Origin of the sequence: Microbacterium sp. CFBP 8801, from assembly GCF_014839455.1 — a bacterium.
In the GTDB taxonomy this organism is placed as follows: domain Bacteria; phylum Actinomycetota; class Actinomycetes; order Actinomycetales; family Microbacteriaceae; genus Microbacterium.
The window spans coordinates 1-57,671 of the sequence record NZ_JACYNU010000004.1 but is presented as its reverse complement, the minus strand read 5'-3'; the positions used below and the strand labels follow the sequence as shown (position 1 = coordinate 57,671).

The window sequence follows — 57,671 nt, the reverse complement described above, 5'->3', positions numbered from 1 at the left end:
GCGGGCGAGCTCGGCGAGCAGATCGGCCGGGACCGGACGCGCCTCACCGTCGACGCAGAGGTACGCCGCGCGGCGGGCGACGACGCGCAGGTTGCGCGTGGCCAGATCGAGCGCCTCGCGCACGCGGGCATGCCGCTGCAGCTCGGTGCGCTGGCGGCGCAGGAACGGCGAGATGCGCGCCACCTCGCGGCCCGACTCCAGCGAGCCGCTCCACGCGTCGACGTAGGTCTGCAGGGACCGCGCGCGTTCCAGGCCCCGCTCGGCCCGCGCGCGGTCCCCTCGGCGGAGCGCCCGCACGATCGTCGCCATGGCCACATCGAGCGCGTCGAACAGCTCGTCGGCGTCGCGGAGCTCGGTGCGGCGCAGCGTGCGCGGGATGAGCGCCGTCACGATCAGAGCGGCGACACCGCCGATGGCCCCGTCGACGAGGCGGAGGAAGGGCGCCCCGGTCACCACCACCAGGGCGATGAGCGACTGCACCACCGCCGCGAGGGCGAACCCCGGCTGCGGCGAGAGGAAGCGCGCGACCACCAGGGTGACCGACATGGCCACGGCGATCTGCCACCAGCCGCTTCCGGCGGTCACCAGCACGATCTCGGCGATCAGGATGCCGACGAGCATGCCGACGACGGTCTCACCGACACGCCAGGGTCGCGCGTCACGCACCAGTCCGAGGCTCGACACCGTGACCGTCGCCGCCAGCAGCGGAACCGGGTGGCCCAGGACGAAGTGCGCGAAGGCGTACGCCGAGGTGGCCGCGACCACGATCTGGACGATCGCGGGCAGCGACTCGCGCACCCGCGCGACACGTCGCCCCAGGGTGGAACGCAGACGGGAGGGAGGAACGACGACGCCGACCGTCGTCGACGAGTCGTCGGCGCTCATTCCGCGGCGCGGCGGCGACCCAGGCGCGGCAGACGCGGTACAGACGCGGTGGCGCCCGCGTCGGCGGGCACGACGGTCTCGGCGGCCGCGGCGATGGGGCCGTCGGCCGTGTCCACCACGAGCGGCACGCCCTCGGGGGCCGTGCGCTTGACGAGGGCCAACGCGATGGGCCCGTCTTCGTGGTGGATCGCGACCGAGGTGATCGTGCCGATCACGCTGTCACCCGCGCGCACGGCATCACCGCGCGCGGGAAGCACACTGTCGCTCCCGTCGAGCTGCAGCGCGACGACACGACGCGGCGGGTGGCCCAGGTTGTGCACCTTCGCCACCGTCTCCTGACCGCGATAGCAGCCCTTCGACAGGTGCACGGCGGTGCGCAGCCAGTCCATCTCGTGCGGAAGCAACCGCTCGTCGGCGTCGACGCTCACGCGCGGGCGCCACGCGGCCACGCGCAGCGCTTCGACCGCGTCACGACCCGCGAACGCCATCTCTCCCGCGACAGCGGCATCGATCAGGCGGTCGAGCTCTTCGGCATCCACGATCGCCTCGGCCCAGTCACGGTCGGCTCCCGGATGCGGATCGACACGGGCGTACGCCCATCCGCCGGGGGTGACGTCGGGCCACGGGTCGACCCAGACCGGAGCCGCCGCGGTGAGGGCTTCGACGGCGGCACGCGTGCCCCCGATCACCGACAGTTCGTCGGAACGATCGCGCACGTCCACCCGCAGGCGGAAGCGCATGCGGGTGAGCCAGGTCAGGAGCGCCTCGGCGTCGGACGCGTCCACGATCAACCAGGTCGTCTCACCGTCGTCGACGACCGAGGCCGCGTGCTCGACGCGCCCCTGCGGATCGAGGATGAGGAGTTCCGTCGACACTCCCGGGGCCAAGTGCGTCAGCGCCTGTGACGACAGGGAGTCGAGCCAGCTGCGCCGGTCCTCGCCGCCCACCGAGATGACGCGGCGATCGCCCAGAGGGGCAAGGGCGGTTCCGGATGCCAGACGGCGCTGTTCCGCGACGGGAGAACCGACGTGGCGCAGCCCCGCGTCGTCGACGACCGCGCCGGGAACCTGTGACAGCGAAGCCATGGTCATTCCGCCCGGGCCAGGCGCGCCGACGCGTGCGAGCCCAGTTCGCGGCCGAGGGCGGCGATGTCCCAGGCCCACAGCAGATGGTTGTCGACGAGACCGTAGAGGCGAGTGGCCGCGGCGTACGGCTTCGCGCCGGCGGCGCGCACCACGGCGTCGGTCGCCAGATCGATGCGCGGACCCTTGACCTGGCCGACGTACAGCTCGAGCACGCCGTCGGCGTGGGCGAGGCTGACCTCGAGGTCGAAGCCGCCGTCGGCGTTGCGCAGAGCCTCGACGTCGTCGGCGGTGCGGACCGCCGCCGGGGCGGACGGCGGGAGCAACGCGGGACCCGCGTCGGCGTCTGTCGCCGGTCGCGCGAGGCGCCAGTACCCGGTCTCGGCGACCAGGGGACGACGCGCATCGCCGTCGAGCAGCCAGGCGTCGGCGGAGTAGTTGAGGTACCCCCCACCGTCGTGGCTGAAGCTCACGCGATGCGCGAACTCACCCGAGAACGCGTGCCCGTCGACCTCGTAGTCGATGACGCCGGTGCCTTCCCAGACGCCGACCAGCCACGACAGAGGGACGAGGTCGGCCGGAAGATCGGTCGGGATCTCGATCACGGTGCGCTCAGCGCTGGCCGCGATAGAGGTTCCAGACGACCGTGCCGGAGACGAAAGCGATCGCCAGCGATGCGAGGCCGAGAAGTCCCACGAAGAAGAGTTCGAGCGCGAGGAGGTCCATGAGGCGAGTCTATCCGGGAACCGCGCGCGACGGATCGTCGCGACCCGTCATCCGTTGACGATGGATGCCAGACCGAAACCCGCCGTGACGATGCCGAGCACGAGCAGCGAACCGAGGGCGCTCAGCGCCATGCGCTGGATGAACGCCTGCGACCGCCCGTACCAGAGCTGGATGGCGAAGGCGACGATCAGGCAACCACCGAGCGCGACGGTCACCCACTGCGCACGCCAGCCCTCGGGGGCGAACACCCCGATGGCCACTCCGGCGATCAGCGCGAGTACCCACACGGCGACGATGCCGCCGAAAGTCCGGCGCGGCGCGAGGTCGGGAGTCGACATGGATCCATCATCACCCAGGACGGGCCGAGAGCGCGAGCGCGGGCCGATGACGGCGCGCGGCGGCGCGTCACCCTAAGATGGGCGGGTGCGCGGCAGGTCGCGCGGGAGGTCCCTTTGGCACAGCTTCTGGTTCTGAGCTCCGCACCCGGCGGCGGAGCGGCCTTGCCTGCGCTCGAACTGCTGAGCCACCGCGTGCGCCAGATCCCCGCCGAGCCCGCTCAGTTGGTGAACGCGCCCAGCGCAGACGTCGTCTTCATCGACGCGCGCTTCGACCTCGTCGGCGCCAAGTCGCTGTGCAAGATCATCTCGACGACCGGCATGGAAGCACCGCTCGTGCTGATCGTCACCGAGGGCGGTCTCACCGCCGTCTCGACCGACTGGGGCATCGACGACGTGGTGCTCGTCGGCGCCGGCCCCGCCGAGATCGACGCCCGCATCCGCCTGGCCATGGGGCGCCGTGCCGCCGACCAGGTGTCCACGCGCATCCAGACCTCGGGCATCTCGATCGACGAGTCCTCGTACTCGGCCAAGGTGCACGGCAAACCCCTCGATCTGACCTACAAGGAGTTCCAGCTCCTGCACTTCTTCGCCACGCACCCCTCGCGGGTGTTCACGCGCGAGCAGCTGCTCAGCGAGGTCTGGGGCTACGACTACTTCGGCGGCACCCGCACGGTCGACGTGCACGTGCGACGACTGCGCGCGAAGCTCGGCGATCTCGAACAGCTGATCGGCACCGTCCGCAACGTCGGGTACCGCTTCAACGTCTACGAAGACGACCCCGCGCCCGCGGCATCCTCCCCCTCCTGACGACGCACGCACCTCGTGTTCACTCGCGTGTCACCGACCCCTGACATGATGTGGGAATGATGGAACACGACGCGCTGGATGCCGGGCTCGGCGACGCCGACGACGACGACTTCGACGAAGCCGTCGAGGCCGCGGACGACCAGCTTCCCGATCACCGCTACCTCGATCGCGAGATCAGCTGGTTGTCGTTCAACCAGCGCGTCCTCGAACTGGCCGAAGACCCGATGGTCCCGGTGCTCGAACGAGCCAACTTCCTCGCCATCTTCGCCAGCAACCTCGACGAGTTCTTCATGGTGCGTGTCGCCGGCCTCAAACGCCGCATCGTCACCGGCCTCGCCGTACCCACCAACGTGGGCCGCGCGCCGCTCGACGTGCTCGCCGACATCTCGGCCGAAGCGCACCGCCTGCAGGAGCGCCACGCCGCCGCCTGGACCGAGAAGGTGCGCCCCGCGCTGGCCGAGGCCGGCATCGAGGTCGTGTCGTGGGACTCGCTCGACGAAGACACGGCCGCTCGACTGACCGAGTACTTCCAGCGCAACGTCTTCCCGGTGCTCATGCCGCTCGCCGTCGACCCGGCGCACCCGTTCCCCTACATCTCGGGCCTCTCACTCAACCTCGCGATCCGCATCCGCAACGCGCGCACCGGCCGACAGGAGTTCGCGCGCCTGAAGGTGCCCCCGATGCTCCCCCGTTTCGTCGAGATCAGCGGTGGCCCCGGCGTGCGCTACCTGCCGCTCGAGGAGCTCATCTCGAACCACCTCGGCGATCTGTTCCCGGGGATGGAGGTGCTCGACCACCACGCGTTCCGTCTGACCCGCAACGAAGACATGACGATCGAAGAGGACGAGACCGAGAACCTCATCCAGGCACTCGAGGCCGAACTGCTGCGTCGACGGTTCGGGCCGCCCATCCGCCTCGAGATCACCGAGGACATGGATGACGTGACCCGATCGCTGCTGCTGAGCGAGCTCGACATCACCGAGCAGGAGGTCTACCGCCTGCCCGGCGCCCTCGACCTGCGCGGCCTGTTCGACCTGTCGCGCATCGATCGCCCCGACCTGCGCTACCCGCCCCACGTGCCCAAGACCGCCCTGGCCTTCCAGCCGGCGGAGCAGAACGGCCGCGCCGACCTGTTCGGCGCGATCCGCAAGGCCGACGTGCTCGTGCACCACCCCTACGAGTCGTTCGCCACGAGTGTGCAGGCCTTCCTCGAGCAGGCCGCCCGTGACCCGCACGTGCTCGCCATCAAGCAGACGCTGTACCGCACCTCGGGCGACAGCCCCATCGTGCAGGCGCTCATCGACGCCGCCGAAGCAGGCAAGCAGGTGCTCGCCCTCGTCGAGGTCAAGGCGCGCTTCGACGAGGCGAACAACATCGTCTGGGCGCGCAAGCTCGAGAAGGCCGGCGTGCACGTCGTCTACGGCCTCGTGGGGCTGAAGACCCACTGCAAGCTCGCCCTCGTCATCCGAGAAGAAGAGGCACGCCTGCGCCACTACAGTCACGTGGGCACGGGCAACTACAACCCGAAGACGAGCCGCATCTACGAAGACTTCGGCCTGTTCACCGTCGACGATCAGGTGGGTCGCGACCTGACCCGTCTGTTCAACGAACTCAGCGGGTACGCGATCGAGAAGAAGTTCAAGCGCCTTCTCGTCGCCCCCCTGCACCTGCGCAAGGGTCTGCTGCGCCACATCGACAAAGAGCGTCGCAACGCCCTCGAGGGCAAGACCTCGGGCGTGCGGATCAAGGTCAACTCGATGGTCGACGAAGAGATCATCGACGCCCTGTACCGCGCCAGCCAGGCCGGGGTACCCGTGGATGTCTGGGTGCGCGGCATCTGCTCGATCAAGCCCGGGGTCGAGGGGATGAGCGAGAACATCACCGTGCGCTCCATCCTCGGTCGCTACCTGGAGCACTCGCGCATCTTCACGTTCGACAACGACGGCGACCCGCAGGTGTTCATCGGCAGCGCCGACATGATGCACCGCAACCTCGACCGCCGCGTCGAGGCCCTGGTGCGCGTGGTCGATCCCGCGCAGGTTCAGGAACTGATGACGCTGTTCAGCCTCGCGATGGACGACGGCACGAGCTCGTGGCACCTCGGTGCCGAGGGCGAGTGGGTGCGTCACAGTGTCGACGCCGACGGCGCGCCGCTGGTCGACCTGCAGGAGCACACGATGGCGCTCGTCCAGCGCAAGCGCCGCGCACGGTCGGCGCGGTGACCGAGACCGCGATCTATGCGGCCGGCGGCGTGGTGTGGCGCGTCGTCGACGGAAAGCTGCGCGTCCTACTCATCCACCGCACCAAGTATCGCGACCTGACGCTGCCCAAGGGCAAGGTCGATCCCGGCGAGACCCTCGCCGAGACGGCCGTGCGCGAGATCCGGGAAGAGACGGGCATCCGCGTGGCGCTCGGCGTGCCGGTCGGAGTGTCGCGGTACCGGATGCCGAGCTCGCGCACCAAGATCGTGCACTACTGGGCCGCCGAGGCCACCGATGCCGCCGTGCGCACCTCGACGTTCGTGCCGAACAAAGAGGTGGCCGCCGTCGAGTGGGTGAGCCTGAAGAAGGCGCGGAAGAACCTCAGCTACCCCGTCGACATCGAGATCCTCGACGAGTTCACGCGGTTGGTCGACGAGCAGGCGCTTCCCACGTTCCCCGTGATCGCCCTGCGCCACGCCAAGGCCCGCTCGCGCGAGGAATGGGAGGGCGAAGACAACGATCGCCCCCTCACCACGCGGGGACGCCGACAGGCCGAGGCCATCGTCGGGCCGCTGCTCGCCTTCGGCGTGCGCCGGATCGTCTCGAGCCCCGCCGAGCGCTGCGTCCGCACGGTCACTCCCCTGTCGCACGCGCTCGGACAACGCATCCAGGTCAGCGGCGAGATCAGCCAGGACGCCTGGGAAGAGGGCCGTTCCGACGCGCGGACCGTCATCGGCGAGCGCGTGCGGGCGCGCAAGCCCGTCGTCCTCGCCAGCCACGGTCCCGTGCTGCCCGACATCCTGAACGAGATGGCACTGGCCACCGGCACCATGCGCGGGTCGTACCTGGGCAGTTCCTCGGCGCTCGAACCCGGCGGGTTCTCGGTCGTGCACATTCCGGTGGCGCACCCCGGTGCGGGCATCGTCGCCATCGAGACGCACGAGCCGCCGGTGTGACCCTTCCCCCCGACGTCCGCGTCGCGTGGCGCGAGGTCCCGCCGGGCGCGGTGCGCCGCGAGGTGTCGCGGTCGTTGCTCGCCGAGCTGCTCCCGGGGGCGGACGTCGTGTCACGGTGCTCCGCGTGCGGCGGTGAACACGGGCGCGTGCGGGTCATGGGGGTCGAGGCCACGGCATCCGTCTCGTACGCGGAGGGGTGGGCGGTGGTGGCGACCTCACGTTCAGCGGGGTCGGTGGGAGTCGACGCGGTCCCCGCCGAGGCGACCGGCCTCGACAACGTCCTGCCGGGGGCGGATGCTCGCACCTGGGCGCGGGTGGAGGCGGTGCTCAAGGCCGACGGTCGCGGGCTCAGCGTCGACCCGGCGCGCGTGCGGATCGAGCCCCGGGCGGACGACACCTGGGTCGGTCGGGTCGACGACGGCGCTCCGTACGACGGATACGACGTGGTGGGCCCGCCGCGCGTCGTTGTCGCCGTCGCGGTGTCACGCGTGGGGTGTGCTGCTCGATAGCGGTGCCCGGGCGCGGCGGGCGCGGGGGCGCGTGATGAGCGGCGGGCGCGACGCGTGACGAGCGGAGGGCGAGGGACGAGCGGAGGACGCGGAGCGCTCAGGCCCCCTCCCTCCGCCCCTCGCCCTCCGCTCGCCCCGGCGACCGGGGCCGGAACCTCACACCCGCGACGGCAGAGCGGTGCGGTCGACCCACGCCGACAGCACCGCCGCGGCATCCGCTCCCCCGGCCCGAGCCACCGCGGCGCGGAAGTCGTCGGTCGTGACGAGTGCGTGGCGGTGGTCGGCGGTCCAGGCGCGCAGCAGATCGAAGAACGCGACATCGCCCAGGGTCCGCCGCAGCGCGTGCAGCGTCAGCGCGCCGCGTTTGTACACGCGGTCGTCGAACATGTCGTCGGGTCCGGGGTCGATCAGCAGCAGATCGCGCGGCTTGGCGGCCAGTCGGGCGTAGTGGTCGTCGACGCAGGTCTGCACCGAAGGGCCGCCCGAGGCCTCGGACCACAGCCACTCGGCGTAGCAGGCGAAGCCCTCGTTCAGCCAGATGTCGCTCCACCGCGCGAGACCGACGCTGTTGCCGAACCATTGGTGCGCCAGCTCGTGCGCGATGAGGCGCTGCGCCGCGGGCACGAGGTGGTTCATGCCGAAGACGGCGAGGCCCTGCGCCTCGAGCGGGATCTCGAGCTCGTCGGCGGTGACGACGAGCGTGCACGCCTGCTGCGGGTACGGCCCGAACAGGCGGTCGAAGAGCCGCAGCATCTCGGGCACGGGGGCGAAGGCGCGGTCGACCGCGGCCGTCAGCGCCGGCGGGGCGCTGACGGTCACCGGCGGCACGACATCGACGCCACTGCCCGCCAGGGGACGCGTGCGATACCGGCCCACGTGCACCGCCGCCAGGTACGTGGCGGTGGGCACATCGGAGGTGAACACCCGGGTGGTGCGACCGCCCCGGCGCATACTCGCTCCCGCGACGCCGGTCGCGGCGACCTCGTAGCCGTCGTCGACCGTGATCTGCATGCGCATCGAGGCGCGGTTGTCGGGCCGGTCGTTGCACGGGAACCACGTCGGAGCCCCCGTGGGCTGGCCGGCGACCAGAGCGCCGTCGGTGAGTTCCTCCCACCCGACGGTCCCCCAGCGCGAGCGACGGGGCGCCGGCGTGCCGGCGTACGCGACCTCGACCTCGAACCGATCCCCCGGGGCGAGAGCGCGCGCGGGCGTCACGCGGATCGCGTGCGGCCCGGCCGTCACCCGCGCGGCGGCCCCGTCGACGCGCACGCGCGACGTGCGGAGCCCGACGAGGTCGAGGGCGAATGAGGTCACCGCAGTGCGGGCGACGGCGACGATGGTCGCGGTTCCCTCGAGCCGATTGGTGCGTACGCGATAGCCGAGGACGAGGTCGTACGACTGCACGTCGTACGAGGCGTCACCGCTCTGCGGGGCGTAGGAGTCGGTGGCGCTCACGTGGTCGACTGGTAGGCGCGGACCTTCACGGCACGCCACGGACCGATGGGGTTGCCGCTCCAGCGCGAGCCGACCGGAACGGTCTCACCGCGCATGACCAGCGACGCCGGCCCCACGGTCGCGTGCGCACCGAGGGTGGAGGCGGGAAGGACCACGCTGTGCGGACCGAGGGTCGCCCCCGCTTCCAGCTCGACGGTATCCATACTCATGATTCGATCATGGAACAGATGCGTCTGCACCACGCATCCGCGGTTGACGGTTGACGCGGCCCCCAAAGTGACCAGGTCGGGTTCGGGCAGCCAGTAGCTCTCGCACCAGACACCGGCACCGATCGTTGCGCCGAGGCTCCGCAGCCACACGGCGAGCGCGGGGGTTCCCGTCGCCGCGCGCGCGAACCACGGGGCGGCGACCATCTCGGTGAAGGTGTCCGAGACCTCGGTACGCCACACGAAGCTCGACCAGAGGGGCTGTTCCCCCGCGCGGATGACGCCGACGATGGCCCACTTGGCCGCGGTCGAGACCCCGGCGGCGACCGCCCCCGCGGCCAGCATCACCAGGCCCGACAGCAGCAGCGTCCACACCGGCCCGACGCTCTGCCAGAGCCCGGCGAGGGCGAAGATCACCCCGAGCCCGATGGCGCAGGTGACGACGACGGGAACGAAGCGCCCCAGTTCCCACAGCGTCCGCGCCAAGCGCAGACCCGACGTGGGGCGGTAGGTGCGCGACTCGTCGCCCGCGGCCGACAGGCGGCGCAGACGCACCGCGGGCGAGCCGAGCCACGACGAACCCGCCTTGGCCTTCATCGGCGCCGCCGACAGCACCGCGACCAATCCGTCGCGCGGCACGCGGTGCCCCGGCGCAGCCATGCCCGAGTTGCCGAGGAACGCGCGCTTGCCGATGCGCACCGGGCCGATCCGCAGCCATCCGGCGCGCAGTTCGTAGGACGCGACCATCGTGTCGTCGGCCAAGAACGCGCCGTCTTCGATGCGGGTCATCGACGGGATCAACAGAACGGTCGACGCCTCGACGTCGCGACCCACCTCGGCGCCGAGCAGGCGCAACCACACGGGGGTGAACAACGACGAGTACAGCGGGAAGAGGATCGTGCGGGCGGCATCCAGAAGTCGTTCGATGGTCCATGCCTGCCACGCGACGCGGCTGCGCACGGGGTGGGTCCCCTCGGTCAGCCCGATCGAGAGCAGCCGCACGAGCAGGACGACGGATGCCGCGAACACGAGGCCCGTGACGGCGACAGCCGGGACGAGCCAGACGAAGGCACCCCCTGCGGCCCCGGCGAGCGAATCCGCGCCGCGCATGCCCTGGGCGACCACGAGCGCGCCCACGGTGAAGGCCGCGAGCGGCAGGAGCGCGAGCACGAGCGCCGACGCGGCGTACGCCCACAGCCAGCGGGTGGGCGCGGGCGGGCGCTCGGTCGGCCATCCCTTCGCCGTCCCGCCGACGCGCACGGCGGGCGAACCCGCCCACGACTGGTCGGCCTTGACGCGGCCGAACACCGCGGAACCGGGGGCGATCTCGGCTCGTCGGCCGATGCGGGTGCCCGGCGCGAGCGTGGAGCGCGCTCCCACCGTCGCCTCGGCGCCGATGCGCACCTCGCCGATGCGCACGAGGTCGCCGTCGATCCAGTACCCGGTGAGGTCGACCTCGGGCTCGATCGATGCGCCGTCGCCGACGACGAGCATGCCGGTGACCGGCGGCAGCGCGTGCATGTCGACGTTCCGGCCGATCCGCGCGCCCAGAGCGCGGGCGTAGTACGACACCCAGGGGGCGCCGGCCAGACCCACGGCATCCACCTGGTCGGCGATCTGCTCGGCGAGCCACAGACGGATGTGCACCCAGCCGCCCCGCGGGTGATCCCCGGGGCGTACCCCCGCCAGCAGCAGACGAGCGGATGCCACGGCGATCGCCATGCGTCCGAACGGCGTCGCGAAGATCAGCAGACCGACCACGAGCAGGGGCCAGGGCACCGACGGCAGCACGTCGAAGCCGGGGAGGAGCCGCAGCACGGCCGACGCGGTGAGCAGGTACAGCAGCCACCGCACGCCGGAGAGCACGAACAGCGGTGCGCCCAGCAGCGTCTGAGCCCACTGGGTCGTGCGCGGGGTGGGCTCGGCGCGGTGGAACTCCGCCGCGCCCTCGTCGACCAGCTGCGGACCGAGGGCCTTCGCCATCGCGCCCAGACGGGGAACGTCGTAGATGTCGGCGACCGAGAACTCCGGCACCCGCGTACGGATGCGCGAGACCAGCTGCGCGGCCGCGAGCGAACCGCCGCCGAGGTCGAAGAAGTCGGTCTTGCGCTCGGTGACGGCGACGCCGAGCACCGCCTGCCACTGCTCGGCGAGCCAGGCCTCGTCGGCCGAGAAGTCGGTCGGCGCGGGGGCGTCGACGCCCGGGAGCGGCCAGGGCAGTGCCGCGCGGTCGACCTTGCCCGAGGTGCGCACCGGCAGCGCGTCGACGACGCCGAGCAGCGGGATGGTCGCCGCCGGCAGGCGCTCGGCGAGCGCGGCGCGCGCGGCGCGCCGGTCGAGGTCGACGCCCTCGTCCATGACCAGGTAGCCGACGAGCACGGGCACGCCGGCCTCGGTCGTGCGTACGGCGACCGTGGCGGCGCTCACGCCCGCCAGATCCTGCAGCGCCGACTCGACCTCGCCCAGCTCGATGCGTCGTCCGCCGACCTTGACCTGGTCGTCGGCGCGGCCCTGGAAGACCAGGCCTTCCGACTCGAATCGCACCAGGTCGCCCGAGCGGTAGGCACGATCCCACCCGAGCGTCGGCATGGGCGCGTACTTCTCGGCGTCTTTCGCGGGGTCGAGGTAGCGGGCGAGACCGACCCCGCCGATGATGAGCTCTCCGGTGCCTCCCTCGGGAACGGGGAGCCCTTCGGCGTCGACGACGGCCAACGCCCATCCGTCGAGCGGCAGACCGATGCGCACCGGCAGCGAGCCGTCGAGCGCGGCCGCGCACGCGACCACGGTGGCCTCGGTCGGCCCGTAGGTGTTCCACACCTCGCGACCGTCGGCGACCAGGCGGGCGGCGAGCTCGGGCGGGCAGGCCTCGCCGCCGAAGATCAGCAGGCGCACGTTCTCGATCGAGTCGGCGGGCCACATCGCCGCCAGCGTCGGCACGGTCGACACCACGGTGATGCCCTGGCGCAGCAGCCACGGCGCCAGGTCTTCGCCGGAGCGCACGAGCGAGCGCGGGGCCGGCACCAGGCACGCGCCGTGTCCCCACGCGAGCCACATCTCCTCGCACGAGGCGTCGAACGCGACCGACAGACCGGCCAGCACCCGGTCGCCCGGTCCCAGCGGCTCCTGCTGAAGGAACAGGCGTGCCTCGGCTTCGACGAATGCCGCCGCCGAACGGTGCGAGACGGCGACGCCCTTGGGAACGCCCGTCGAACCCGAGGTGAAGATGATCCACGCGTCGTCGTCGACGCCGGGCGGGGCCACCACCGGCACGGCGTTCGTGCTGGGATGCGGCGCGTCGCCGTCGTACAGGCGCACGAGGTCGGCATCCGCGTCGTGGGAGACGAACTCCCCCGCGCCCACGACGATGCCGCGGACCCCGGCTTCGCCGAACACCAAGCGGGCCCGCTCGTCGGGATCGTCGGCGTCCACGGGCACGTAGGCGGCACCGGCGGCCATGACGGCGAGGATCGAGACGTACAGCTCCTTGGAGCCCGACGGCATCCGCACCCCCACGCGGTCGCCGCGGCGCACACCCGCCGCGTGCAGGGCGCCGGCCGTGCGCCAGACGCGCGCGAGCAGCTCCCGGTAGCTCAGGGCGCCCGAGCCGTCGTCGATCGCCGAGGCCTCCGGATGCCGGGCGGCGACGCTCGAGAGCAGATCGATGAGGGTGCGCGCAGGAGCCGCGGCATCCCGTCGGTCCAGCGGAGCCTGTGCGGCGGAGGCAGAGTTCGTCACGGGGGTGAACAGTACAACCCCCAGGAAAACACCCCGGACGGGCCACACCGGTTCACCTCCCGTTCACCCGTGGGGCGCAGTCTCGTAAGAGTCGCTGCTTACCGTTCACGACGAACCCTGCACCGGGTTCCTGTTCCCGACATGCGAAGGATTCACACAGTGAAGCTCTCCCGAATCGCCCAGCTGGGCACCGTGGCCGCCGTGGCCTCTCTGACCCTCGCCGGCTGCGCCGGCCCCTCGAGCTCCGGCGGCGCCGCGGGCTCCTCGGAATCCCCCTCCTCCTCCGACGTGGCGTTCACGATCGACTCCTCGCTCTCGGGCACCATCACCGCCGGTGGCTCGAGCGCCCAGTCCAACGCGCAGGCCGCGTGGACCAGCGCCTACAACGCCCAGGCCAAGGGCGTCACGATCAACTACGACAAGTCGCAGGGCTCCGGCGGTGGCGTCACCAACTTCCTGAGCGGCGCGTACGACTTCGCCGGCTCCGACTCGCCGCTGAACGCCGACCAGACCTCGCAGTCGGTGGCGCTGTGCACCGAGGGCGGCGTGAACATCCCCGTCTACCTCGACGGCGTCGCGATGATCTTCAACATCCCCGGTGTCACCGAGCTGAAGCTCTCGGGCGAGACGATCGCCAAGATTTTCGCGCTGCAGATCACCGACTGGTCCGACCCGGCCATCACCGCCGACAACGGCACCGAGCTCCCCGCCGGCGCCATCACGACCGTCGCGCGTTCGGACGGCTCGGGCACCACGCAGAACTTCACCAACTACCTCGCCGCGACCCAGTCGTCGGTGTGGACCTACCCCGCGGGCAAGGACTGGCCGGTCGAGGGCAACGTGTCGAAGCAGAAGGGCGGCTCCGGCGTCGTCGAGGCCGTCAAGGCGGGCTCGGGCACCATCGGCTACGCCGACCACTCGGCCGTCGGCGACCTCAACTCGGCTGCCGTCATCCAGGACGGCACCGCCGTCGCCTACAGCCCCGAGGCCGTCACCGCGACGTTCGAGGCTGCGGCCGTCGACGCCAGCAACGGCATCGCGGGTGACCTGTCGAAGAAGTTCGACTACTCGAAGCTCACGGCCGAGACGTACCCCATCCCGCTGGTGTCGTACGCGATCACCTGCAGCACGTTCAAGGACGCCAAGCAGTCCGAGCTGGTCAAGTCGTACCTCGGCTTCGTCACGAGCTCGCTCGGCCAGCAGGTCGCGGCCAAGAACGCCGGCTCCGCACCGCTGCCGGACTCGGTCCTCGAGGCTGCCGCCGAGACCCTCTCGGCCATCAAGTAAACATCTGTCGGACTCGGCCCGGCTCGCACCTCTCGTGCGGGTCGGGCCGGGCTGATCGAAGCGATCGATCATCATCGAGCGTTTCGCTGAGCCGAATCCTCACAGAACACCCGACCGAGGAGCACCCCATGACCCGTGCCGAGCGTGAGGTCCCGCGTGACTGACACCGTCGCTGACACCGAGACCACCCCGTCGTCCCCTCCGCCGCCTCGAGCGAGCATCGTCGGGAAGCGTCGCGTCGGCGACACGGTCTTCCTCGGTCTGTCGACCACGGCTGCCGTGTCGATCATGATCATCCTCGCGGGCGTCGCGATCTTCCTGATCCTGCGTGGGCTTCCGGCCATCACCGCCAACTGGACCGAGGGCGACCTCGCCGGGTACCAGAACGGCACGTGGACCAACTTCTGGGAGTACGTCGGCCCACTGCTGTTCGGCAGCATCTGGGCGGCGCTCATCGCCATGGTCATCGGCACCCCGGTCGCCATCGGCATCGCGCTGTTCATCTCGCACTACGCGCCCCGCAAGATCGCCGGAGCCCTGGGCTACGTCGTCGACCTGCTCGCCGCGGTGCCCTCGATCGTCTTCGGACTGTGGGGCATCATCGTGATGCGCCCGCTGCTGTTGCCGGTGAGCCAGTTCCTCAACGAGTACCTCGGCTGGATCCCGCTGTTCCAGGGCCCCGTGTCGAGCACCGGCTCGACGATGTTCACCGGTGGAGTGGTGCTCGCGGTCATGATCCTCCCGATCGTCACCTCGATCACCCGCGAGATCTTCCTGCAGACCCCGCGCCTGCACGAAGAGGCCGCCCTCGCCCTCGGGGCGACGCGCTGGGAGATGATACGCCTCGCGGTGTTCCCCTACGCCCGCAGCGGCATGGTCTCGGCCACCCTGCTCGGCCTCGGCCGCGCGCTGGGTGAGACCATGGCCATCGCGCTCATCATCTCGCCGAGCCTCATCTACTCGGTGCTGCTGCTGACCGACGGCTACAACTCGCAGACCATCGCCGCCAACATCGCCCTGAACTTCCCCATCGCGACCGACCTGCAGCGCTCCGCGCTGATCGGCACGGGCCTGATGCTGTTCGTCGTCTCGCTCGCGGTCAACATGTTCGCGCGCTACATCGTCGCCGCGACGGGCCCGGGGGCCAAGGGTCGCAAGAAGGGAAAGCGCTCGTGACCGCCTCCGTCACCCCCGCGGCCTCGACCCCCCTGGCGCTGACCAGCGGCCGGCTCCCGCGTTACATCGAGCCCGCGCTGCTCGCCGGTGTCGCCGTCGTCGTCGCCGCGATGCAGCTGCTCATGGGCGGTTTCAACATCGCGACCTGGCTGATCCTGACCGCCGTGCTGTACCTGATCGCCATCGGCGTCGGCTCCAGCATCGTCGAGAACCGCCGCAAAGCGGTCGACCGGGTCGTGCGCGGCCTCGTCACCGTGGCCTTCCTTCTCGCCGTGGCGCCGCTCATCTCGACCCTCTACACCGTGGTGTCGAAGGGCCTCGCGGTGGTCAACCTGCAGTTCATCACGCAGGTGGGAGGCACCGCCTTCGACCCGAACACCCTCGAGGTCGTCGCGACCCCCGGTGCCTGGCAGGCCGTCACCGGAACGCTGATCATCACGGGGATCGCGGCCCTCATCTCGGTGCCCATCGGCATCCTGGCCGCGGTCTACCTCGTCGAGTACGCACAGCCGAACAACCCGCTCCGCCGCGCGATCACGTTCCTCGTCGACGTGATGACCGGTATCCCCTCGATCGTCGCCGGTCTGTTCGCGTTCTCGCTGTTCAGCCTCGTCGTCGGTCCGAAGGCCTTCAGCGGCTTCTCGGCATCCATCGCCCTCTGCGTGCTGATGATCCCCATCGTCATCCGCTCCACCGAGGAGATGCTGCGTCTGGTGCCGGCCGATCTGCGCGAGGCGTCGCTCGCCCTGGGCGTGCCGCGCTCGGCCACGATCATCAAGGTCGTGCTGCGCACTGCCGCCAGCGGCATCATCACCGGTGTCGTGCTGGCCGTGGCCCGCGTGGTGGGTGAAACGGCGCCGATCTTCATCGCGGCGAGCTTCACCGACAACTTCAACGCCAACCCGTTCGACGGCCCCATGCAGACCCTCCCCGTCATGGCCTACACCGCCTACAGCTTCCCCGGCCAAGACATCGACGCCTCTCAGGCCCAGGCCTGGGGCGCGGCGTTCCTGCTGGTCGTCCTCGTCGTCATCTTCAACCTGATCGCCCGGATCGTCGCGGCCGTGTTCGCGCCGAAGGCGCGCTGAGCTAGGAAAGGCACTCCCGTGTCCAAGAGCATCGAGGTCCAGGACCTCAACGTCTACTACAGCGACTTCCTCGCGGTCGAGGGCGTCTCGATCGACATCGAGCCGCGTTCGGTCACCGCCTTCATCGGCCCCTCGGGCTGCGGCAAGTCCACGTTCCTGCGCACCCTGAACCGCATGCACGAGGTGATCCCCGGCGGCCACGTCAAGGGCCGCGTGCTCATCGACGGCGACGACCTCTACGGTCCCGGTGTCGATCCCGTGCTCGTGCGTCGTCACGTCGGCATGGTGTTCCAGCGCCCCAACCCGTTCCCGACGATGTCGATCCGCGAGAACGTCCTGGCCGGCGCCAAGCTCAACGACAAGCGCATGTCGAAGAGCGACGCCGACGCCCTCGTCGAGAAGTCCCTGCAGGGCGCCAACTTGTGGAACGAGGTCAAGGACCGCCTGGAGAAGCCCGGCGGCGGACTCTCGGGTGGTCAGCAGCAGCGTCTGTGCATCGCCCGCGCGATCGCGGTCTCGCCCGACGTGCTGCTGATGGACGAGCCCTGCTCGGCGCTCGACCCCATCTCGACCTTCGCGATCGAGGAGCTCATCTCGGAGCTCAAGAACGAGTACACGATCGTCATCGTCACGCACAACATGCAGCAGGCGTCGCGCGTGAGCGACAAGACGGCGTTCTTCAACATCGCCGGAACCGGCAAGCCCGGCAAGCTCATCGAGTACAACGACACGTCGGCGATCTTCACCGCGCCGACCGTGCAGGCCACGGAAGACTACGTCTCCGGCCGCTTCGGGTAAGCGCGAGAACGACGAAGGCCCCGCTTCGGCGGGGCCTTCGTCGTTTCCGCGCCGGGGCGGGCCGGTCGCGCGGGTTGGGCGCGTGAGCTCAGTCGCGCGGGCTCAGCAGGTACGCGTTGAGGTCGGCGGTGAGCTCCCGGTCCACCGTCTTCGGACGACCGTCGACGGCCGACAAGGGCGCGGCGAGACGCACGCTCGACAGCAGCCACGCGGCATCCGCATCTTCGAGGTCGTCGAGCAGGACGGTCTCGTACGAGGTCGAGAACCCCCGCGACTCCAGGTGCGAGAACAGGCTCAGCTGCGTCGTCCCGTGCAGGATGCCGGCCTGCGGCTCGGGGGTGACGAACCGGTCGCCCACGCGCAGCAGGACGGATGCCGTGGGCGCCTCGAGAACGACCCCGTCGTTCGTGACGAAGACGGCGTCGTCGGCGCCGCGGCGCTGGGCCTCGCGGATCGCGGCCATGTTCACCGCGTACGACAGGGTCTTGGCCCCCAGCAGCAACCACGGGGCACGGGCGGGGACGTCGGCCGGGTAGCCCCGGTCGAGGGTGGCGATGCGTACGCCGTCGCGTCGGGCGCGGACGTTGTCGGGGGCCGTGGCGAGGGTGATCCACGCGGTCGGCGACGCCCCGGATTCGACACCGCGGCTGAGGATGAGTTTGATGACGCTCTCGCCGGCGCCGGCCTCGGCGGCGACGCGCTCGATCGCGGCCCGCCACTGCGCCGGATTCGGCGTGGGAAGGTCGCACAGCCCCGCGGACCGGGCCAGACGTTCGAGGTGGGGCCCCACCTCTTGCGGGTGGCCGTCGACGACGCCGAGAGATTCGAAGACCCCGTCGCCCCGCTGCGCACTGAGCTCACCGAGCGGCAGCACGGGAGCGTTCGGATCCACCGTGTGCAGCGTGTCGGAGAAGTCCTCCCGCTGATCGTCGGATGCCACGGGGTCGATCACGAGAGCGAAACGCCAAGCCATGCAGCGAGCCTAGGGCCGCCGAAGCGACACGCCCGGGGCTTGTCAACGGGTCGCGCGGAGGGAATGTCTTCGGCCGACCCTTGTTACACTCTTCTAGCCGGGCCGCAGTAACCCCGGGCTCCATCTTTTGCCGCTCTGAGCGGCCATGCGCCGAGAGGCGTTCTGCGGTCCGGCACTTATCTTTTCTGCGGCAGACGTCGCGTCGCAGGCTCGAGAGGCATCGCCCTCGTCTGCGCGGCACTCTTCTCGTCGTCCGGCGCCGGCGGAACGCGGGCGGCACCACGATCCACCGCCGCAGGCCCGACGGGTCGCGTCATCCGCTCCGACTCAGGCGAGCGAGTCGCGGCGCCAGAGCGCGGCGGAGGCCGACAGATCGTCGGCGTACGTCGCCAGGCGCAACGCGCGGGTGGTGAGCGCCGTCGCGCGCTCCGACTCGGTGTTCTCGTAGTCGTCGGCCAGGTGACTCGACCCCGACGCCTGCACACGGCAGAAGGCCGCCGCGCGATCGAGCGCCACGGCGAAGTCCCCCTCGAAGAGACCTCGCAGGATCGTGTCGATCAGCTGCACGAGTTCTTCCGGTCCGGCGGGGGCCGGAGCGCCCGCCACGACGGGGTCGACCGTGGCGATCTCGGTGCGTCCGCGCTCGTAGAGCAGAGCCGCGGTCGCGGCGTCGTCGTGGATCATCAATTGCAACAGGTATAGGCGCCAGAGCGCGCCGGGCAGCGATTTCGCCGGGGAACGCGACCAGAGTTCCGCGATGTCGTCGATCCCGTTGTCGTCGGTGAAGGCGACCAGTCGCTCGACGACGTCGACGGTGGGGTCTGCCCGCACCCTCGACAGCAGGGCCTGCGCGGTGCTGTGCGCGACGCGCGACACCTCGGCGGGGTCCTCCGCCGCGAACAGGCGGTCGAACAGCTCAGCGGGCCGTCGCACGGGCTTGTGGAACTCGCGTGAGGAATCGCTCATCGTTCCAGGCTAGGGCGTCGACCCTCACCGTGGGCCGAGAGCGAGACCGGGGCTCAGGCCGTCGCGACGGCGACGACGGCGTCGGTGCTGGGCGTTCCGTCGGGCGAACCGCCCGCCGGCTCGACGGTGACGGCGATGACGTCACCCTCGTGCATCTGACCCTCGAGGACAGCGGTCGCCGAGCCATCGGCATCCGGCTGGAAGGTGCCGGCGGCGATCGGGGTGCCCTCGCGCACGAACCACAGCTCATACGTCTTGTCGGACGGAAGCGCGGGCATGCCGTCGGAGACCAGCACGCTGCGTCCGGTCGATGCCGACCAATGGGCGGTCGCGACGGTGCCGTCGGGCATGGTGGCCGTGACCGAGCGGGCGTCGGGCGATCCCTCGATCTGCTCCAGGGCGACGACGGCTGCCGGGGGTGCCATCAGCTGTCCCACGGTCACGGCGCCGAAACCGAGCGCGAGCACGGCGGCGAACGACGCGGCCAGGGTGAACCAACGGCGTCGGCCCCAGCCGGATGCTGAGGCGGAACCACCCGATACGGGCTCACGCTCCGCGGTGACCGGGGTGAGGCCCGCTGCGGCGAAGTCCTCGTCGTCGAGCGGGGCGGGGGTCGCCACCACCGGGGAATCGTCCTGGGGAAGCTCGGAGATGCGAGCGAACAATGACGCGCGCACGGAAGCGGGCGGCTCGACGGGCTCGATGGTGTCGCTGATCGCGGCCACGGCGTCGGCGGCCGATCGAACGTGGGAGTCCCAGTGCGGATTACCCGCCAGAGCCTCCTGGTACGCGCGCTCATCAGCTGCCGAGAGCGCGTTCAGCGCGTGCCCGGCAGCGAGGTCGGCGAAGTCCCTCTCGTTCACTTGTCCACCCCCATTTCCATCCTCAAGCGTGACAATCCGTCGCGCATCCTCGTCTTGATCGTTCCGAGCGGCGCCCCGACGAGAGTAGCGATCTCACTCTGGCTGTATCCACCGAAGTAGGCCAGGGTGAGGGCTTCTTTCTGCGCTTCGGGAAGCGCCGCCAATGCATCGACGACGCGTCGCCCCTCGATCTTCATCTCGACTTTTTCAGAGACGTTGTCGTAGGCAACGTCCATATCGCGGAACCCCGCGCGTACGTCACGATCGGCACTGGATTGCGACGACCGCACGCGGTCCACCGCTCTCCGGTGGGCGATCGTGAGAACCCACGACCTTCCTTGGCCTCTATTCGGAGTGAACCGCGCGGCGGATTGCCAGATCTCGAGGAACACTTCCTGCAACACCTCTTCGCTCTGCGAGCGGTCGACGAGCACGCGCAGGATGAGGCCGAAGGCACGGGCCGACAGGACGTCGTACAGCTCAGCGAAGGCGAGGCGATCGCCCGTCGCGACGCGCTGCAGCAGCGCCCCGACCTGATCGACAGGCTCCGTCCCGTCGTCGGGAAGGTCGAAACCGTCGATCACCATGGCCTCCATCATTCCTTACGAATACAGAGACCCCCGTACGCGCGCGCGCGAGCCGCGCAGCTCGGCGAGGCCGGCCCGCCATCCTCGGGCCGATCGAACTCGGATCAAAAAGATTCTGAAGAATATTTACGAGCCTCTGACCTGGGATTTTCCAGCCACCGGATGCCGAAATCCGACCTAGATCGCAACAATCCGCAATCCGATCCCCCGGGGGTCCCGAAGACCCTGTGTAAGCCGCTCCACGGTGAACCGCCCCTCGCACCGGGGTGTCCCTGACGGGTCGCAGACGCGATCCGAATGATTCTCGGAGGAATGTCATGCTCATCAACAAGAAGCCCGTCGTTGCTGGTCTCGCCCTCGTTCTGGGCTCGGCCTTCGCACTCACCGCCTGCTCCGGCGGCGCCTCCACCTCGGGCGGCACCACTGAGGAGAGCATGGCTCCCTCGATGGCCGCCTCGCCCTCCGCTTCGGCGTCGTCGTCGATGATGGACCCGGCCGCCAACCTCGTCGGTGCCGGCTGTGCCGACTACGCCGCCGCCGTTCCCTCGGGCTCCGGCTCGGTCGCCGGCATGGCTGCTGACCCGGTCGCGGTCGCCGCCTCGAACAACCCGCTGCTCACCACGCTCACCGCGGCGGTCAGCGGCCAGCTGAACCCCGACGTGAACCTGGTCGACACGCTCAACGGCAGCGAGTTCACCGTCTTCGCTCCGGTCGACGACGCGTTCGCCAAGATCGACGCCGCCACCATCGACGGCCTCAAGACCGACTCGGCCACGCTGACCAAGATCCTCACGTACCACGTGGTTCCCGGCCAGATCGCGCCCGACGCCATCGACGGCACCCACACCACGGTCGAGGGCCAGGACGTCACGGTCGCCGGTTCGGGCGACTCGATCACGGTCAACGGCTCGGCCAACGTCATCTGCGGTGGCGTCCAGACCGCCAACGCCACGGTGTACCTCATCGACTCGGTGCTGATGCCCCCGATGTAATTCTCGATTGCGCGGTCTCCGCGCACTCGATCGGTCGATTACCGACCGAAGTAGACGGCGAGCGCCGGACCCCAGGCGAGGGGGTCCGGCGCTCGCTTTCGTTCGTGGGTCAGTCGACGATCGCGCGGACGATCTCATCCTGGACCAGGCGCGCGGCGACCGGACCCGCGTTCATGAACCAGGGGTCGAAATCGACGGCCACGGAATGCCCGTCGGCGACCGCGTTCAGGGTCGGCCACAGCGGCGCGTCCTCGATGAACGCCAGGCCCTGACCCGTTCCCGCATAGAACAGGCGATCGGCGTCGGCGAGGTCGATCTGTTCGGCGCTGATTTCTTGCGATGTCTCGTCGAACTGCTGCGACGCGGGCCGCCCCAGCCCCAGATCCTCGGCGATGCCGCCCGCGAACGACGGCACCCCCATGATGCGGGTGCGGTCGCCCGTCGACTGCAGGAACGACACGGTCGGCTCCCCCTCCGGGTGCGTCTGCGCGAACGCCGCGCTGTCGGCGTGCAGAGCGTCGAGAATGCCGCGCGCCGCGCCCTCGTCGCCGAGGGCGTCGGCGATGAGCAGGAAGTCGCTCTTCCAGTTGACGCCGTTGCCCTTGGTGACGACGGTCGGAGCGATGGCCGAGAGCGCGTCGTACAGCTCTGCGCCGCGCGTGGAGTTGATGAGGATGAGATCGGGGGCCGCCTGCGCGATGGCCTCGAGGTCGGGCTCGGTGCGCTGGCCGATGTCGGTCATGGCGCTGAGGGCCGCGGCATCCTGAGTGAAGGCGTCGACGAGGTACTGCGGCACGAGCCCGCTGTTCTCGGCGCGCGTCGCGGCGGTGGGGACCTCGCCGAGGGCGAGGAGTGCGTCGAGCTGACCGGTCGACACGACGGCGATGCGCGTCGGCGCGGCGGGGATCTCGGTCGCCCCCTCGAAGTGCGTCACCGTGCGCGGGAAGACGCCGTCTGGCTCGGTCGAGCCCATACCGGGTTCGAGGTCGCGCGCCACGACCCATTCGCCGGTGGAACCGGCTTCGGCGTCGACGGTCGACGCGGGGGCGGGCGAGCCCGCGCAGCCGGCGAGGGCGAGCACGGCCGTCACGCCGATGACAGCGCCGAGGCCACGAGGACGAAAACGGGTGCGGAAGGACGGGGAACGAAAAACAGTCACGGAGTGAGGGTATCCTTACCTTCGTGCCTGACCTCGCCACCGTCACTCCCCCGACGGCGGTCACCCGACTCGTCACCCGTCACCGGGCCGCGCGAATGAGCCTGGTGATTCTGACCGTCGCGATGGTGGTGGCGGTCATCGTGCTCACCGTCGCCAGCCTCGCGGTCGGGTCGCGCGCACTCGCCCCCGCCGAGGTCATCGCCGCCCTCTTTTCGGACCGGCGAGATGCCGCGGGCGTGATCGTGCACGAGCTCCGCGTTCCGCGCACGCTCACCGCCCTGCTGGCCGGCGCATGCCTCGGGGTGGCGGGTGTGCTCATGCAAGCCGTCACCCGCAATCCCCTCGCCGATCCCGGCCTGTTGGGCGTGAACGCGGGAGCGGCCGTCGGGGTGGTCGTGGCGATCGCCTTCTTCGGCGTGGGGACGGCGAGCGGGTACGTCTGGTTCGCCTTCGCGGGAGCCGCGTCGGCGGCCCTGCTGGTGAACGCCGCCGCCCGTCCCGGTCGCCGTGGTGACACCGTCGGACTGATCCTGGCCGGAGTCGCGCTGAGCGCGTGTCTCGGCGCGGTCGTGCGCATCATCACGCTCGCCGACGACGACACGTTCGAGTCGTTCCGGTTCTGGGCCGTCGGCTCGTTCGAGCGGCGCGATGCAGACGTGGCGGCGCAGGTGCTCCCGTTCGCGATCGCAGGCCTCATCGTGACCCTCGTGATCGCGCGGGGACTCGACCAGCTGCGCCTGGGCACCGACCTGGCCCGCTCGCTCGGAACCTCGCCCGCCCTGACGATCGTCGGCGCGGGCGCGGCCATCACCCTGCTCTGCGCCGCCGCAACCTCGGCCGCGGGGCCGCTGGCCTTCATCGGACTGATCGTCGCCCACATCGTGCGCCGCACCGTCGGCGGCGACGTGCGCTCGACGATCGTCCTCGCCGCCCTGTCGGGTGCGGCGCTCACCCTCGCGAGCGATGTGATCGGACGCGTCATCGCGATACCGGGCGAGGTCGAAGCCGGGATCGTCGCGGCGTTCGTCGGGGCGCCGCTGCTGCTCTGGCTCGTCGTTCGGAGGGCGTCGTGATCGCCGCATCCCACCCGCCGAGCCGCACACTCCCCCGGCGGCGGCGCCGCGCGACGCTCGTGGTCGGCGTGACGATCGCGATCGCCGTCCTCGCGGCGATCGCCGGCCTGACGACGGGTTCCTTCGACACCTCATTGAGCGACGTGGCATCCGCCCTGATGGGGACGGCCGACGGGCGCACCACCGTCGTCGTCATGGGGATGCGCGTGCCGCGCATGCTCGCCGCCCTCGCGATCGGCGCGGCGCTGGGCCTGGCCGGCGCGGTCTTCCAGACCCTGGCACGCAACCCGCTCGCGAGCCCGGACATCATCGGGTTCAGCGCGGGCTCGGCCACCGGCGCCCTCGTCGGGCTCACACTCATTGCGCCCACCGCATCGCCCGCGGCGGGCGCGTGGATCGGTGGCATCCTGACGGTCGTCGTCGTCATGGCGATCGCGCGCAGCGTCGGCGTCTCGCGCGAGCGGACCATCCTCGCCGGCATCGCGCTGAGCACCCTGCTGGCGGCCGTGAACGACTACCTGCTCACCCGCGCACCGATCGAGATCGCCCGCAACGCCGACCAGTGGCTGCACGGCAGCCTCGTCGCGACCACGCTCACCGACGTGACCCTGCTCGTCGGGGCCCTCGGGGTCTTGGGCTTCGTCCTCGTCCTGGTGCACCGCGACTTCCGCACACTGGAGCTCGGCGACGACACCGCCCGCTCGTTGGGCGTTCGCATCGGGCGCCTGCGGCTGCTGCTCGTCGTGGTCGCGGCTCTTCTGACCGGAACCGCCACCGCCGTCGCCGGTCCCATCGGCTTCATCGCCCTCGCCGCCCCGCAGCTCGCGCGCCGCACCATGGGCACGAGCGGGATCCCCCTGTGGGGATCGGCGGTCACGGGCGCCACGGTGCTGCTCGTCGCCGACGTCATCGCCCAGCGGGCGCTGGCACCACTGCAGATCCCCGTCGGATTGCTGACGGCCGTCGTCGGAGGCGCCTACCTGTTCTGGATCGTGGCGCGAACGCGTCGGTGAGCACGAGCTCGTCATCCGGCCCGGTAAGCTGGACGACGAGGGCCTCTAGCTCAGTCGGTAGAGCATCGGACTTTTAATCCGCGGGTCGTGGGTTCGAGCCCCACGGGGCCCACCACTTCGTTGTCACTCGAAAAATCGCCCACAGCGATGTTTACGGAACTCGCTGCCTCGGCCGCTGTTGTATCCGCGCCCCTGTCCCCAGGGGCGGTTTTCGTTGGGTTCTCGTACGACTTCCCCGCCGCCATCAGCATGTCGAACGGCTCGTTGAACTCCACGTCCGTGATCTCGTCTGAGTAGACGTAGATGCGTGAGAAGACCGCCTGATTCAGCATCCGCCGCTAACTTGGCCCAGGGCAAGCTGGCCATCCGGGCGCAGAGTGGAGTGCTTGAACTGACGTACCTCTAGGGAGCTAATGGCTTCGCCGGCGGGCCCGTAGAACTCAAGGAGGTCTATTACCTCAGCACCGTCTGGCTCTTCGTCAGTCGGGAGTTATCCCAGTCCTTCGATCGAAACCAGCCGGAGATTGGACGCGGGGCTCAGTAGTTGTAGGGCACGAGATGCTGCCCAGGTGTAATGGAATCTGTCGCCATCGCGTGATGCGCGCACGCGTCCTGTTGAGCTTGAGCTGCTTCGACCGGGAGCCCCTTTCCCGGGAGCCATTTCTCAGTGCTCCACGTCCACCCGAGGGCGCCAGCTCGGCCCTGACGACGAGGGATGACGTCAAGACTTCGGTGACATCACGTGATGTAACCCTCCTACTGTGACTCGGTCACCTACTGTTCTGGCGCTGCCTATTCTGGCTCGTCAGCCCACCAGCATTCTCAGGCGACACCCCTCCTAGGATCGATGGCTCAGACCTACGCTGTCCGACCCCGGCAGGACATGACCGCTGAGGGATCGCGGTCCAGGGCGGCTACGTGATACGAAATCCGGTCGAGGTTACCTCTACGGTCCTTGGACCTCCCGCAGATATGTAGCGGGAGAGCGCCTCCTTGCCGACTCGAATCACGCCTGACCGTTCGTTGGCACCTTCAGTTCTTGAGTCCCACGAGACGTCGAAGGTTTCATTGCCGAGTTCAACCTCGATGCGAGTCTTGGCGGTCGGGAAGATCGACTTCGATTCGCGCGGAACACGGATTTGTCCTCGATCGAGGTCGCCCGACGTGATGTTCTGCGTGCGCCGCGTGGCACCGTCTGACGTAGGCAGTCGGGAGTCGCGGAGCGCGGGGAGGGTGGGAAGGGTGGCTGACGTAAGTTTGTCGGGTGTGACGGGTACCCGGTCGTGGGCGCCCCGAGTGCGTGCTTCTTTGACGCCGCGCAGGCCGTGCGCTTTACGGCGCCCGGCGGGAAAGATGAAGTTGGCGAATGGCAGCGGTGCCGACGTATCAATGAGCGTTCTTGCCACGTTTGCAGGCACTCCAGAGACGAATCGACGAATCATGGCCTTCTCTGTGGCGTCGGGATCCTGCGTAGCGCCGTAGTGCACCCACAGTGTGGAAGGGTCCAGCATCTTCACCGGCCATCCTCCGGCATGTGGCGCTCGCGCGCCGATCACGGTGCGGTAGTACTGCTCAACCCGATGCTCAGTGCTTGTCCCGGCGAGGCCGACGTAAACAATGGACTCTCCGCTCGGCCACATGCTCCGCAGTCGACCGGCCAAAAGCTCCGGTGTCGCCGTGCGCTTGTCGACGGTTGCTTCGGGCCTAGCCGCGAGCAGCGCATCGATCGCAGCGAGGTTGAGCGGGGGCTTCTCGGGGCCATTCGACACGTCGGGGTCTCTACTCGTGGATACGACGTATACCCCGGGCAGTGCCAGCGACACCGGGTCGCCCCACGCGACGACGCCTGCGTACGGCACTCCGGCGTGCTCGAACAGCTCATGAACCGTTGTCATCGTGATCCCCCAAGTGGCCCTGAGCAGGGAGCATATCCTTGACCGCCGACACGGGTCGCAGACATGTAGGACCGCAGGTGGGGAGCGCAGCGGCTCAGCCTCCCCGCACTCCATATTCAGGTCGATTGCGCGAAGCGCCGACGCATCTCATAGGCCACTCGCACGCAATGCACCTCAACCGCGCAGCGCCCGCATGCGGATCGCGGGTGATCGGACGGGGCGATCCTTCAGTTGCTCGCCGGCAGCATGATTTCGGTGGCGACGCGGGTGAAAGTGGTGGTGTCACCTTCCTGCGACGTGATCCGGAAGACACCCAGGAATCGGTAATAGACCGAACCGAACACGGGGTCACGGAACCTGGCGAACACGATTCGCTCGACGTCTTCGTACGTGCCCGTGGCCCAATCGCCCAGTCGCCGCTCAACGATCGTTCGCCCACCGGCGAGGAGGCGGTTGTCCCAGTCTGTGCGTCGGGGCGAACCTTCCTGCGCGAGGTGTGGCATCCATACTTGCCGCCCGTCCTCGAGGCCGAGGGTAGCTCGCTGCCAGTGCTTATGCTGATGCCCGAACAATCGTGTGACGTGGTGCATGCGCTGCATCTGCGCCTCGTCGTCGATCGTCAACCGACCGCGGGCGATCCAGTGCTCGGGATCGTGGCGGGAGCCGTAAGAGAACGGAGCGAACGTGTCCGTCGACACCGCCGTCTGCTTTCGACGCCGAATATCTTCGATGAAGCCGTCTACAGTGCGGCGGAACTCGTCCCGCGTGTGCAGTGACCCGATACCGAGCCTGACGAATTCGAGTGATGTGAGGTCGAGGACGCGTTGCTCGCGCGCCTTGTCCCCATCTTTGCCCTGGGCTGAGAAGTGGTGCAGCTCGTCGACTTCGACGGCGATGCCGAACTGTGGCAGGTACAGGTCCAACAGCGCGAGACCTTCGCTGGTGTGAACGGCCTGCTGGGTGACGAGCTCGATTTCGGGGTCGTCAAGTCGGTGCAGGATGCGACTGATCGCATAGACCTCATGTTTCTTCGTTTGGATCTTCTGAAGCATCCGTGCGTAGTAGTCCAGTTCCGATGGGGCGACGTGGGGCGATCGCTTTCGCTTCGGCTTCTGCATCGCACCCAGATCCGTGTTCACTGCTCTCCCTGCTTCGCCGTGTCGGCCGCCCGCCGACTATCGTCCAAACCTACTCACCGAGCTTCCGTTGCTCGGACTCTGACGGTCAGCGCCGCACCCGACAGCGGGCGGGAGACATGGCATCCGCTCCCCTACCCGAGCACCTCCACGCCGAACCCCGCCACCACGTCGCGTACCTCGGCGAGGTACCGCTGCGCCTGCTCGGTGAGGGGGATCGCGGTACGGCCGATCCAGCCGATCTCGATGTGCTCGTCGACGTCGAGGGGCACGGCGACGATCTCGGGGTCGAGGTCGTCGCTGATGATGCCGGTCGAGATCGTGTAGCCGTCGAGACCGATCATGAGGTTGAAGATCGTGGCGCGGTCCGAGACCCGGATCTCCTGGGCGCTCGACAGCGTCGAGAGGATCTCCTCGGCGAAGTAGAAGGAGTTGTTCGCCCCCTGGTCGAAGGTCAGGCGCGGCAGGGCGACGAGGTCGTCGAGGGTGGCGCGCGTGCGCCGGGCGAGCGGGTTGCGTCGCGAGACGAAGATGTGCGGCTCGGCGACGAACAGCGGGTGGAACGCGAGCCCCGAGTCGCGCAGCAGCTTGTCGAGCACGTTGCGGTTGAAGTCGTTGCGGAACAGGATGCCGAGCTCGCTGCGGAGAGTACGGACGTCTTCGATGATGTCGAAGGTGCGGGTCTCGCGCAGCGAGAACTCGTACTCGGCCGCGTTCGTGCCCTTGACCATGCGCACGAACGCGTCGACCGCGAACGAGTAGTGCTGGGTCGAGACCCCGAGCAGGCGCCGCGAGGGCGGCCGGCCGAGGTACCGCTGCTCGAGCAACTCGGCCTGCTCGACGACCTGTCGCGCGTAGCCGAGGAACTCCACGCCGTCGACGGTGAGGGTGACCCCGCGCGCGGAACGCGTGAGCAGATCGCGTCCCACCCGGTGCTCGAGGTCTTTCATCGCGGCCGACATGGTCGGCTGCGCGACGAACAGGATGTCGGCCGCAGCGGTGATCGACCCCTCGGCGGCGACCTCGATGAAGTACTGGAGCTGTTGCAGGGTGATGCCGCTCGTGCGCTTGGCCATAGCCCCAGGCTATAGGCGTGCATAGCTGAGCGGAATTACCCGATGACCGCGGCATCCGAGCACGATGGAATCACCGACATCCCCGAGGCCCGTGCCTCTCGGCCCCGATTGGCTTCTCATGGCGAACGACATCACGTTCAGCATCAGCACCACCCGTTTCGACGAGGACTACGCCCCGGCCGACACCTCGCGCGTCACGACGAACTTCGCCAACCTCGCGCGGGGAGAGCACCGGCAGCAGAACCTGCGTAACGCCCTCTCGATGATCGACCGCCGCTTCAACGACCTCGCGAGCGACGACAACCCCACCGGCGACCGGTACCGCGTCGAGCTCGACATCGTCTCGGTGCAGCTGCAGTTCACCGACGGCGCTGACGACGAGCACATCCCCGTGATCGAGGTGCTCGACGTGCACGTCCTCGACACCGTCACCGGCGAGCGCCATCGAGGGATCGTCGGCAACAACTTCTCGTCGTACCTGCGCGACTACGACTTCAGCGTGGTCCTGCCCGCGGCCAATGCGAGCGGCTCCGGGTTCACGGTGCCCGACGATTTCGGCATCCTGCACGGAAAGCTCTTCCAGCACTTCCTCGACTCCGACGCCTATCGCGAGCGCTTCCCCCAGTCGCCCGTGATCTGCATCAGCGTGTCGACGAGCCGTACCTACCGCCGTACGGGCGTGGTGCACCCCGTGCTGGGCATCGAGTACGAGCAGGACTCGTTCTCGATGACCGACGAATACTTCGCCAAGATGGGCCTGCAGGCGCGCTACTTCATGCCGCGGGGCAGCGTGGCGCCGTTCGCGTTCTACTTCCGCGGCGACCTGCTGGGCGACTACACCGACCTGCAGCTGATCGGCACCATCAGCACGATGGAGACCTTCCAGAAGATCTACCGCCCCGAGGTCTACAACGCCGTCACCCCCGCCGGCGCGGTCTACCGTCCGACGCTCGACCAGCCCGACTTCGTGCGCACCGGCATCGACTATGACCGCGAAGAGCGCAGCCAGCTCGCCGTCACGCAGGGGCGCTACGCCGAGGAGCACTTCGTGAAACCCCACCGCCTCGTTCTCGACCAGTGGGCCGCCGCCTACGCCGCCCCCGTCCGATGACCCGCGAAGGATCCACCCCCGTGCCCACCCTTCTTCCCACCTCCACCGTCGGCAGCCTTCCCAAGCCCGCGTGGCTCGCGAAGCCCGAGGTGCTGTGGTCGCCGTGGGAGCTCGAGGGCGAGATCCTCGTCGAGGGCAAGCACGATGCCCTGCGCTCCGCGGTGCAGGAGCAGGAGCGACGCGGCATCGACATCATCAGCGACGGCGAGCAGACGCGTCAGCACTTCGTCACGACGTTCATCGAGAACCTCGACGGCGTCGACTTCGAGAACCGTGAGACGGTCCGCATCCGCAACCGGTACGACGCGAGCGTTCCGACCGTGGTCGGCGCCGTGAGCCGCCGCGGCCCCGTGTTCGTCGACGACGCCGCTTTCCTGCGCACGCAGACCGATCAGCCGATCAAGTGGGCACTGCCGGGACCCATGACGATGATCGACACGCTCTCCGACCGCTACTACGGCAGCCGCGAGAAGCTGGCGTGGGAGTTCGCGACCATCCTCAACCAGGAGGCGCGCGAGCTCGAAGCGGCGGGGGTCGACATCATCCAGTTCGACGAGCCCGCCTTCAACGTCTTCTTCGACGAGATGAAGGACTGGGGAGTCGCCGCGCTCGAACGCGCAGCCGAAGGCCTGCGCGCCGAGACGGCCGTGCACATCTGCTACGGCTACGGCATCAAGGCCAACACCGACTGGAAGGCCACCCTCGGATCGGAGTGGCGGCAGTACGAGGAGTCGTTCCCGCTGTTGCAGCAGTCGTCGATCGACATCGTGTCGCTGGAGAGCCACCGCTCGAACGTGCCGATCGATCTCATCGAGTTGATCCGCGGCAAGAAGATCATGCTCGGGGCGCTGGACGTCGCCAGCGAGCGGATCGAGACCCCCGAAGAGGTGGCCGACACCCTGCGGCGCGCGCTGGAGTTCGTCGACGCCGACAAGCTCATCCCGAGCTCCAACTGCGGCATGGCTCCGCTACCGCGCGGTGTCGCCTTCGACAAGCTCAGCGCGCTGTCGGCCGGGGCGGCCCTGCTGCGCGACGAACTGTCCGGCACCGCCGCCTGAGTCCCGGACGACGGATGCCACGCGGGCGGCGTGGGCGTGGCAGAGTCGGATCACACCGCTTTTCGTTCCGAGGAGAACCATGCCCATCGCCGCCGATGACCCCCGCCTGTCCTCCCCGTTCGAGGCGGCACCCACCCGCTACGACGACGTGCCGTTCGCGCGCGCCGGGGCCAGCGGCATCCCCCTTCCCCGCATCTCGCTCGGACTGTGGCAGAACTTCGGCAGCGGGCGCACGCTCGACACACAGCGCGAGATCCTGCGCCACGCGGTCGACCGCGGCGTCGTGCACATCGATCTCGCCAACAACTACGGCCCGCCCTACGGCGCCGCCGAGACCACCTTCGGCACGGTGCTCGACACCGACCTGCGCCGGTACCGCGACGAGCTCTTCGTCTCGACGAAGGCGGGCTACGACATGTGGCCCGGCCCGTACGGTGACGGCGGCTCGCGCAAGTACCTGATCCGCTCGCTCGAGCAGAGCCTCACGCGCATGCGCACCGACTACGTCGACGTCTTCTACTCGCACCGCGTCGACCCCGAGACCCCGATCGAAGAGACCGTCGGAGCGCTCGCCGACATCGTCCGCAGCGGCAAGGCGCTGTACGCGGGCATCTCGAACTACCCCGCCGACCTCACGCGGCGCGCGCACGAGCTGCTCGCCGCCGAGGGCGTGCGCCTGTTCATCCACCAGCCGCGGTACTCGTTGTTCGACCGCACGCCCGAGGCCGAGCTGTTCCCGGTCCTGCGCGACCTCTCGGTCGGCAGCGCCGTCTTCTCGCCCCTCGCCCAGGGACTGCTGACGGCCAAGTACCTCGACGGCACGGTGCCCGCCGACTCGCGCGCCGCCGACAGCCGCTTCCTCGACGAGTCCGCCCTGACCGACGACTACCTCCACCGCATCCGCGGGATCGACGGTGTCGCGCGCGAGGCCGGCCTGTCGATCCCCCAGCTCGCCGTGGCGTGGGTGCTGCGCGACCCGGTGGTCACGACGGCGATCATCGGCGCCTCGCGCACGAGCCAGATCGACGACGCGGTCGCCGCGAGCAAGGTCACGCTGACCGACGACGTCATCGCCGCCCTGGAGCCGTTCGCCGCGGCGGTGGGCGGATCGCTGCGCTGACCCTCACCCACATCGGCGGGCGTTGCGCAACCGCCGGGTCATCCGGTATCCGTTCGCGTTGAGTGGGACTCCCACGACGCAGAACGAGGAGTGACCATGGGTGTCGGACGTTGGATCGGAACCGGAGCGGTGGGACTCGCGGGCGCTGTGCTCGCGCGGACGGCGATCGGTCGTGCCGCTGCGGCGGGGACCGTCGCCTACCGGGTCTGGAAGGACCCGAAGGTGCAGAAGATCCGCCGCAAGGTGCAGGCGAAGCTGCTCAAGCAGCGCAACGCGCGCTGAGAGCTCAGCGCCCCGGAAAGACCCCGAGCACGAGGCAGGCCACGCCCGCCACCGCGAGCACGGCCGCGTAGACCCACCGGTGATCCATATCGATCAGGTGCGAGTAGACGCGGTTCACCCGTGCCGCGGTGGTGGGGAAGTGGATCCACGCCGTGGCCAGCAGCACGAACGGCGCGGCTAGCGCCACGAGGAACACCGCATAGGCCAGCCACCGCAGCAGAGGGTGGTCGCTGACGCCGTCGGCGACCCGCCCGGTCATGTACATGATCGGCAGCGTCGTGAATCCGATGACCGAGCAGCTGACGCCGAGCACGTAGTAGCTCCACGAGTGCGCGCGAGCCTGGACCGGTCTGCGGGCGGCGGAACGCACCGGAACGCGGAGCTTCCACCACGCCACCGCGACCGCACCGAGCAGGAACAGCGTCCCGGCGATCAGGTCTACCCGCCGGTCGAGCACCGCCTCGGTCGTGCTGCGCTCGGCCGCCGCGACGAACTCGGTGGGGTCGAAGCTCTGCAGCAGCAGGTACAGGATCGTCGCCCCGGTCGCCAGGCCCCCGACCATCCACCCCATCCGCGCCGGAACGCGGGTGTTCTGGGCGAGCATGTCGGCGGTCGCCCCGTACAGAGCCGGGTTGATCCCGAGGGTGAGCCCCAGTCCGACCATCGTCGTCAGAGCCGCGGCCCAGCGGGCGAGGTCGTCCACGTCGCGGGTTCCTTTCGCACGAACGGATCCCGGATGCCGTGACCACGGGTCATCTCATCGTATCGACGCGCGATCCGTCGGCACCGCCCTGCTCGCCGGGCGATCGTGCGGCGTGAGACACCGCCCCCGGCGGAAGGGGCATCGCTCACCGGGCGTCGAGCGGCAGCGCCGACACGGGCTTGGTGACCCCGAACGCGAACGTCGTGTCGATCGAGGCGAGCGAGGGGATCCCGCGGAGGTGTTCGCGCAGCAGTCGCTCGTACGCGTCGAAGCTCGACGTGACGATGCGCACGAGGTAGTCCCAGTCTCCGGCGAGCAGGTGCGCCTCGACGATGTGCGGAATGGCGCGCAGGCGCTCCTCGACGGCGTCGACCGTCGCCCCCTCGTGCGAGGCGAGCCGCAGGCGCACGAACGCGGTGATGGGGAGGTCGACGGCGCGCGGCGAGACGACGGCGCGATAGCCCTCGATGATGCCCGCCTGCTCCAGCTGGCGCACGCGCCGCAGACAGGGCGAGGGCGACAGCCCGACGCGGTCGGCGAGCTCCTGGTTGGTCAGGCGGGCGTCCTGCTGGAGTTCGAGCAGAATGAGGCAATCGATGCGGTCGAGCGAGTGCATGCAGCAGATTCTGCCAATCCACGTCACTGTTCGGCAATATTCGCAATCGGCTGCGGCGCGGCGCTCCCTACCGTCGAGGGGTGACGACCTTCGCCCTTCCCCGCCCTTCTCTCCTGTCGCCCCGCGCCGCCGTCGGCACCGCTGCCCTCGCGGCCGTCGTGGCGCTGTGGTCGGCGTTCGCCCTGTCGACGCGCGCCCTCGACGGCGCGGGGCTGACGATGGCCGACGCCGCGGTCGTGCGTTTCGCCGTGCCCGGCCTGCTGCTCGTCCCGTGGATCCCGCGGACCCTCCGCATCCTGCGCACCGAACGCCCCGCCGTCGTCGCGCTCGTGCTGCTGGCCGGCCTTCCGCACTTCCTGATCTTCGCGTGGGGCGCGCACCTCACCTCGGCGGCGCTCACCGGGCTGCTCGTCCCCGGTACCGTGCCGCTGTTCGTCGCCGTCCTGCTCTTCCTCCGCCATCGCACCGCCGTCTCGCGCCGACGCCTGCTCGCGCTCGGGGCCATCGTCGCGGGGATCGCCGCCGCCGCGGCCCTCACCGGCGACACCGCGAGCGTCGGCGGCGTCGCCGTGCTCGTGGGCGCGGGCTTCGTCTGGGCCGTCTACACGCTCGGCCTCGCCCGAACGCGCCTCGATCCGCTCGGTGTGATCGTGATCGTCTCGCTCAGCTCCACGCTCGCCGCCGTCGTGCTCATCGTGACCGGCGCGATGCCCTCGCACCTGTTTGCCGGCACCGCCGACCTCGCGAGCCTCGGCACCTACGCCCTCGTGCAGGGCATCGGCACCGGACTTCTCTCGACCGCGTGCTACGTCGTCGCGGTGAAGAACCTCGGCAGCAGCATCACCGCGACAGCCGGAGCCCTGAGCCCGGTCCTCACCGCCCTCGTCGCGGTCCCGCTGCTGCACGAGCCGCTGACGGCGGGCCTCGCCGTGGCGCTCGCGCTGATCGTCACGGGAGTCGTCGTCTTCACCCTGGCGCCCCGACGCGCCGCTCGGCCGCTCGACGCGACATCCGTTTCGCCCGCCGCTCCGAACAGAGTGTGAGGCGTAACCGCGCGTGCGTGGGGAGCAGGAACGAGGGATGCCATGTCGACCGACACCGCGGTGAAGAACTCCACCCCGACGAAGGCCCGGAAGCGGCACGCGTGGCCGTGGGCCGCGTTCGCCGGCATCGTGTCGGCGGCGGTCCTGCTGGCCGTCGCCGAGCTGCTCGCCGCCCTCTTCGCGCGGTCGGCGAGCCCGATCCTCGCGGTCGGTTCCGTCATCGTCGACATCGTGCCCCGGCCGCTGAAGGAGCTCGCGATCACGCTGTTCGGCGAGACCGACAAGATCGCGCTCCTCGCCGGCGTCGGACTCGGTGCCGCCGTCGCCGCGGCCATCGCCGGCATTCTGCAGTACCGCCTGCGCCCCGCCGGCGCCGTGGTGCTCGCCATCGGCGGCGTCCTCGCCACCGTCGCCATCCTCACCCGCACGGGAGCCGGTGCCCTGGCCTGGCTGCCCCCCGTGATCGGCACCGCCGCCGGCGTGTTCGTGCTGATGTTCTCGACCACCAAGCTGCGCCGCTGGATGACCGCTGCCGCAGCCGACGCCGACACGCGCGGCACGGATCGACGCGGCTTCCTGCTGTTCACCGGCCTCACCGCCGTGGGCGCGGTCGTCGTCGGAGTGGGTGCCCGCGTGCTCAACGCGACCAGCTCGTCGGTGGCCGCCGCGCGCGACGCCCTGCGCCTGCCCACGGCCCGCACGACCGTCACCCTCCCCGAGGGCGCGAACTGGGAGCTCCCGGGCCTCAGCCCGATCATCACGCCCAACGCCGACTTCTACCGCGTCGACACCGCGCTCACCGTTCCGAACGTCGATCCGACCACTTGGCGCCTGTCGATCGAGGGGATGGTGGACACACCGATCGAGCTCAGCTTCGACGACCTGGTCAACATGGGTCTCGACGAGTACGGCGTGACCCTGACCTGCGTGTCGAACGAGGTCGGCGGAGGTCTGGTCGGCAACGCCATCTGGACCGGCGTGCCGATCCGCGACATCCTGCGGATGGCGGGGGTTCAGTCCGGGGCCGACATGGTGCTCTCCGAGAGCGTCGACGGGTACACGGCATCCACTCCCCTGGGCTCGCTGACCGACGACAACCTGGATGCCATCTTCGCCGTCGCCATGAACGGAGAACCCCTGCCGTTCGAACACGGCTTCCCCGTGCGCATGGTCGTCCCGGGTCTCTACGGCTACGTGTCGGCGACGAAGTGGGTCACCAAGCTCACCGTCACCCGTTTCGACGAGGTCGAGGCCTACTGGACCCCCCGCGGTTACTCCGCCGAAGCCCCCATCAAGATGTCGTCGCGCGTGGACACCCCGAAGATCGGTACGCCCGTCACCGCCGGTGCGATCACCGTGGCCGGCATGGCGTGGGCGCAGCCGATCGGCGTGGCCACGGTCGAGGTGAGCATCGACAACGGCGAGTGGCAGCCGACCACCCTGTCGACGCCCATCAACGACCAGTCGTGGGTGCAGTGGAAGTACGACTGGACCGCCGAGAAGGGCACGCATTACATCGCCGTGCGGGCGACCGACAAACAGGGCAACGTGCAGATCGAGGATGCAGCCCCCATCGCGCCCAACGGCTCCAGCGGCTGGCAGCGCACCCTCGTCACCGTGTCGTGACGGTTTCGGAGGCGTAATGATCTTGTCAATCTCTGTCGCGGGGTCGCCGCGTCGGGGATGATCGGAGAATGCCTTCAGCAAGCATCCCGAGCCGCTTCTGCGTGCGCCGATGAGCACCGCAGAGAGCGAGCCTCCGATGACAGACGCCCACCTTCCTTCTTCTGCGCAGCCGACTCCTCTGCCCATCCGACGCTCCATGCCGGCGGACTGGGACGGTCAGGTCGACCTCTTCGCCATCGTCAAGCTCGACAGCGGCGGATTCGTGCGGGGGTGGAACCTCGGCGCCGAACTGATCAAGGGGTACAGCGAAGCCGAGATCGTCGGGTCGCACTTCTCGACCTTCTACCGCGAAGAAGACCGGCGTCGTGGCGTCCCCGACCAATTGCTCGCCGCCGCCCAGCGCGACGGGCACGTCGAAGACACCGGCTGGCGCGTGCGGCAGGACGGCAGTGAGTTCTGGGCCCGCGTGACGATCTCGGCGATCCGCAACGATCAGGGCCAGGTGCTCGGTTTCGTGAAGATCGTGCGCGACCTCACCACCGAGAAGCAGGAGGTCGACCATCGCGACGCGCTGCAGCGCACGTTCGCGCACGACCTGCTCTCGCCCGTGACCGCTCTGCGCGGGTACCTCGATCTCATCGGCGAGGAGCTCGACCCGGATCACCGCCTGCTGCGTCTCGCCGGCGAGGCGAGCGACCACCTCATCGCCATGGCCCAGGCGCTGCTCGCAGACTCGACCACGACGGCGGATCGCGGTCGCCGCCGCGCCACGCTCGACCTCATCACCCGCGGTGCGGTCGCTCTCGTTCTTCCCGGACAGGCGCCCACCCGCGTGCAGTTCGGACACGTCGACGCCGTTCCGGTGCTGGGAGACGTCCTGGGGCTTCGTCGCGCCGTCGCCAACGTGCTCGAGAACGCCGCCAAGTACTCCGACGACGTCATCGAGATCGACCTGTTCGAGACCGACGAGGGCGCCGCCGTGCGCGTGCGCGATCACGGCCGGGGCATCCACCCCGACGACCTGGCGACGATCACGACCGAGGGCCAGCGCGGCCGCTACGCCGACGCGAGCGACGGAGGAAGCGGCATCGGCCTCGCGAGCGTCCGCCAGATCGTGTCGGCGCACGGTGGGACGCTGCGCATCGCGAGCGACCCGGGCGAGGGGACGAGCGTGACCATCACGATCCCCCGCGCCGACGACGTCATCGCCGAGAGCGCGTGAGCTCTGCGCCGGCCGCCTCGATCTCGGCCAGCGCCGCGGCGCTCGAGGTCGGGTGCACGCCGGCGATCAAGTCGGTCAGCACGCGCACCGAACGCCCCGCGGCGATCGCGTCGAGAGCCGACGCCCGCACGCAGTAGTCGGTCGCGATGCCGACGAGATCGATGTGCCGGATGCCGTGCTCCTCGAGGATGCCCGCGGCCGTCTGGCCGTCGTCGGACACGCCCTCGAAGAGCGAGTAGGCGGGCTTTCCCTGCCCCTTCTTGAGGTGGTGGGTCACCCGCGCGGTGTCGAACACCTCGTCGTAGTCCGCCCCGTACGTGCCGCCGACGCAGTGCACCGGCCAGGTGTCGACGAAATCGGGGGTGGCCGAGAAGTGCCCCCCGTTGTCGTCGTCGCCGTGGTGCCAGTCGCGCGAGGCGACGACGACCGCGTAGTCGTCGGCGTGGGCTTCGAGGTGGCGCGAGATGCGTTCGGCGACCGCGTCACCGCCCTCGACGCCCAGCGCTCCGCGCTCGGTGAAGTCGTTCTGGACATCGACGATGAACAGCGCCCGGGTCATGCGTCGAGCCTACGCGCGTCGACATCGGCCCGGCCGAGTTTCGACGGCCACCAGATGCGGCGTCCGAGGTCGTAGGCCAGCGCGGGAACGAGCAGGGAACGCACGACGAAGGTGTCGAGCAGCACCCCGAACGCGACGATGAACGCGATCTGCGCGAGGAACAGGATCGGGATAACACCCAGGGCAGCGAAGGTCGCCGCCAGCACCAGGCCGGCCGAGGTGATCACGCCGCCCGTCGCGACCAGCCCCCGCAGGATGCCGGGTCGGGTGCCGTGCACGAGGGACTCCTCGCGCACCCGCGACATCAGGAAGATGTTGTAGTCGACACCGAGGGCGACGAGGAACACGAATCCGTACAGCGGCACCGACGGGTCGGCACCGGGGAACCCGAACACGCCGTCGAAGACCAGGGCGCTCACGCCCAGCGCCGCGCCGAACGACACGATGACGGTCCCGATCAGGATGAGCGGAGCGACGATCGAGCGCAGCAGCGCCATGAGGATGAGCAGGATGACGACGAGCACGATCGGGATGATCAGGGTGCGGTCGCGGATCGAGGTGTCGACCGAGTCGATGTCGGTCGCCGTCACGCCGCCCACCAGCGCCGTCCCCTCGCCGAGCTCGGCGGTCAGGTCGGCGCGCAGCGACCTCACCGTGTCGTCGGCGGCCGAGGAGTCGGCGGTATCGGACAGCGTCGCGGCCAACAGCACGTCACCGTCCGAGACGGTCGGCGCGGGCGCGGGCGTTCCCGGTGCACCGAAAGCGGTGGTCTGCAGGACACCGTCGCTCACCGACACGGGTGCCTGTCCGCCGGGGGCGTCGGCGGCGAGGACGCCCACGCTGTCGATGCGGACGGTGCGTCCGAGCACCGTGACGGCGTCGGCCGCCCGGTCCTCGGGCACCAGCACGTAGGCGGGGCTGCCCGATCCGCCCGGGAAGTGCTCGGCCAGGGCCGCCTGTCCATCGCGCGCCTCGGAGGCACCGAGCACGAGGTCACTGGCGGGAACGCCGTCGGCGCGCAGCTGGGTCACCCCCACGCAGGCGGCGAGGAGCACCAGGGTGCACACGATCCACACGGGGCGTGCGCGGCGCGCGACGAACCGCGCCTGTCGCGGCCACACGCCCTTCGCGGGCGCAGTGAGGTCGGCGGGCAGGGCCGCAGCTCCGGGCTTCGGCAGGAACGGCCAGAACGCGGCACGGCCGCAGAGGGCGAGCAGCGCCGGCAAGAAGGTCAGAGCCGACAGCACGGCGAACGCGATGCCGATCGAGGCGATGGGCCCGAGCGCTCGGTTGGTGGCGAGGTCGGAGAGCAGCAGGCACAGAAGGCCCGCGATGACCGTTCCGCCCGAGGCCAGGATCGGCTCGACCGCTCCCTTCCAGGCCCGGATCGTGGCATCCCACCTCTTCTCGCCCTCACCGATCGCCTCACGGAATCGGGCGACGTACAACAGGGCGTAGTCGGTGGCCGCGCCGATGACGAGGATGAAGAGGATCCCCTGCACCTGCCCGTTCAGCACCACGATCCCCGCGAACGCGAGCCACCACACGGTCAGCAACGCCACGCACAGCGCGAACACCGACGTCAGCAGCACGAGCACCGGCAGCAGCGGCGAGCGGTAGACCACCACGAGGATGACGAACACCGCGCCGAGCGCGACGATCAGCAGCAGCCCGTCGATGCCGAGGAAGCCCTTCACCAGGTCGGCGGTGAACCCCGCGGGTCCCGTCACCCACGCCTCGACCCCGGCGGGGACGTCGGCCGAGACGCGCTCCCGCACCTGCTCGACGACCTCGCGCACCTCACCGGAGCTGTCGATCGGCACGAAGATCTGCGCGGCCGTGGCGTCGTCGGACACGAGCGGCGCCGACGCCTCGCCCGTGACGCCGTCGATCGAGGCCACCTCGGTCGCGAGGGTCTGCAGTGCACTCAGCTGAACGTCGGTGAGCGCGCTGCCGTCGTCGGTGGCCGCGACCACGAGCGCCGGGATCGTGTCGCCCCCGGTGAAGTCGGTGAGTCGCTCGCTGACCTCGGTCGCGTCCGCCGACTGCGGCAGGAACGACGACTGGTCGTTCGTGGCCACCTGGTCGACCTTGCCGAAGAAGGGACCGCCGATCGAGCCGCCCACCACCCAGAGCAGCACGAGCAGACTCGGGATGCCGATGCGCAGCCACCGCGACACCGTGGGCGCGGAGCGGCGTCGGCGGTCGCCTCGCGACGAGGCGGGGTCGCCGGAGGCGCGGCGTCGAGACGGGGTGGGCGCAGGAGAACCGGACATATCGCTAGCTTATCTAGCAATATGTCCCTCGCGTCAAGTCCTACCCCTGCACGAAGAGCAGCACGATCGAGGCGACGAACGATACTGCTCCGAGCCCCAGCACCCCGGCCGCGAGCAACGAGACGAATCGCACCGACGGCGACGACCGCGTCAACCGCATGCGGTGCGCCGAGCCCCGCCGGTAGAAGATGTCGGCCATGTCCGCGTCACCGAGGCGGGCGTCGTCGTGCGGCGTCAGGGGGGCTTCGTTGACACCGCCGCCCTCGTCGAACCAGCGCACCACTCGTCCGCCCTCGGCGTGCTCGACCACGGCACGCGTGGGCACCCAGGTGCCGTCGGCGAGCACCAGGACGACCGCGACGAACGCGAGCAGAATGCCCCCACCGAGCCCCACCCACGTGAAGATCTCGATGAGGGCGTCGAGCGCGTTCGACACGGGGGCTCCTGCGGTCAGCGGGCGGATGATCGCCGCCGCACGGCACGGGACGACACGGATCCCAGCCTATCGGGCGGGCTCCCCCGCCCCCGCAGCTCCGCGCTCGCGACGCCGCGTACCCGACAGCTTCAGCCCGAGGGGCACGGGCACACCGCGGGTCGCTCCGAGGTTCGTCTCGCCGACGAACCAAAAGACCCCCACCCGATATGCGGGTGAGGGTCTGGTGGAGCCGCCTAAGGGAATCGAACCCTTGACCTATTCATTACGAGTGAATCGCTCTGCCGTCTGAGCTAAGGCGGCATGTGCGCGCTGTCGCGTGCACGATCATCGATTCTACATGCTCCGGCGGGGTCTGAGGTACGCGCGCCGGGGTGGGATCAGTAGTCTCCGGTCGCCGAACGGTCGGCGAGGATGTCGCGGCTCGACGACAGGCCCAGGCGGGTCGCGCCCGCGGCGATCATCTCTTCGGCCGCCGCACGGGTGCGGACGCCTCCGGATGCCTTGACCTCGGCGCGATCGCCGACGGTGCGCTTCATCAGCTCGACGGCGTGCACGCTGGCCCCGCCGGCGGGGTGGAAACCGGTGGAGGTCTTCACGAAGTCGGCGTCGGCGGCCACGGCGACCTCGCACACCGCGACGATGGCCTCGTCGGACAGTGCGGCCGACTCGATGATGACCTTCAGCACGGTCGGGGCCGGAGCGGCCAGTCGTACCGCGCGGATCTCGGCCTCGACGACGTCGTAGCGCCCCTCGATCGCTGCGCCCACGTCGATGACCATGTCGATCTCGTCGGCGCCCTGCGCCACCGACAGGGCGGCCTCGGCGGCCTTGACCTCGGCGTGGTGCTTGCCGCTGGGGAAGCCGCAGACGACGGCGACCTTGAGTCCCGCGGGCACCTCGACGGGCAGGAACGACGGCGACAGGCAGACGCTGTAGGTGCCGAGCTCGGCGGCCTCGGCGATGATGCGCTCGACGTCGGCGCGCGTGGCCTCGGGCTTGAGCAGGGTGTGGTCGATGTACGACGCCAGGTCGGCGGTGGGCGCGGTCATGGGGGTCTCCTCGGGGTGTGACGGATCCAGCCTAGGCGCGGGCGCCGGCGGTGGGTTCGGGGGTCATTCGCAGCGCAGGCCCTCGGCCGGCACCGTGCCGTCGACCAGGTAGTCGTCGACGGCGCCGTTCACGCAATCGTTGCCCTTGTTGTAGGCGAGGTGTCCCTCGCCGACGTAGGTCACCAGCACGCCCTGCGACAGCTGGTCGGCCAGGCTCTGCGCCTCGGCGTACGGGGTCGCGGGATCACCGGTCGTTCCGAGCACCACGATGGGCGGCGAGCCGGGCGCGGTGATGGCCGCACGCGTTCCCGTCGGCGGGGCGGTCCACGCGTCGCAGGGATCGGGTCCGACCCAGTACGGCGCCACGACCGGGGCCTTCTGCTCGAGCTCGGCCAGCAGCGCGTCGCTGTCGGCCTCGCTCTCGGCGGGGTAGTCGACGCAGTTGTACGCGCGCAGCGCCTGCATCGTGTTGTCGGTGTAGCCGCTGTCGGTGCGACCGTTGTAGAAGTCGGCGAGCTGGAACGCCACCGACGCGTCGCCGTTCTGCGCGCCGCTCAGAGCGGCACGCAGGTAGGGCCAGTTCTGGTCGCTGTAGAGCGCGGCGATGATCGCGGTCATGAGCGAATCCGCTCCGAGCTGACGACCGTCACCCGCCGTGATCGGTCGCGCGTCCACCCGCTCGAGCAGCGACGACAGATCGGCCATCGCGTCGTCGACCGAGCCCGTGAACGGGCAGTCCGACGTCGTCACGCAGTCGGCCATGAACGCCCGCAGCGCGTTCTCGAAACCCACTGCCTGAGCGATCCCGCTCGCGCTGGCCGGGAGGCTCGGGTCGATGCCCCCGTCGAGCACCATGCGGCCGACGCGTTCGGGGAACAGGCCGGCGTACGTCGTGCCCAGCAGCGAGCCGTACGAGAATCCGAGGTAGTTCAGCTTCGGGTCGCCGAGCACGCCGCGCAGAAGATCCATGTCGCGCGCGGCGTTCTCGGTCGAGACGTAGGGCAGGATGCCGGCGCTGTTGCTCTCGCACGCCTGGGCGAAGTCGACCTGCCGCTGCTCGAGAGCGGCGTTGCGCTCGTCGCTGCCGCGCGCTCCGGGCGGGATGTCGTACAGGTAGGCGTCCATGCCCGCGGCGTCGTAGCACGTCACCGGCGACGACTGACCCACCCCGCGCGGGTCGAACCCGATGACGTCGTACGCGCTCGTGAGCGTCTCGTCGGCGACGAGCGAGAGCGAGTCACGCACCGTGTCGACGCCGCTGACCCCCGGCCCACCGGGGTTGGTCAACAGGGAGCCCAGGGGCTCCCCCGACGTCGCCCGGTGGCGGATGACGGCCAGCTGCAGGTCACCGGCCGAAGGGTCGGCGTAGTCGCGGGGGGCGGTGACGGTCGTGCAGTCGAACCCGGCGCTTCCGCAGGCTTCCCACGCGAGCGTCTGGCCGTAGTACGGCAGGAGTGCCGCGTCGACGCCCTCGGTCTGCGGAGCGAGCGAGCGCCCCCCGTCGGGTGCCATCGGCGGGATCTGGGCGTAGAGGCACCCGGACAGGGCCAGGGCGACCCCGGCCACGCCGGCGATCACGGCGGCCAGACGACGGCGCGCGCTCACGGGGCGGAACCATTCGCGACGGTGATCATGAGACTCTCCAATGCCAAGAGGGGCGCCGCGTTCTGCTCGAGGTGCGAGCGGGTGTCGGAAATGCGGTCGAGCACGCCGAGGGTACGGGTCGGCGTCCACTCGGCCGCGAGCGAACGCAGGTCGTCGAGGCGCTCGCTGTTGACCAGGTCGCCCTCGCGGCCGTACTGGATCATCACGACGTCGCGGAACAGGGACTGCAGGTCGGTGAGCACGCGGTCGATGCCGTCGCGCAGGCTGCGGGTGGCGCGCCGCTTCTGGTCGTCTTCGAGCGCGTTGACCTGGCCGCGGACCGACGGCGGCACCGCGGCCCCCTCGGCGATGCCGAAGGTGCGCAGCAGCGCACGCCGTTCTTCTTCGTCGCGGGTGGCGGTGAGGGCCTTCGCGTCGTCGGTGGCCAGGCGCACGATGCGTCCCGCCACCTCGACGGCGTCGCCGATGCCGCGCACCGCGAGGACCGCAGCCAGGGTCTCGGCACGACGGGCGCGGGCGTCGTCGTCGGTGGCGAGGCGCTGGGCCATGCCGATGTGGCGCTGCGCGTGGCGCGCGGACTCCTCGGCGATGTCTGGGGCGACACCCGTGCGTTCGACGATGAGGGCGGCGACGTCGGTGACCGAGGGCTCTCGCAGGCGCAGGAGTCGGACGCGGGAGCGGATGGTCGGCAGAAGGTCGGCATCGCTCGGGGCGCACAGCACCCACACGGTCTTCTCGGGGGGCTCCTCGAGGGCCTTCAGCAGCACGTTGGACGTGCGTTCGGCCATGCGATCGGCGTCTTCCACGACGATCACCCGGTGCCGCCCGAGCGACGGTGCGAACGACGACCGCTCCACCAGACGGCGGGCCTCGTCGATGCGGATGACGACCTGCTCGGTGCGCAGTGCGGTGAGGTCGGGGTGGGTGCGGGCCAGCACCTGCTGCTGCGCCCGCTCGTCGCCCGGCTCGGCGATGAGCGCCGCCGCGAACGCGTACGCGAGGGTCGAGCGCCCCGACCCGGGAGGGCCCGTGATCAACCAGGCGTGGGCCAGCGCGGCGGGGTCGGATGCCGCGGCGCGCAGGGTGTCGACGGCGTCGTCTTGCCCCCACACGGCGTCCCACGGGAACGGCGCCGCCGCGGCGGGCGTGGACGGCGGATCGAGGGCGACGGACATGGGCTCCAGCCTAACCGTGGGCTCCGACAGCGTTCCCTGGCTCGTACCGCGAGCTCGAGGACGAGCTCGCCGGCGGGCGAGGGACGTCGATACCGCCGGGGTACCGCGCCCGAGGACGCGTCAGCGCAGCCGCGTCGTCACGGCGTCGCGCACGTGCGCGGCCAGAACCTCGGGCGCCTCGGTCGCGTCGAGCACGAGGAAACGCTCCGGCTCACGTCGTGCGAGAGCCAGGAAGCCGTCACGCACGCGGGCATGGAACTCGTTCTTCTCGGCTTCGAGGCGGTCGAAGGGCTTGTCGTCGGCGTCGAGGCGCGCTCGCGCGGCGGTCGGGTCGAGGTCGAGCAGCACCGTGAGGTCGGGCAGCAGCCCGTCGGTTGCCCAGAGGGACAGCGCCCGCACGTCGTCGGCGTCGAGGACGCGGCCCGCCCCCTGATACGCCACGGAGGAGTCGAGGTACCGATCCTGGATGACGACGTCGCCGCGTGCGATGGCCGGCTGCACGACCGTCTCGACGTGGTGCGCGCGGTCGGCGGCGTACAGCAGAGCCTCTGCGCGGGCGTTGATGTGCCCCCGGTGGTGCAGCACGATGTCGCGAATTCTCACGCCCACCTCGGTGCCGCCCGGTTCGCGCGTGCGCACCACGTCGCGACCGTTGGAGCGCACCCACTGCTCGAGCAGCGACGCCTGGGTGGTCTTTCCCGCCCCGTCGCCGCCCTCGAAGGTGACGAAGAGGCCGGGGCCCCCGGCCGCCGCCGCGCGCGGGGCGTGCAGCGGCCGGGTGTCCTCGATGGTCACGACTGCGTCGCCGGCGCCTTGCGCGTGGTCGTGGCCTTCGGCGCGGCCGTCTTGCTGGCTGCCGCCGTCTTGCTGGCGGTCGATCTGGCGGCGGTCGTCTTGCTGGCCGCCGTCTTGGCCGCGGTCGTCTTGGCCGCCGCGGTCTTGGCTGCCGTGGTCTTGGCCGCCGTCGTCTTGGCCGCCGCGGTCTTGGCAGCGGTCGTCTTGCTGGCCGCCGTCTTCGTCGCCGTCGTCTTGCGTGCCGGAGCCTTCTTGGGCGCGGGACCCTTGGCGCGCTTGTCGGCGATGAGCTCGACGGCGCGCTCGAAGGTGACGGCCATGGCGTCCTCACCGCGCGGGACCGTGGCGTTGGTCTCGCCATCGGTCACGTACGGTCCGAAGCGGCCGTCCTTGAGCTTGATCGCCTTGCCGCTGACCGGATCGGCGTCGAACTCCTTCAGGGCGCTCGACGCACGGCGTGCGCCGTACTTCGGCTCGGCGTACTTGGCGATCGCCTCGTCGAGCGTGATCTCGAAGATCTGCTTCTCATCGTCGAGCGACCGCGAGTCGGTGCCCTTCTTGAGGTACGGCCCGAACCGCCCGTTCTGCGCGGTGATCTCGGCACCGGTCTCGGGGTCGGCGCCGACGACGCGCGGAAGCGACAGCAGCTGCAGCGCGGTGTCGAGGTCGATCGTGTCGACCGACATCGAGCGGAAGAGCGAGGCCGTGCGGGGCTTGGGCGCGACCTCTTTCTTCACGCCGCGCTTCTTCGGCTGCTCGACGACCTCGCCGGTGGCCTGGTCGACCTCGTCGGGCTCTTCGGCATCCACTTCTTGCACGTACGGACCGAAGCGGCCATCTTTCACGACGACGAGCTTGCCGTTCTCGGTGTTCTCGCCGAGCACGCGGTCGCCCGCGACCGGGGCGTCGATGAGCTCCTGGGCCTTCTCGGGCGTGAGCTCGTCGGGCGCGAGGTCTTCGGGGATGTTGACGATGCGGGGCTTCTCCTCGGCGTCGGCCCCGGGCTCGGTGATCTCGAGGTACGGACCGTACTTGCCGAAGCGCAGGGTGGCCGTGTCGGTGATGCGGGTCGAGTTGAGCTCGCGGGCATCGATCTCGCCGAGGTTGTCGACGATGTGCCGCAGGCCCACCTGCTTGTCGGAACCGAAGTAGAACGACTTCAGCCACTCCGTGCGACGCTGCTCTCCGCGGGCGATCGCGTCGAGGTCGTCTTCGAGGGCGGCCGTGAAGTCGTAGTCGACGAGATCGGCGAAGTGCTCTTCGAGCAGGCGCACGACGCTGAAGGCCAGCCAGCTGGGCACCAGGGCCTGTCCGCGCTTGGAGACGTAGCCGCGATCGAGGATGACGCCGATGATGCTGGCGAACGTCGACGGGCGGCCGATGCCCTTCTCTTCGAGCGCTTTCACGAGGCTGGCCTCGGTGTAGCGCGGCTTGGGCGAGGTGCTGTGCCCCTTGGGCTCCACGTCGCTGACGGTGAGTTCGTCGCCCGCCGCGACCGCGGGCAGGGACTGGTCCTCGTCGTCGTCGCGCCCGTTGCGCTTCTCGTCGTTGCCCTCTTCATAGGCCTCGAGGAAGCCCTTGAAGGTGTAGACGGTTCCGGATGCCGTGAACTCCGCGACCTGCTCGCCCGCGGCGACGGTGAGGGTGACCGTGGTGGTCTCGTACTTGGCATCGGCCATCTGGCTGGCGACCGTGCGCTTCCAGATGAGGTCGTACAGCTTCTGCTCGTCGCGGTCGAGCGACGACGCGAGCGACGCGGGCGTGCGGAAGGTCTCGCCCGAGGGGCGGACGGCCTCGTGCGCCTCTTGCGCGTTCTTGGACTTGCTCTTGTAGACGCGCGGGTTGGCGGGGACGGCCTTGTCGCCGTACAGCGAGACGGCCTGTGCGCGCGCCGCCGAGATGGCCTGCCCCGACAGGGCGACCGAGTCGGTGCGCATATAAGTAATGAAGCCCTTCTCGTACAGACGCTGCGCGACCCCCATGGCGTGCTTGGCGCTCATCGAGAGCTTGCGACCGGCCTCCTGCTGCAGGGTGGAGGTCGTGAAGGGGGCGCGGGGGCTGCGCGTGCCGGGCTTGGCCTCGACCTTGGCCACCGTCGCGCGGCCGGCGGCGGTGATGGCCGCGGCGAGTGCGCGGGCCTTCGCCTCGTCGAGCACCACGACGGCCTTCTTGAGGTTTCCGTTGTCGTCGTAGTCGCTTCCGCGGGCGATGGGAGCACCGTCGAGACGGGCGAGGCGAGTGGTGAACGAAGAACCGGTCTGCGACGCGAGCGCTTCGACGTCCCAGTACGACGCCGACACGAACGCCATGCGCTCGCGCTCGCGTTCGACGACCATGCGGGTCGCGGCGGACTGCACGCGGCCGGCGCTGAGCGCCGTGCCCTCGCGGCCGGATCCCACCTTGCGCCAGAGCACGGGCGAGACGTCCCAGCCATACAGGCGGTCGAGCACGCGACGGGTCTCCTGCGCGTCGACCAGCGACACGTCGAGTTCGCGAGTGTTCTCGGCGGCTTCGCGGATGGCATCCTTCGTGATCTCGTGGAAGATCATGCGACGCACGGGGACCTTGGGCTTGAGAACCTCGAGCAGGTGCCACGCGATGGCTTCGCCTTCGCGGTCACCATCAGTGGCCAGCAGGACTTCGTCGGCCGTCTTCAGCGCGCGCTTGAGCTCGGCCACCGTCTTGGTCTTGCGGTCGTTGACCACGTAGAACGGGTCGAAGTCGTTCTCGACGTCGATGGAGTACTTGCCGTACGCCGCCTTCTTGTCGGCCGGGATCTCTTTCTTCGACGCGAGATCGCGGATGTGACCGACCGAGCTGAGCACCTCGTAGTCGTCGCCGAGGTATCCCTGGATCGACTTCATCTTCGTCGGGGACTCGACGATGACGAGCTTCTTGCCGTTTGCCACTGGGGTCCTTTCGTCGATGCACACCATACACACGCCTGCCTGGCGGGGTTCCGGGAGGACTCATGGGCTCGGGACATCGGGTGGTCCGGCCCGCGCGCGCACATCGAATGGAATCCCACCGTACGCCCCAGCGACGGTGACGGTGGCGACCAGGCCGTCGACATCGCACTCCTGCAGGCTCGCACCCCCCTGCTCGGCGACGACCGTCGCCGCCTCACAGGGCACCCCCGTCACCGCCCCGCTCACCGTGTCGGCCGCGGCGAGGGCGGCGGCATCCGCGATCCCCGACAGCCGTTGCACCTGCACCACGGCGCCGAGAGCGAGTCCGAGAGCGACGGTGGCGCCCGCCACGACCGCGGTGACGCCGACCACCGCGACCGTTCCCGCCATCAGCGCCCTCCGTCGAGGGCGCAGGCCCGTGTGGTCACGGGCGCGAGCGGGAGCGTCGACGCGATCGGGGCGGAAGCCGTGACGCAGACGAGGCCGTCGACGCGTTCGACCGACGCGCTGCCCCCGACGCCGTCGACGACGGCGAGCCCGCCGCCGTCTCCCCGCCCGAGCAGTCGCGCGGCCTCGGTGGCGCTGTGCTGCAGCCGGACGGCCGTGGCGACCGAGCCGAGCGCCCCCACCCCCAGCGCCAGCACGACGATGAGCGCGGGCAGCGCGACGGCGAACTCCGCGGTCACGGCACCGCGCTCGTCGAGCCGCGGCCATCGACGCTCGGCCCGGCGAACCGCGGACATCACTGCACCGTCAGCGCACGACGAACGAGATCGGTGAGGATCCCGCGCACTTCGTCGCTGCGCATGATGACGACGAGCAGCCCGGCGAAGGCGACGGCGGCCATGGTCGCGATGGCGTATTCGGCGGTCGCGGCTCCTCTCTCATCGAGGAAGAGGGCACCCGCGCGCCCCGAGGTCAGCGCGGGGACGCACGTCTCGTGACGAGCGTCGGCGGCGGTGGGAAGGAAGGGAATGGTCATGGCGACTCCTTTTCGGTGAGAGACCCGGGCGAAGAGGCATCTCCGCCCATCGGATCGAGGGGAGGTGAGCGGGTGGGGGCGAGAGTGACCCCTCGCTAGGGGAACCCGCTGGAACGCAGCAGGCCGAGCATCATCGGCACGACGGCGAGCAGGAGGAACGCGGGCAGGGTGCAGGCGCCGAGCGGCACGAGAAGGTGCGTCGACAGGCGCGCGGCCGCCGCGCGCCCCTCGGTGCGGGCGCGATGACGTGCCATCCACGCGTCGCCGCGCAGCAGCTCGCTCGCCGGCACACCGGCGCGCACGGCAAGATCGAGGGTCGCCTCGATGGCCTGGTCCCCCGAGGCCTCGGAGAGCGGCGGCTCGACGCGGCCGGCTGCGGTGGCGAGCTGACGCGCCCGATCGACCGAGATCCCCGCCGAGAGGGCGACCGCCCACAGCTCGGCGTTCAGACCCGGCACACCTCGGGGTGGCCTCGCTCGGCGCACGAGATGGCGGGCCCAGAGGCGTGAGGCCACGACAAGGAGCGCGCCCCCGACGAGACAGGCCGTGCCGAGCGGATCGGTCACCAGGATGCCGACTGTATCGAAGCCCAGGGCGAGCCCCAGCGGAACCCCCAGAACCGGGAGCCACGCGAGCAGCCGCGCGGTCGCCGCGGGTTCGGCGAGTGCCACGCGCACGTCGGCCGAGATCTCGGCGGCGTCCCGCAGGGCTCCCCCGATCGTGCGCAGCGTATCGGCCAACGGCGCACCGGCATCGACGGCGACCGCATAGACCGCGGCGACATCGCTCCAGGTCTCACCCGCCGAGCGCAGGACCTCGGCGACATCGTCGCCGCGCGCCGCCGCCCGTGCCGCGCCCACCGCCGTCGCATCCCCCTGCTCGGCGACGACGGCCCACGCGCGCGCCGGGGTCAGCCCCGCGCCCAGCAGCACGGCGAGACGCATCGTGGTCTCGAGGGCGTCGGCGCGACCGATCGCGGCGCGCCCCGCTTTCACCACGGCTCCGCATCGATGCGCAGACGCCCGTCGCTCAGTACCGGGCGCCCCCATCCCGTGACCCGGCGGCGTCCGTCACGACGTTCGACGTGCACCACGGCACCGATGGCGCTCGCGGCCTGCCGGCCGGTGGTGGTGGCATCCATTCCCGCCAGCGACCCCAGAGCCTCCAGTCGCGTCGCCACGTCGCGCAGGCTGCTCGCATGCAGCGTGCCGGCGCCTCCGTCGTGGCCGGTGTTGAGCGCCATGAGCAGGTCGCGTACCTCTTCGCCGCGGCACTCCCCCAGAACGAGGCGGTCGGGTCGCATGCGCAGCGCCTCGCGTACGAGGCGGGCCACGGTGAGAGCCCCGGCGCCCTCGAGGTTCGCCTGGCGGGCCTCGAGCGCGACGTGATGGGGGTGATCCGGCCGGAGCTCGGCCACCTCTTCGACGGTGATGAGACGTTCCCCGGCGGGGACTCGCCCCAGCAGGGCGGCGAGCAACGTCGTCTTGCCGGCCCCGGTGGCGCCGCTGATGAGGATGTTCCACCGCCGATCGACCATGTCTTCCAGACGCGCGCGCTGCGTCGCGGTGAACATGCCCCCGCGTTCGAGCCCGACGAGATCGGGGGCGTCCCACCGCGGCACCCGCACAGAGATGCTCGTTCCGCCCACGGCGACCGGTGCGAGCACGGCATGTACGCGGACCCCGCGTTCGAGCCGCACGTCGACGCAGGGCGACGCGTCGTCGAGGTGGCGACCGCCGAGCGCGATGAGACGCACCGCGAGCCGACGGACCTCGAGCTCGCTCGCGCGCCATGACGCCACGCATTCGATGCCGCGCCCTCGATCGATGAAGAGTCCCCGGTCTCCGTTGACGAAGAGATCGGTCACCGACCCGTCGTCGAGGAACGGCCGCAGGAACGCCAACGCCGGATCGTCCCAGACGGGGGGCGCTTCAGCGGGATCGGGCCGGTGCAGGGGAATGACGGAAGACACGACGACGAACGTAGGGAGGACGCCCCCGCGCGCGTCGAGCGAAAACAGCGATCGGTGGATGCTCCGACGCATCGACACCGTGGGGAGGAACGGTCGTTCTCGCCGCGTCAGCGGGTGTGCGCCCCGGCGAGGGATGGCCCCTCGGGGCCGGCATCGCAGGCCACCGGCCGCGGAAAGAGGAGGGGGCGGCATCCCTACAGTGGGGGGCGAGGGATGCCGCCAGGCGCCGGAGGAAAATTGGGGGGCTCCCCCCGACGCGAGTGCCGAAACAATGTTCCGGCATGACTAGGTTACGCGCGGGAGAACGGCCTGGCCAACTTCCAGACCCATTCACCCCGATATATCACCTGTTTTGATCCCGAGCCGATGCCAACTATCGGAGGTGGCCGGTGTCGGAGGGGGTCGATAGCGTGACCCGGGTGATGACGTCGCGCACCGACGCGGCGTCGCGTGAACGCGAAGGAGCGCCGCGATGAGCAGCCAGATCGACCATCTCCTCAACGAGACCCGCCGGTTCGCCCCGGCGGCGTCGTTCGCAGCGCAAGCCGTCGCGGATCGTAGCCTGTACGAGCGCGCCGCCGCGGATCGCGAGGGCTTCTGGGCGGACCAGGCTCGCGAGCTGCACTGGCACACTCCCTTCACCCGCGTGCTCGACTGGTCGAACCCGCCGTTCGCCGAGTGGTTCGGCGACGGCGAGCTGAACGTGGCCTACAACTGCCTCGACCGTCACGTCGAGGCCGGACACGGCGACCGCATCGCCCTGCGCTGGGAGGGCGAGCCCGGCGACCAGCGCAACGTCAGCTACGCCGAGCTCACCGACGAGGTCAAACGCCTCGCCAACGTCCTCACCGAGCTCGGCGTGGAGCAGGGCGACCGCGTCGCGCTGTACCTGCCCATGATCCCCGAGGCGATCGCGTCGATGCTCGCCGTCGCCCGCATCGGCGCGGTGCACTCCGTCGTCTTCGGCGGATTCTCGGCCGACAGCCTGCGCGCCCGCATCGACGATGCCGGGGCGAAGGTCGTCATCACCGCCGACGGCGGGTGGCGCAAGGGCAAGGTGTCGCCCCTGAAGCCCGCGGTCGATCAGGCTCTCGCCGACCGCAACGGATCCGGCATCCAAGAGACCGTCGAACACGTGATCGTCGTGAAGCGCGGCGCGAACGAGGTCGATTGGACCGACGACCGCGACCTCTGGTGGCACGATGTCGTGCCGTCGGCATCGGCCGAGCACGAGGCGCAGGCATTCCCGGCCGAGACGCCCCTGTTCATCCTCTACACGTCGGGGACGACCGGTAAGCCGAAGGGCATCCTGCACACCTCCGGCGGGTATCTGACGCAGGCGGCCTTCACGAACCGCGTCGTGCACGACGTGCACCCCGAGACCGACGTGTACTGGTGCACCGCCGACATCGGGTGGATCACCGGCCACACGTACGTCACCTACGGTCCGCTCGCCAACGGCGCCACCCAGCTGCTGTACGAGGGCACCCCCGACGCGCCTCACCCGGGCCGCTGGTGGGAGCTCATCGAGAAGCACGGTGTGAGCGTGTTCTACACCGCTCCGACCGCGATCCGTTCGTTCATGAAGATCGGGCGCGACGTCCCGCAGAAGTTCGACCTGTCGTCGATCCGGCTGCTCGGCTCGGTGGGCGAGCCCATCAACCCCGAGGCGTGGATCTGGTACCGCGACATCATCGGCGCCGGCGAGGCTCCGATCGTCGACACCTGGTGGCAGACCGAGACGGGCGCGATCATGATCTCGGCCCTGCCGGGCGTCACCGAAACCAAGCCCGGATCGGCCCAGGTGCCGATCCCCGGCGTCTCGATCGCGGTCGTCGACGAGCAGGGCGAGAAGGTGGGCAATGGCGGAGGCGGTCTGCTCGTGGTCACCGAGCCGTGGCCGAGCATGCTGCGCGGCATCTGGGGCGACCCCGACCGCTACCGCGAGACCTACTGGGACAAGTTTGCCGACAAGGGGTACTACTTCGCGGGCGATGGTGCTCGGCTCGACGACGACGGCGATGTCTGGCTGCTCGGGCGCGTCGACGACGTCATGAACGTCTCGGGCCACCGCCTGTCGACCGCCGAGATCGAGTCGGCCCTGGTCGGCCACGAGGGCGTCGCCGAGGCGGCGGTGGTCGGCGCATCCGACGAGACGACCGGGCAGGCGGTGGTGGCGTTCGTCATCATCAAGAGCCGCTTCCTGAAGCAGAATCCGGTGGAAGGCCTCGGAGACGAGCTGCGCAGATGGGTGGGCGAGCAGATCGGTCCCATCGCGCGTCCCCGCGACGTGTACATCGTGGGCGAGCTGCCGAAGACGCGCTCGGGCAAGATCATGCGCCGGCTGCTCCGCGACGTCGCCGAGGGGCGCGAGGTGGGCGACACCACGACGCTCGCCGACACCGCCGTCATGAGCGTGATCAGCGCCCAGGTGAAGTGATCACCGGTCGTGGATGTCGTGTTCGACGGCGTCCACGACCGACGGTCTCACTCCGTGCGGGCGCGTGGCGCCATCGCAGAGACCATCGTTCGCGACGCCATCCGCGTCGCGGACGAGAAACGACGAAGGGGACGCGCGGTACGACCGCACGTCCCCTTCGTCTCGCCGGGTGCCCGGCATCCGGAATCGATCCTCACACGACGGTGAAGACCACCTCGACCTCGACGGGGCTGTCGAGCGGCAGCACGGGAACGCCCACGGCGGAGCGGGCGTGCGCGCCGGCCTCGCCGAACACCTCGCCCAAGAACTCGCTCGCCCCGTTGATGACTCCCGGCTGACCGGTGAACTCGGGAACGGATGCCACGAACCCGGTGAGCTTGAGCACACCGGTGAGATTGTCGACACCGCCGGCCACGGCGGCGGCCGCGGCGATCGCGTTCAACGCGCACTGGCGGGCGAAGGAACGAGCGTCGGCGGGGCTCACCAGTCCGGCGGACTCCCCCACCTTGCCGGTCGCCGGCAACGATCCCTGCACCATCGGCAACTGGCCCGAAGTGTAGACGAGGTCGCCGTACCGTTTGGCCGGAATGTAGGACGCCACGGGCGGGACGACGGCGGGCACCTCGACGCCCAGCTCCGCCAGGCGCTGCGAGACGCTCACTGCTGGCCCTCGAACTGGCGGGCCGCCTGTTCGGCCGCGCCGAGACCGGCGTTGGCCGTCCCGCCGCCCGTGGGCCGCTTGAGGTAGGCGACGAGCCCACCCTCGGGGCCGGGCACGACCTGCACGAGCTCCCAGCCCTGCTTGCCCCAGTTGTTGAGGATCGCGGCGGTGTTGTGGATCAACAGCGGCGTGGTGACGTACTCCCACGTGATCATTCGGGCTCCCGGCGGTGACTCGGCGCGCGCAGACTCGTGCGCGCGGGATGAACGCGTACGCGTGCGGGCGCACGCCTTCAAGGCATCGCCCAGCAACGTCGCTTAGCATCAACCCTATGCCCGAGAACAAACGTACGGCTAGCGGTGCCCTCGGCGGCATCGTCGGCCTCGTCGGCCTGAGCGCGGTCGCCGGACTCCTGGTCACCGCCGCTGTGACGCCGGCCATCGCCGTGTCCGGCGCCGCCGCCTCCAGCGCCATCACCATCTTCGACAAGATGCCGAGCTACCTGCAGCCCGACGAGCTCATGGAGCCGACGACGCTCATGGCCGGCGACCGGGTGCTGGCGAAGTTCTACGACCAGAACCGCTCCCCCGTCACGTTCGACCAGGTCAACCCGGTGATGTACGACGCGATCCTGTCGTCGGAAGACCCGCGGTACTACCAGCACGGCGGCGTCGACCTCATCGGCACCACCCGCGCGCTGCTGAGCAACGCCTCGGGCGGCGAGACGCAGGGTGGCTCGTCGATCAGCCAGCAGTACGTCAAGAACGTGCTCGTGCAGCGCTGCGAGCTCGAAGCCCGCGCCGTCGAGCCCACCGACAGCGACCCCGGCATGACGCGCGACGAGGCACTTCAGAAGTGCGCCCTCGAGGCCGTGCAGTCCGAGGGCACCGAGGGCTACCAGCGCAAGCTGCAGGAGATGCGCTACGCCATCCAGCTCGAGAAGGAGTACACGAAGGATCAGATCCTTCTGGGCTACCTGAACATCGCGAACTTCGGTGGCACCACGTACGGCATCGACGCCGCCGCGCGGTACTACTTCAACACCCCGGCCTCGCAGCTGAGCGTCAGCCAGTCGGCGATCCTCGCGGGCATGGTGCAGAACCCCAACCGCTTCCGCATCGACCGCGCCGAGGGGTCGATCTTCGACAACGACGGCACGGCGTACAACAAGCAGCCCGACGGCTCGATCGACGACGTCGATCAGGGCACGATCCAGGCGTTGTACACGCTGCGCGACAACGGCGAGATCACGCAGGAGCAGTTGCTCAACGCCGCCGACGGCTACAGCGAGACCAAGGGCCGACAGCTCTACGTGCTCAGCCGCATGGAGGTCGACGGCAAGATCACGCACGAGCAGTACGTGGCGGCCGCCCTCGAGCCGATCAGCCCGGTGATCACGCCCACCAGCCAGGGCTGCGCCTCGTCGGCCGCTCCGTACTTCTGCCAGTACGTCGTCTCGACGATCCTGAGCGACCCGGCCTTCGGCACCGACACCGACGAGCGCGTCCGCGCGCTGCGTCAGGACGGCCTCACGATCCAGACGACGCTCGACTGGCGGGTTCAGGATGCCGCGCAGAACGCGATGAACGCCTACGCGCCGCAGAGCTTCGACGGCATGAAGTTCGGTTCGACGGTCGTGAACACGGAGTCGAAGACCGGTCGCATCCTCGCGATCGCGCAGAACACGAAGTTCACGCAGGACCCGGGTCAGGCCGAGGCCGATCCGTCGTTCAACTCGGTCGTGTTCGCCGGTGACAGCACGAACGGCGGCTCGATCGGCTTCAGCGCGGGGTCGACGTTCAAGCTCTTCACGCTCGTGGACTGGCTCGAGAAGGGCCACTCGCTCAACGAGACGCTGAACGGCCGCATGGGTCCGGTGCCGAACATGACGAACTCCTGTAGCGGCAACTATGTCAACATGAACAACGACCGCATCAACAACTTCGCCAACAACGGCGGCTACGTGGGAACCCCCATGATGTTCACGCGCGACTCGCTGAACACCGGCTACCTGCAGATGGCCGCCCAGCTGGATCTCTGCGACATCGCCAAGACCGCGAAGAAGCTGGGCGTCACCCGGGGTGACGGCACCGACATCACGATGCAGTACGCCAACAACGTCATCGGAAACGACAACGTCTCGCCCATCGCCATGGCCGGCGCGTACGCGACCGTGGCGAACGGCGGCATGCTGTGCCAGCCCAAGGTCATCGACAAGATCACCGATAACAAGGGCGTCGATCGTCTGCCCCCCGAGCGCACGTGCTCGCCGGCCCTGACCCCCGAGATCGCGGCGACCGCGGCCTACGCCCTGCAGGGCGTCATGGCTGGCGGCGGCACCGGCTCGCAGGGCAACCCGCGCGACGGCACCCCGGTGCTCGGCAAGACGGGTACCCACGAGGGATGGCAGACCTGGATGATCGAGTCGTCGACCAACACGACGACCGCGGCCTGGGTCGGCAACTACGAGGGCAGCGAAGACCTGTTCCGCAAGTACTGGGGTGGGCGCGCACTGTCCGACATCCGTTACCCGCTCGCCGCCGACGTCCAGCGCTCGTCCGACGACTTCTACGGTGGCGACCGGTTCCCCGACCCCGCCTCCAACCTGCTGCGCACCATCCAGCGCGACCTCCCGAACGTCGTCGGTCAGAGCCTCGACAGCGCCCGGTCCACCCTCGAAGGCGCCGGTTTCCGCGTCTCGATCGGCGACCCGGTCGACTCCGAGTTCGGCGGCGACCGCGTGGCCGCGATGAACCCCGGCGCGGGTTCGGCGGCCGCGGGGTCGGTCATCACGCTCAGCCCCGGCAACGGGCAGGGCGGCACCGTTCCCGATGTGTCCGGGCAGCCGGTCAGCTCCGCGCGTGCGGCGATGCTGTCGGCCGGGTTCGGAACCGTATCGATCGGGTCCTGTGAGCGGGACGGCAATGCGCCCGCAGAGGGACGCGTCGCCTCGACGAGCCCCTCCGGCGGTACCTCGGCGAACAAGAGCACGCCCATCACGCTGGCCATCGTCGCCAAGGACTGCCCGTGACGCGCCCCCTCGCGACGG

General features: G+C 69.9%; 51 protein-coding genes and 2 tRNA genes (1 of these 53 running past the window's edge). 21 read left to right on the top strand and 32 right to left on the bottom strand.

What is annotated here, in order from left to right:
- From IFR11_RS06435 to IFR11_RS06420, 4 genes are all read right to left on the bottom strand, one after another.
- Positions 1–885: the 5' portion of an FUSC family protein gene (locus IFR11_RS06435; RefSeq protein WP_181015943.1), read on the bottom strand. The gene continues 225 nt to the left of window position 1, outside the view; the window shows 885 of its 1,110 coding nt (coding positions 1–885); it begins with the start codon at positions 883–885; the stop codon falls past the left edge of the window.
- Positions 882–1,970, bottom strand: coding sequence for a CAF17-like 4Fe-4S cluster assembly/insertion protein YgfZ (gene ygfZ, locus IFR11_RS06430; RefSeq protein ID WP_082509508.1), 1,089 nt, complete (start codon positions 1,968–1,970; stop codon positions 882–884). The genes IFR11_RS06435 and ygfZ overlap by 4 nt, the downstream gene beginning before the upstream one ends.
- Positions 1,971–1,972: 2 nt before the next feature.
- On the bottom strand, positions 1,973–2,572 hold the full coding sequence (locus tag IFR11_RS06425) for an FABP family protein (RefSeq protein WP_055838305.1): 600 nt from the start codon (positions 2,570–2,572) through the stop codon (positions 1,973–1,975).
- 168 nt (positions 2,573–2,740) lie between these two features.
- Positions 2,741–3,031 carry a hypothetical protein gene (locus IFR11_RS06420; protein WP_191915621.1) on the bottom strand — a complete coding sequence of 97 codons (291 nt, stop codon included), beginning with the start codon at positions 3,029–3,031 and terminating at the stop codon, positions 2,741–2,743.
- Positions 3,032–3,145: 114 nt separating this feature from the next.
- On the opposite strand from IFR11_RS06420, the gene IFR11_RS06415 reads away from it, so the two are divergent.
- Genes IFR11_RS06415 through IFR11_RS06400 form a run of 4 tightly spaced genes read left to right on the top strand, consistent with a single transcriptional unit; the run spans position 3,146 to position 7,504 of the window.
- Positions 3,146–3,838, top strand: coding sequence for a winged helix-turn-helix domain-containing protein (locus IFR11_RS06415; RefSeq protein WP_055838310.1), 693 nt, complete (start codon positions 3,146–3,148; stop codon positions 3,836–3,838).
- 56 nt (positions 3,839–3,894) lie between these two features.
- Complete coding sequence (locus tag IFR11_RS06410; RefSeq protein ID WP_191915620.1) at positions 3,895–6,060, top strand: RNA degradosome polyphosphate kinase; 2,166 nt, start codon at positions 3,895–3,897, stop codon at positions 6,058–6,060.
- Positions 6,057–6,995: an NUDIX domain-containing protein gene (locus tag IFR11_RS06405; RefSeq protein WP_191915619.1), complete on the top strand. Its 939-nt coding sequence runs from the start codon at positions 6,057–6,059 to the stop codon at positions 6,993–6,995. Before IFR11_RS06410 ends, IFR11_RS06405 begins: the two co-directional genes overlap by 4 nt.
- Positions 6,992–7,504, top strand: a complete 513-nt coding sequence (locus tag IFR11_RS06400; protein ID WP_191915618.1) for a 4-phosphopantetheinyl transferase — start codon at positions 6,992–6,994, stop codon at positions 7,502–7,504. The genes IFR11_RS06405 and IFR11_RS06400 overlap by 4 nt, the downstream gene beginning before the upstream one ends.
- 156 nt (positions 7,505–7,660) lie before the next feature.
- Here the strand turns inward: IFR11_RS06400 and IFR11_RS06395 are convergent, their stop codons facing one another.
- The gene (locus tag IFR11_RS06395) at positions 7,661–8,959 is read right to left on the bottom strand and encodes a M1 family metallopeptidase (RefSeq protein WP_191915617.1); all 1,299 of its coding nucleotides are present in this window, start codon (positions 8,957–8,959) and stop codon (positions 7,661–7,663) included.
- The gene (locus IFR11_RS06390; RefSeq protein ID WP_342030256.1) at positions 8,956–12,900 is read right to left on the bottom strand and encodes a Pls/PosA family non-ribosomal peptide synthetase; all 3,945 of its coding nucleotides are present in this window, start codon (positions 12,898–12,900) and stop codon (positions 8,956–8,958) included. Before IFR11_RS06390 ends, IFR11_RS06395 begins: the two co-directional genes overlap by 4 nt.
- A gap of 159 nt (positions 12,901–13,059) precedes the next feature.
- Here IFR11_RS06390 and IFR11_RS06385 point away from each other — a divergent pair, with 159 nt between their 5' ends.
- From IFR11_RS06385 to pstB, 4 genes are all read left to right on the top strand, one after another.
- Positions 13,060–14,187 carry a phosphate ABC transporter substrate-binding protein PstS gene (locus IFR11_RS06385; protein ID WP_055838330.1) on the top strand — a complete coding sequence of 376 codons (1,128 nt, stop codon included), beginning with the start codon at positions 13,060–13,062 and terminating at the stop codon, positions 14,185–14,187.
- Between the two features lie 156 nt (positions 14,188–14,343).
- Positions 14,344–15,363, top strand: coding sequence for a phosphate ABC transporter permease subunit PstC (pstC, locus tag IFR11_RS06380; RefSeq protein ID WP_191915616.1), 1,020 nt, complete (start codon positions 14,344–14,346; stop codon positions 15,361–15,363).
- The gene (gene pstA / locus IFR11_RS06375; RefSeq protein ID WP_055838335.1) at positions 15,360–16,451 is read left to right on the top strand and encodes a phosphate ABC transporter permease PstA; all 1,092 of its coding nucleotides are present in this window, start codon (positions 15,360–15,362) and stop codon (positions 16,449–16,451) included. Before pstC ends, pstA begins: the two co-directional genes overlap by 4 nt.
- Positions 16,452–16,469: 18 nt before the next feature.
- Positions 16,470–17,249 carry a phosphate ABC transporter ATP-binding protein PstB gene (gene pstB, locus IFR11_RS06370; RefSeq protein ID WP_055838337.1) on the top strand — a complete coding sequence of 260 codons (780 nt, stop codon included), beginning with the start codon at positions 16,470–16,472 and terminating at the stop codon, positions 17,247–17,249.
- Positions 17,250–17,337: 88 nt separating this feature from the next.
- Here pstB and IFR11_RS06365 read toward each other — a convergent pair whose 3' ends face one another.
- From IFR11_RS06365 to sigK, 4 genes are all read right to left on the bottom strand, one after another.
- Positions 17,338–18,222, bottom strand: a complete 885-nt coding sequence (locus IFR11_RS06365) for an aminodeoxychorismate lyase (protein ID WP_191915615.1) — start codon at positions 18,220–18,222, stop codon at positions 17,338–17,340.
- 327 nt (positions 18,223–18,549) lie between these two features.
- On the bottom strand, positions 18,550–19,188 hold the full coding sequence (locus IFR11_RS06360; RefSeq protein WP_191915614.1) for a DNA-directed RNA polymerase subunit beta: 639 nt from the start codon (positions 19,186–19,188) through the stop codon (positions 18,550–18,552).
- A gap of 53 nt (positions 19,189–19,241) precedes the next feature.
- Positions 19,242–20,051, bottom strand: coding sequence for an anti-sigma factor (locus tag IFR11_RS06355; protein WP_191915613.1), 810 nt, complete (start codon positions 20,049–20,051; stop codon positions 19,242–19,244).
- Positions 20,048–20,638: an ECF RNA polymerase sigma factor SigK gene (gene sigK / locus IFR11_RS06350; protein ID WP_055839471.1), complete on the bottom strand. Its 591-nt coding sequence runs from the start codon at positions 20,636–20,638 to the stop codon at positions 20,048–20,050. The genes IFR11_RS06355 and sigK overlap by 4 nt, the downstream gene beginning before the upstream one ends.
- Positions 20,639–20,955: 317 nt before the next feature.
- On the opposite strand from sigK, the gene IFR11_RS06345 reads away from it, so the two are divergent.
- A complete protein-coding gene (locus tag IFR11_RS06345; RefSeq protein ID WP_191915611.1) occupies positions 20,956–21,630 on the top strand; it encodes a fasciclin domain-containing protein in 675 nt (224 codons plus the stop codon).
- Positions 21,631–21,739: 109 nt separating this feature from the next.
- On the opposite strand, the gene IFR11_RS06340 is transcribed toward IFR11_RS06345, so the two are convergent.
- Positions 21,740–22,789 (bottom strand): iron-siderophore ABC transporter substrate-binding protein, encoded by a 1,050-nt coding sequence (locus IFR11_RS06340; RefSeq protein WP_342030255.1) that lies wholly within the window; start codon positions 22,787–22,789, stop codon positions 21,740–21,742.
- A 23-nt stretch (positions 22,790–22,812) separates the two neighbouring features.
- On the opposite strand from IFR11_RS06340, the gene IFR11_RS06335 reads away from it, so the two are divergent.
- From IFR11_RS06335 to IFR11_RS06325, 3 genes are all read left to right on the top strand, one after another.
- Positions 22,813–23,862 carry an iron chelate uptake ABC transporter family permease subunit gene (locus tag IFR11_RS06335; protein ID WP_197978913.1) on the top strand — a complete coding sequence of 350 codons (1,050 nt, stop codon included), beginning with the start codon at positions 22,813–22,815 and terminating at the stop codon, positions 23,860–23,862.
- On the top strand, positions 23,859–24,875 hold the full coding sequence (locus tag IFR11_RS06330) for an iron chelate uptake ABC transporter family permease subunit (protein WP_191915610.1): 1,017 nt from the start codon (positions 23,859–23,861) through the stop codon (positions 24,873–24,875). The genes IFR11_RS06335 and IFR11_RS06330 overlap by 4 nt, the downstream gene beginning before the upstream one ends.
- A 39-nt stretch (positions 24,876–24,914) precedes the next feature.
- Positions 24,915–24,990: transfer RNA gene (locus tag IFR11_RS06325), tRNA-Lys, on the top strand.
- Positions 24,991–25,789: 799 nt separating this feature from the next.
- On the opposite strand, the gene IFR11_RS06320 is transcribed toward IFR11_RS06325, so the two are convergent.
- The 3 genes from IFR11_RS06320 to IFR11_RS06310 form a co-directional block, all read right to left on the bottom strand.
- On the bottom strand, positions 25,790–26,644 hold the full coding sequence (locus IFR11_RS06320; protein WP_206755298.1) for a hypothetical protein: 855 nt from the start codon (positions 26,642–26,644) through the stop codon (positions 25,790–25,792).
- Between the two features lie 353 nt (positions 26,645–26,997).
- A complete protein-coding gene (locus IFR11_RS16555) occupies positions 26,998–27,909 on the bottom strand; it encodes an AbaSI family restriction endonuclease (protein WP_191915608.1) in 912 nt (303 codons plus the stop codon).
- 131 nt (positions 27,910–28,040) lie between these two features.
- Positions 28,041–28,982 carry a LysR family transcriptional regulator gene (locus IFR11_RS06310; RefSeq protein WP_055838351.1) on the bottom strand — a complete coding sequence of 314 codons (942 nt, stop codon included), beginning with the start codon at positions 28,980–28,982 and terminating at the stop codon, positions 28,041–28,043.
- Between the two features lie 118 nt (positions 28,983–29,100).
- Between IFR11_RS06310 and IFR11_RS06305 the strand changes: the two genes are divergently transcribed.
- The 4 genes from IFR11_RS06305 (at position 29,101) to IFR11_RS06290 (ending at position 32,553) form a co-directional block, all read left to right on the top strand.
- Positions 29,101–30,093 (top strand): putative oxygenase MesX, encoded by a 993-nt coding sequence (locus IFR11_RS06305; RefSeq protein WP_191915607.1) that lies wholly within the window; start codon positions 29,101–29,103, stop codon positions 30,091–30,093.
- A 20-nt stretch (positions 30,094–30,113) separates the two neighbouring features.
- Entirely contained in the window at positions 30,114–31,151 is a 1,038-nt protein-coding gene (locus IFR11_RS06300) for a methionine synthase (protein ID WP_055838357.1), read from the top strand.
- Positions 31,152–31,230: 79 nt separating this feature from the next.
- A complete protein-coding gene (locus tag IFR11_RS06295; protein ID WP_191915606.1) occupies positions 31,231–32,271 on the top strand; it encodes an aldo/keto reductase in 1,041 nt (346 codons plus the stop codon).
- A 96-nt stretch (positions 32,272–32,367) separates the two neighbouring features.
- Positions 32,368–32,553 carry a hypothetical protein gene (locus IFR11_RS06290; protein WP_070409513.1) on the top strand — a complete coding sequence of 62 codons (186 nt, stop codon included), beginning with the start codon at positions 32,368–32,370 and terminating at the stop codon, positions 32,551–32,553.
- 4 nt (positions 32,554–32,557) lie between these two features.
- Here IFR11_RS06290 and IFR11_RS06285 read toward each other — a convergent pair whose 3' ends face one another.
- Both IFR11_RS06285 and IFR11_RS06280 read right to left on the bottom strand, forming a co-directional pair.
- The gene (locus tag IFR11_RS06285) at positions 32,558–33,256 is read right to left on the bottom strand and encodes a hypothetical protein (protein ID WP_191915605.1); all 699 of its coding nucleotides are present in this window, start codon (positions 33,254–33,256) and stop codon (positions 32,558–32,560) included.
- Between the two features lie 145 nt (positions 33,257–33,401).
- Positions 33,402–33,872: an Lrp/AsnC family transcriptional regulator gene (locus tag IFR11_RS06280; RefSeq protein WP_191915604.1), complete on the bottom strand. Its 471-nt coding sequence runs from the start codon at positions 33,870–33,872 to the stop codon at positions 33,402–33,404.
- Positions 33,873–33,952: 80 nt separating this feature from the next.
- Between IFR11_RS06280 and IFR11_RS06275 the strand changes: the two genes are divergently transcribed.
- From IFR11_RS06275 to IFR11_RS06265, 3 genes are all read left to right on the top strand, one after another.
- Complete coding sequence (locus IFR11_RS06275) at positions 33,953–34,915, top strand: EamA family transporter (protein WP_191915603.1); 963 nt, start codon at positions 33,953–33,955, stop codon at positions 34,913–34,915.
- 42 nt (positions 34,916–34,957) lie between these two features.
- Positions 34,958–36,541, top strand: a complete 1,584-nt coding sequence (locus IFR11_RS06270; protein WP_191915602.1) for a molybdopterin-dependent oxidoreductase — start codon at positions 34,958–34,960, stop codon at positions 36,539–36,541.
- A gap of 136 nt (positions 36,542–36,677) precedes the next feature.
- Positions 36,678–37,763: a PAS domain-containing sensor histidine kinase gene (locus tag IFR11_RS06265; protein ID WP_181015939.1), complete on the top strand. Its 1,086-nt coding sequence runs from the start codon at positions 36,678–36,680 to the stop codon at positions 37,761–37,763.
- On the opposite strand, the gene IFR11_RS06260 is transcribed toward IFR11_RS06265, so the two are convergent.
- The 14 genes from IFR11_RS06260 to IFR11_RS06195 all read right to left on the bottom strand — a co-directional run bounded on the left by IFR11_RS06260 (position 37,744) and on the right by IFR11_RS06195 (position 51,521).
- Positions 37,744–38,322 carry an isochorismatase family protein gene (locus IFR11_RS06260; protein WP_191915601.1) on the bottom strand — a complete coding sequence of 193 codons (579 nt, stop codon included), beginning with the start codon at positions 38,320–38,322 and terminating at the stop codon, positions 37,744–37,746. The genes IFR11_RS06265 and IFR11_RS06260 overlap by 20 nt on opposite strands.
- Positions 38,319–40,598, bottom strand: coding sequence for an MMPL family transporter (locus IFR11_RS06255; protein ID WP_191915600.1), 2,280 nt, complete (start codon positions 40,596–40,598; stop codon positions 38,319–38,321). Before IFR11_RS06255 ends, IFR11_RS06260 begins: the two co-directional genes overlap by 4 nt.
- 40 nt (positions 40,599–40,638) lie before the next feature.
- Positions 40,639–41,034, bottom strand: coding sequence for a hypothetical protein (locus IFR11_RS06250; protein ID WP_055838389.1), 396 nt, complete (start codon positions 41,032–41,034; stop codon positions 40,639–40,641).
- A 224-nt stretch (positions 41,035–41,258) separates the two neighbouring features.
- Positions 41,259–41,334: transfer RNA gene (locus tag IFR11_RS06245), tRNA-Thr, on the bottom strand.
- A gap of 77 nt (positions 41,335–41,411) precedes the next feature.
- Positions 41,412–42,083 carry a deoxyribose-phosphate aldolase gene (gene deoC, locus IFR11_RS06240; protein ID WP_055838391.1) on the bottom strand — a complete coding sequence of 224 codons (672 nt, stop codon included), beginning with the start codon at positions 42,081–42,083 and terminating at the stop codon, positions 41,412–41,414.
- A gap of 63 nt (positions 42,084–42,146) precedes the next feature.
- Positions 42,147–43,688, bottom strand: coding sequence for an alpha/beta hydrolase (locus IFR11_RS06235; protein WP_342030254.1), 1,542 nt, complete (start codon positions 43,686–43,688; stop codon positions 42,147–42,149).
- Entirely contained in the window at positions 43,685–44,863 is a 1,179-nt protein-coding gene (locus tag IFR11_RS06230) for a DNA polymerase III subunit delta' (protein ID WP_191915599.1), read from the bottom strand. Before IFR11_RS06230 ends, IFR11_RS06235 begins: the two co-directional genes overlap by 4 nt.
- A 120-nt stretch (positions 44,864–44,983) precedes the next feature.
- Positions 44,984–45,658: a dTMP kinase gene (gene tmk, locus IFR11_RS06225; RefSeq protein ID WP_082509512.1), complete on the bottom strand. Its 675-nt coding sequence runs from the start codon at positions 45,656–45,658 to the stop codon at positions 44,984–44,986.
- A complete protein-coding gene (gene topA, locus IFR11_RS06220; protein WP_197978912.1) occupies positions 45,655–48,594 on the bottom strand; it encodes a type I DNA topoisomerase in 2,940 nt (979 codons plus the stop codon). Before topA ends, tmk begins: the two co-directional genes overlap by 4 nt.
- A 33-nt stretch (positions 48,595–48,627) precedes the next feature.
- Positions 48,628–48,957 carry an Rv3654c family TadE-like protein gene (locus tag IFR11_RS06215; RefSeq protein WP_055838404.1) on the bottom strand — a complete coding sequence of 110 codons (330 nt, stop codon included), beginning with the start codon at positions 48,955–48,957 and terminating at the stop codon, positions 48,628–48,630.
- A complete protein-coding gene (locus IFR11_RS06210) occupies positions 48,957–49,310 on the bottom strand; it encodes a TadE family type IV pilus minor pilin (RefSeq protein ID WP_055838407.1) in 354 nt (117 codons plus the stop codon). The genes IFR11_RS06215 and IFR11_RS06210 overlap by 1 nt, the downstream gene beginning before the upstream one ends.
- Positions 49,310–49,549: a DUF4244 domain-containing protein gene (locus IFR11_RS06205; RefSeq protein WP_055838410.1), complete on the bottom strand. Its 240-nt coding sequence runs from the start codon at positions 49,547–49,549 to the stop codon at positions 49,310–49,312. Before IFR11_RS06205 ends, IFR11_RS06210 begins: the two co-directional genes overlap by 1 nt.
- A gap of 95 nt (positions 49,550–49,644) precedes the next feature.
- Positions 49,645–50,547: a type II secretion system F family protein gene (locus tag IFR11_RS06200; protein ID WP_235561619.1), complete on the bottom strand. Its 903-nt coding sequence runs from the start codon at positions 50,545–50,547 to the stop codon at positions 49,645–49,647.
- The gene (locus IFR11_RS06195; protein ID WP_441004776.1) at positions 50,541–51,521 is read right to left on the bottom strand and encodes a TadA family conjugal transfer-associated ATPase; all 981 of its coding nucleotides are present in this window, start codon (positions 51,519–51,521) and stop codon (positions 50,541–50,543) included. Before IFR11_RS06195 ends, IFR11_RS06200 begins: the two co-directional genes overlap by 7 nt.
- Before the next feature lie 472 nt (positions 51,522–51,993).
- On the opposite strand from IFR11_RS06195, the gene acs reads away from it, so the two are divergent.
- Entirely contained in the window at positions 51,994–53,961 is a 1,968-nt protein-coding gene (acs, locus tag IFR11_RS06190) for an acetate--CoA ligase (protein WP_191915596.1), read from the top strand.
- A gap of 193 nt (positions 53,962–54,154) precedes the next feature.
- On the opposite strand, the gene IFR11_RS06185 is transcribed toward acs, so the two are convergent.
- Together IFR11_RS06185 and IFR11_RS06180 are read right to left on the bottom strand one after the other, a co-directional pair.
- On the bottom strand, positions 54,155–54,622 hold the full coding sequence (locus tag IFR11_RS06185; RefSeq protein ID WP_055838418.1) for a RidA family protein: 468 nt from the start codon (positions 54,620–54,622) through the stop codon (positions 54,155–54,157).
- A complete protein-coding gene (locus IFR11_RS06180; protein ID WP_055838421.1) occupies positions 54,619–54,837 on the bottom strand; it encodes a DUF4177 domain-containing protein in 219 nt (72 codons plus the stop codon). Before IFR11_RS06180 ends, IFR11_RS06185 begins: the two co-directional genes overlap by 4 nt.
- Before the next feature lie 116 nt (positions 54,838–54,953).
- Here IFR11_RS06180 and IFR11_RS06175 point away from each other — a divergent pair, with 116 nt between their 5' ends.
- Positions 54,954–57,653 (top strand): transglycosylase domain-containing protein, encoded by a 2,700-nt coding sequence (locus tag IFR11_RS06175; RefSeq protein WP_191915595.1) that lies wholly within the window; start codon positions 54,954–54,956, stop codon positions 57,651–57,653.
- Positions 57,654–57,671 lie beyond the last annotated feature (18 nt).

Coding starts and splice junctions, on each gene's coding strand:
- IFR11_RS06310 (WP_055838351.1), bottom strand. CDS start 28,982: ATGGCCAAGCGCACGAGCGGCATCACCCTGCAACAGCTCCAGTACTTC.
- IFR11_RS06180 (WP_055838421.1), bottom strand. CDS start 54,837: ATGATCACGTGGGAGTACGTCACCACGCCGCTGTTGATCCACAACACC.
- IFR11_RS06175 (WP_191915595.1), top strand. CDS start 54,954: ATGCCCGAGAACAAACGTACGGCTAGCGGTGCCCTCGGCGGCATCGTC.
- IFR11_RS06360 (WP_191915614.1), bottom strand. CDS start 19,188: ATGAGCGATTCCTCACGCGAGTTCCACAAGCCCGTGCGACGGCCCGCT.
- IFR11_RS06260 (WP_191915601.1), bottom strand. CDS start 38,322: ATGACCCGGGCGCTGTTCATCGTCGATGTCCAGAACGACTTCACCGAG.
- IFR11_RS06365 (WP_191915615.1), bottom strand. CDS start 18,222: ATGGCTTGGCGTTTCGCTCTCGTGATCGACCCCGTGGCATCCGACGAT.
- IFR11_RS06295 (WP_191915606.1), top strand. CDS start 31,231: ATGCCCATCGCCGCCGATGACCCCCGCCTGTCCTCCCCGTTCGAGGCG.
- IFR11_RS06255 (WP_191915600.1), bottom strand. CDS start 40,598: ATGTCCGGTTCTCCTGCGCCCACCCCGTCTCGACGCCGCGCCTCCGGC.
- IFR11_RS06270 (WP_191915602.1), top strand. CDS start 34,958: ATGTCGACCGACACCGCGGTGAAGAACTCCACCCCGACGAAGGCCCGG.
- acs (WP_191915596.1), top strand. CDS start 51,994: ATGAGCAGCCAGATCGACCATCTCCTCAACGAGACCCGCCGGTTCGCC.
- IFR11_RS06205 (WP_055838410.1), bottom strand. CDS start 49,549: ATGACCATTCCCTTCCTTCCCACCGCCGCCGACGCTCGTCACGAGACG.
- IFR11_RS06290 (WP_070409513.1), top strand. CDS start 32,368: ATGGGTGTCGGACGTTGGATCGGAACCGGAGCGGTGGGACTCGCGGGC.
- IFR11_RS06210 (WP_055838407.1), bottom strand. CDS start 49,310: ATGTCCGCGGTTCGCCGGGCCGAGCGTCGATGGCCGCGGCTCGACGAG.
- ygfZ (WP_082509508.1), bottom strand. CDS start 1,970: ATGGCTTCGCTGTCACAGGTTCCCGGCGCGGTCGTCGACGACGCGGGG.
- IFR11_RS06420 (WP_191915621.1), bottom strand. CDS start 3,031: ATGTCGACTCCCGACCTCGCGCCGCGCCGGACTTTCGGCGGCATCGTC.
- IFR11_RS06280 (WP_191915604.1), bottom strand. CDS start 33,872: ATGCACTCGCTCGACCGCATCGATTGCCTCATTCTGCTCGAACTCCAG.
- sigK (WP_055839471.1), bottom strand. CDS start 20,638: ATGGTGATCGACGGTTTCGACCTTCCCGACGACGGGACGGAGCCTGTC.
- IFR11_RS06305 (WP_191915607.1), top strand. CDS start 29,101: ATGGCGAACGACATCACGTTCAGCATCAGCACCACCCGTTTCGACGAG.
- IFR11_RS06230 (WP_191915599.1), bottom strand. CDS start 44,863: ATGTCCGTCGCCCTCGATCCGCCGTCCACGCCCGCCGCGGCGGCGCCG.
- deoC (WP_055838391.1), bottom strand. CDS start 42,083: ATGACCGCGCCCACCGCCGACCTGGCGTCGTACATCGACCACACCCTG.
- IFR11_RS06345 (WP_191915611.1), top strand. CDS start 20,956: ATGCTCATCAACAAGAAGCCCGTCGTTGCTGGTCTCGCCCTCGTTCTG.
- IFR11_RS06265 (WP_181015939.1), top strand. CDS start 36,678: ATGACAGACGCCCACCTTCCTTCTTCTGCGCAGCCGACTCCTCTGCCC.
- IFR11_RS06215 (WP_055838404.1), bottom strand. CDS start 48,957: ATGGCGGGAACGGTCGCGGTGGTCGGCGTCACCGCGGTCGTGGCGGGC.
- topA (WP_197978912.1), bottom strand. CDS start 48,594: ATGGTGTGCATCGACGAAAGGACCCCAGTGGCAAACGGCAAGAAGCTC.
- IFR11_RS06410 (WP_191915620.1), top strand. CDS start 3,895: ATGATGGAACACGACGCGCTGGATGCCGGGCTCGGCGACGCCGACGAC.